The 57671-nt window shown below is 40.7% G+C and carries 47 protein-coding genes and 1 riboswitch; of the genes, 17 read left to right on the forward strand and 30 right to left on the reverse strand.

Going from position 1 to position 57671, the window contains the following annotated elements; all coding sequences use genetic code 11:
- Positions 1-121: 121 nt before the first annotated feature.
- From QA601_13060 to QA601_13125, 14 genes are all read right to left on the reverse strand, one after another.
- Positions 122-1171 carry a histidinol-phosphate transaminase gene (locus tag QA601_13060; GenBank protein MDG5816015.1) on the reverse strand — a complete coding sequence of 350 codons (1050 nt, stop codon included), beginning with the start codon at positions 1169-1171 and terminating at the stop codon, positions 122-124.
- Between the two features lie 76 nt (positions 1172-1247).
- A complete protein-coding gene (locus tag QA601_13065; GenBank protein MDG5816016.1) occupies positions 1248-1991 on the reverse strand; it encodes an adenosylcobinamide-GDP ribazoletransferase in 744 nt (247 codons plus the stop codon).
- A complete protein-coding gene (gene cobT, locus QA601_13070; protein ID MDG5816017.1) occupies positions 1981-3027 on the reverse strand; it encodes a nicotinate-nucleotide--dimethylbenzimidazole phosphoribosyltransferase in 1047 nt (348 codons plus the stop codon). Before cobT ends, QA601_13065 begins: the two co-directional genes overlap by 11 nt.
- Positions 3028-3038: 11 nt before the next feature.
- On the reverse strand, positions 3039-3575 hold the full coding sequence (gene cobU / locus QA601_13075; GenBank protein ID MDG5816018.1) for a bifunctional adenosylcobinamide kinase/adenosylcobinamide-phosphate guanylyltransferase: 537 nt from the start codon (positions 3573-3575) through the stop codon (positions 3039-3041).
- Positions 3557-4351: a cobamide remodeling phosphodiesterase CbiR gene (gene cbiR / locus QA601_13080; GenBank protein MDG5816019.1), complete on the reverse strand. Its 795-nt coding sequence runs from the start codon at positions 4349-4351 to the stop codon at positions 3557-3559. Before cbiR ends, cobU begins: the two co-directional genes overlap by 19 nt.
- 1 nt (position 4352) lies before the next feature.
- Positions 4353-4868, reverse strand: a complete 516-nt coding sequence (locus QA601_13085) for a cob(I)yrinic acid a,c-diamide adenosyltransferase (GenBank protein ID MDG5816020.1) — start codon at positions 4866-4868, stop codon at positions 4353-4355.
- 54 nt (positions 4869-4922) lie between these two features.
- Entirely contained in the window at positions 4923-5738 is an 816-nt protein-coding gene (locus QA601_13090) for a helical backbone metal receptor (protein ID MDG5816021.1), read from the reverse strand.
- Positions 5739-5740: 2 nt separating this feature from the next.
- On the reverse strand, positions 5741-6742 hold the full coding sequence (cbiB, locus tag QA601_13095; GenBank protein MDG5816022.1) for an adenosylcobinamide-phosphate synthase CbiB: 1002 nt from the start codon (positions 6740-6742) through the stop codon (positions 5741-5743).
- Positions 6705-8243: a cobyric acid synthase gene (locus QA601_13100; GenBank protein ID MDG5816023.1), complete on the reverse strand. Its 1539-nt coding sequence runs from the start codon at positions 8241-8243 to the stop codon at positions 6705-6707. The genes cbiB and QA601_13100 overlap by 38 nt, the downstream gene beginning before the upstream one ends.
- Before the next feature lie 5 nt (positions 8244-8248).
- On the reverse strand, positions 8249-9244 hold the full coding sequence (locus QA601_13105; GenBank protein ID MDG5816024.1) for an iron ABC transporter permease: 996 nt from the start codon (positions 9242-9244) through the stop codon (positions 8249-8251).
- Positions 9232-10044 (reverse strand): ABC transporter ATP-binding protein, encoded by an 813-nt coding sequence (locus QA601_13110; GenBank protein MDG5816025.1) that lies wholly within the window; start codon positions 10042-10044, stop codon positions 9232-9234. The genes QA601_13105 and QA601_13110 overlap by 13 nt, the downstream gene beginning before the upstream one ends.
- Positions 10045-10073: 29 nt before the next feature.
- The gene (locus tag QA601_13115) at positions 10074-10940 is read right to left on the reverse strand and encodes a helical backbone metal receptor (GenBank protein MDG5816026.1); all 867 of its coding nucleotides are present in this window, start codon (positions 10938-10940) and stop codon (positions 10074-10076) included.
- 52 nt (positions 10941-10992) lie between these two features.
- A complete protein-coding gene (locus tag QA601_13120) occupies positions 10993-12279 on the reverse strand; it encodes a hypothetical protein (protein ID MDG5816027.1) in 1287 nt (428 codons plus the stop codon).
- A gap of 37 nt (positions 12280-12316) precedes the next feature.
- The gene (locus QA601_13125) at positions 12317-14512 is read right to left on the reverse strand and encodes a TonB-dependent receptor (GenBank protein ID MDG5816028.1); all 2196 of its coding nucleotides are present in this window, start codon (positions 14510-14512) and stop codon (positions 12317-12319) included.
- A gap of 43 nt (positions 14513-14555) precedes the next feature.
- Positions 14556-14734, reverse strand: a riboswitch (cobalamin riboswitch).
- A 110-nt stretch (positions 14735-14844) separates the two neighbouring features.
- Between QA601_13125 and QA601_13130 the strand changes: the two genes are divergently transcribed.
- Positions 14845-15246 (forward strand): thioesterase family protein, encoded by a 402-nt coding sequence (locus QA601_13130; protein MDG5816029.1) that lies wholly within the window; start codon positions 14845-14847, stop codon positions 15244-15246.
- Between the two features lie 360 nt (positions 15247-15606).
- Here QA601_13130 and QA601_13135 read toward each other — a convergent pair whose 3' ends face one another.
- The 12 genes from QA601_13135 to QA601_13190 form a co-directional block, all read right to left on the reverse strand.
- Positions 15607-15906 carry a hypothetical protein gene (locus tag QA601_13135; GenBank protein ID MDG5816030.1) on the reverse strand — a complete coding sequence of 100 codons (300 nt, stop codon included), beginning with the start codon at positions 15904-15906 and terminating at the stop codon, positions 15607-15609.
- A 49-nt stretch (positions 15907-15955) separates the two neighbouring features.
- Positions 15956-17329 (reverse strand): argininosuccinate lyase, encoded by a 1374-nt coding sequence (argH, locus tag QA601_13140; GenBank protein ID MDG5816031.1) that lies wholly within the window; start codon positions 17327-17329, stop codon positions 15956-15958.
- Between the two features lie 197 nt (positions 17330-17526).
- Complete coding sequence (recJ, locus tag QA601_13145; protein ID MDG5816032.1) at positions 17527-19242, reverse strand: single-stranded-DNA-specific exonuclease RecJ; 1716 nt, start codon at positions 19240-19242, stop codon at positions 17527-17529.
- On the reverse strand, positions 19239-21254 hold the full coding sequence (gene metG / locus QA601_13150; protein ID MDG5816033.1) for a methionine--tRNA ligase: 2016 nt from the start codon (positions 21252-21254) through the stop codon (positions 19239-19241). Before metG ends, recJ begins: the two co-directional genes overlap by 4 nt.
- Positions 21238-22068, reverse strand: coding sequence for a regulatory iron-sulfur-containing complex subunit RicT (gene ricT / locus QA601_13155; GenBank protein MDG5816034.1), 831 nt, complete (start codon positions 22066-22068; stop codon positions 21238-21240). Before ricT ends, metG begins: the two co-directional genes overlap by 17 nt.
- Positions 22055-23173, reverse strand: a complete 1119-nt coding sequence (locus QA601_13160; GenBank protein MDG5816035.1) for a DNA polymerase III subunit — start codon at positions 23171-23173, stop codon at positions 22055-22057. The genes ricT and QA601_13160 overlap by 14 nt, the downstream gene beginning before the upstream one ends.
- Before the next feature lie 29 nt (positions 23174-23202).
- A complete protein-coding gene (locus QA601_13165; GenBank protein ID MDG5816036.1) occupies positions 23203-24378 on the reverse strand; it encodes a peptidoglycan DD-metalloendopeptidase family protein in 1176 nt (391 codons plus the stop codon).
- The gene (locus tag QA601_13170; GenBank protein ID MDG5816037.1) at positions 24378-25232 is read right to left on the reverse strand and encodes a permease-like cell division protein FtsX; all 855 of its coding nucleotides are present in this window, start codon (positions 25230-25232) and stop codon (positions 24378-24380) included. Before QA601_13170 ends, QA601_13165 begins: the two co-directional genes overlap by 1 nt.
- A gap of 104 nt (positions 25233-25336) precedes the next feature.
- Positions 25337-27130 (reverse strand): penicillin-binding protein activator, encoded by a 1794-nt coding sequence (locus QA601_13175; protein MDG5816038.1) that lies wholly within the window; start codon positions 27128-27130, stop codon positions 25337-25339.
- Positions 27131-27136: 6 nt separating this feature from the next.
- Positions 27137-27616, reverse strand: a complete 480-nt coding sequence (locus QA601_13180) for a bifunctional nuclease family protein (GenBank protein ID MDG5816039.1) — start codon at positions 27614-27616, stop codon at positions 27137-27139.
- A 93-nt stretch (positions 27617-27709) separates the two neighbouring features.
- Entirely contained in the window at positions 27710-28033 is a 324-nt protein-coding gene (locus QA601_13185; GenBank protein ID MDG5816040.1) for a hypothetical protein, read from the reverse strand.
- A gap of 212 nt (positions 28034-28245) precedes the next feature.
- The gene (locus QA601_13190) at positions 28246-28851 is read right to left on the reverse strand and encodes a CapA family protein (protein ID MDG5816041.1); all 606 of its coding nucleotides are present in this window, start codon (positions 28849-28851) and stop codon (positions 28246-28248) included.
- Positions 28852-29029: 178 nt separating this feature from the next.
- Between QA601_13190 and QA601_13195 the strand changes: the two genes are divergently transcribed.
- The 10 genes from QA601_13195 (at position 29030) to QA601_13240 (ending at position 39653) form a co-directional block, all read left to right on the forward strand.
- On the forward strand, positions 29030-31297 hold the full coding sequence (locus QA601_13195) for an MMPL family transporter (GenBank protein MDG5816042.1): 2268 nt from the start codon (positions 29030-29032) through the stop codon (positions 31295-31297).
- Positions 31294-31680 carry a hypothetical protein gene (locus tag QA601_13200; protein ID MDG5816043.1) on the forward strand — a complete coding sequence of 129 codons (387 nt, stop codon included), beginning with the start codon at positions 31294-31296 and terminating at the stop codon, positions 31678-31680. The genes QA601_13195 and QA601_13200 overlap by 4 nt, the downstream gene beginning before the upstream one ends.
- A gap of 7 nt (positions 31681-31687) precedes the next feature.
- Positions 31688-33049, forward strand: a complete 1362-nt coding sequence (locus tag QA601_13205) for a radical SAM protein (protein MDG5816044.1) — start codon at positions 31688-31690, stop codon at positions 33047-33049.
- Between the two features lie 79 nt (positions 33050-33128).
- Entirely contained in the window at positions 33129-33863 is a 735-nt protein-coding gene (fabG, locus tag QA601_13210) for a 3-oxoacyl-[acyl-carrier-protein] reductase (protein MDG5816045.1), read from the forward strand.
- A 33-nt stretch (positions 33864-33896) separates the two neighbouring features.
- A complete protein-coding gene (gene fabZ / locus QA601_13215) occupies positions 33897-34334 on the forward strand; it encodes a 3-hydroxyacyl-ACP dehydratase FabZ (protein MDG5816046.1) in 438 nt (145 codons plus the stop codon).
- Between the two features lie 127 nt (positions 34335-34461).
- Positions 34462-35691, forward strand: a complete 1230-nt coding sequence (locus tag QA601_13220) for a beta-ketoacyl-[acyl-carrier-protein] synthase family protein (protein ID MDG5816047.1) — start codon at positions 34462-34464, stop codon at positions 35689-35691.
- A gap of 8 nt (positions 35692-35699) precedes the next feature.
- Positions 35700-36896, forward strand: a complete 1197-nt coding sequence (locus QA601_13225; GenBank protein MDG5816048.1) for a beta-ketoacyl synthase N-terminal-like domain-containing protein — start codon at positions 35700-35702, stop codon at positions 36894-36896.
- A 50-nt stretch (positions 36897-36946) separates the two neighbouring features.
- Complete coding sequence (locus tag QA601_13230; GenBank protein ID MDG5816049.1) at positions 36947-37207, forward strand: acyl carrier protein; 261 nt, start codon at positions 36947-36949, stop codon at positions 37205-37207.
- A gap of 132 nt (positions 37208-37339) precedes the next feature.
- Positions 37340-38212 (forward strand): hypothetical protein, encoded by an 873-nt coding sequence (locus tag QA601_13235; protein ID MDG5816050.1) that lies wholly within the window; start codon positions 37340-37342, stop codon positions 38210-38212.
- Positions 38202-39653, forward strand: a complete 1452-nt coding sequence (locus QA601_13240; protein MDG5816051.1) for an NAD(P)/FAD-dependent oxidoreductase — start codon at positions 38202-38204, stop codon at positions 39651-39653. The genes QA601_13235 and QA601_13240 overlap by 11 nt, the downstream gene beginning before the upstream one ends.
- Positions 39654-39748: 95 nt before the next feature.
- On the opposite strand, the gene QA601_13245 is transcribed toward QA601_13240, so the two are convergent.
- A complete protein-coding gene (locus QA601_13245; protein MDG5816052.1) occupies positions 39749-40453 on the reverse strand; it encodes a DUF3592 domain-containing protein in 705 nt (234 codons plus the stop codon).
- 413 nt (positions 40454-40866) lie between these two features.
- Between QA601_13245 and QA601_13250 the strand changes: the two genes are divergently transcribed.
- The 4 genes from QA601_13250 to malQ all read left to right on the forward strand — a co-directional run bounded on the left by QA601_13250 (position 40867) and on the right by malQ (position 48982).
- The gene (locus tag QA601_13250) at positions 40867-42393 is read left to right on the forward strand and encodes a mechanosensitive ion channel family protein (protein MDG5816053.1); all 1527 of its coding nucleotides are present in this window, start codon (positions 40867-40869) and stop codon (positions 42391-42393) included.
- A gap of 326 nt (positions 42394-42719) precedes the next feature.
- Positions 42720-43172, forward strand: coding sequence for a hemerythrin domain-containing protein (locus tag QA601_13255; protein ID MDG5816054.1), 453 nt, complete (start codon positions 42720-42722; stop codon positions 43170-43172).
- Between the two features lie 940 nt (positions 43173-44112).
- Positions 44113-47466 (forward strand): maltose alpha-D-glucosyltransferase, encoded by a 3354-nt coding sequence (gene treS, locus QA601_13260; GenBank protein ID MDG5816055.1) that lies wholly within the window; start codon positions 44113-44115, stop codon positions 47464-47466.
- 19 nt (positions 47467-47485) lie between these two features.
- Positions 47486-48982, forward strand: coding sequence for a 4-alpha-glucanotransferase (malQ, locus tag QA601_13265; protein MDG5816056.1), 1497 nt, complete (start codon positions 47486-47488; stop codon positions 48980-48982).
- Between the two features lies 1 nt (position 48983).
- Here malQ and crtI read toward each other — a convergent pair whose 3' ends face one another.
- On the reverse strand, positions 48984-50480 hold the full coding sequence (crtI, locus tag QA601_13270) for a phytoene desaturase family protein (GenBank protein MDG5816057.1): 1497 nt from the start codon (positions 50478-50480) through the stop codon (positions 48984-48986).
- A 564-nt stretch (positions 50481-51044) separates the two neighbouring features.
- Between crtI and QA601_13275 the strand changes: the two genes are divergently transcribed.
- Entirely contained in the window at positions 51045-53657 is a 2613-nt protein-coding gene (locus QA601_13275; GenBank protein MDG5816058.1) for a glycoside hydrolase family 9 protein, read from the forward strand.
- Positions 53658-53778: 121 nt separating this feature from the next.
- On the forward strand, positions 53779-55284 hold the full coding sequence (locus QA601_13280; protein ID MDG5816059.1) for a GntR family transcriptional regulator: 1506 nt from the start codon (positions 53779-53781) through the stop codon (positions 55282-55284).
- 11 nt (positions 55285-55295) lie between these two features.
- Here the strand turns inward: QA601_13280 and QA601_13285 are convergent, their stop codons facing one another.
- Together QA601_13285 and QA601_13290 are read right to left on the reverse strand one after the other, a co-directional pair.
- A complete protein-coding gene (locus QA601_13285) occupies positions 55296-56255 on the reverse strand; it encodes a DUF523 and DUF1722 domain-containing protein (GenBank protein MDG5816060.1) in 960 nt (319 codons plus the stop codon).
- Between the two features lie 100 nt (positions 56256-56355).
- Positions 56356-56994, reverse strand: coding sequence for a SagB/ThcOx family dehydrogenase (locus QA601_13290; protein ID MDG5816061.1), 639 nt, complete (start codon positions 56992-56994; stop codon positions 56356-56358).
- Between the last annotated feature and the right edge of the window lie 677 nt (positions 56995-57671).

Raw genomic sequence — 57671 nt, forward strand, 5'->3', positions numbered from 1 at the left:
GAGTGATAATATTATCGAAAGCTCAAAAGACAATCAAAATGTAGAAAATAATAGAAGTGATATCCTGAACCAGATTGAAAAATGACACAAAATAACGAACATTTTTCTTACCTTACTGTATCTAACAAAATTCTCTCAGAACCTCAAGTAGTAACCTGTTGTTTTTATCCACTGAGGGCATCAAACGTATCTTGCCTTCAAGAGAAAATGAGCTACAATCTCTAACCGCAATGGAATACCTTCTCAGTAATTCAAGACGAATATTTACAGATTTTTCCATTTTTATCAGGAAAAAGGGACATACCCCGTGTTCCACAGGTATACCTATTCGCTCAATCTGCCCAATTAGAGATTCTTTCTGCTTGTGTATTTGGTTCCATTGACTTTTATACTCTTCGATATGATCTAGTACCGCGGGAATTACTTTTTGAGCCAACCCCGATACTCCCCATGGAATAACAAGGGACCTGATTTTTCCACTATTTTTAGCAGAAGAAACCGTATAGCCAATACGAAGTCCACCAATACCAAACGGTTTGGTGAGTGATTTAAGAAGTATCAAATTTTCATACGAGTTAATTATCGAAACAGCAGACTTACTTCCTTTACCCATTTCCTGATAACTCTCATCTACACAAATAATAGAATCTTTAAGTTCTCTGCATAAGTATTCAATTTCATCGACAGTCAAATACAAACCATCAGGGTTGTTTGGATTACACACTATAAGCAAATCTGCATTCTTTTTCCTGAAATATTTAACAAAAGATACAAGTTGTTTTTCTGAAGCAGGAAATTGTAATGAAATAATGCTTTTTTTGTAGCGTTCAAAAGCCATTTGATAGTCACCATAGGTGGGAACAAACTGAATTGCGCTATTAGCTATCTGCGGAAGAATAAAGATGGTTTCTGTCACTCCGGCGGTTATAACAAACATTTCTGGTGCAAGGTTGTAGTAGTTTGAAAGGGCATTGATTGCGTCATAGGAATCAGGATCCGGGTATGATTTAATACCATCGGCACTAAAGAGAGATCGTATAGATTGGGGCATTGGTAAAGGATTTACTGTAGCACTAAAATCCAATATTTTTTCCTGATCTATTCCAAACGCTCTTAGTTCCTTGTATGGGATACTTCCGTGCTTCTGGTAATTACTATTTTTTATTGACAAACATCCCACCTTTTTTTACCAAAATAACAAGCCAACAGTTCAATTCTTTTTACTACAGCAAAAGGATACCACTCTATTAAACAAAGGCTACCACAACTGTCAAAAATACGATCTCAAAAACCTCGGTCGCCGCACCGATCCCATCTCCCGTTATGCCCCCAATCCGTTTATGATACACTAAACATATTGGTAGTATAGACGCTATCCCTATCACCACTGATAGTACAATACGATAATCAAAAATAAGCCACCCGGCAGCAAACAGTAAAACAGATTGCATAATCAATATTGCAGTAAAGGCAAAGGGTCCCTTAAAACCAAATGCTTTGCCCTCTTTTCCCCTTGCATAAGGAATTAAAAGCAGAAACAACCCCTGCATTATTCGTGAAAACATGAGTGCAAAGACCACCCATAGCATCATGCGCTGCTCAAAGAGCTGCTGGTATGTGATTATCCGCCAGAGAATAACGATAAACATTGCCCCGGCGCCAAAAGTGCCCAGGTGTGGATCTTTAAGTATAAAGAGTGTCTTTTCACGTGTCTGGACTGTGCTAAAAGCATCTGCAGTGTCAGCAAGGCCATCCAGGTGCAATGCGCCACTTGCAGTGTAGTTTATTATTGTAAGCAACAATCCGGCAAACACGGTCAATCCCGGGAGATAGTGATACAGTATCTCTGCTCCTAAAAAGTGAATGATACTAATAATAAGACCTACAATGAGAAAATAAGGTATTGCGCAGTACCTCTTTTCCGCTTCCTTGCCTATAACCGGTATAATGGTCAATAACCTCAGTGCTGTTATAAAGCCCTTAGGAATCACTTTCAGATACTCCTGCGGATGAAAATGTTGCCATATTGTGGTAACAGTTAAGCGCCTGTTCGATAATCTCTATTCCCAATACTGCACCTGTACCTTCACCAAGCCTCATATCAAGTTCAAGGATCGGACGAACATCGAGTTCTTTAATTACTCTTCTATGGAACTGCTCATCTGATACATGACCAAAGAAGAGATAGTCCTTAACACCAGGAGTGATCTTTATTGCTGCCAGTGCGGATGCGGTTGCAATGAATCCATCTATTACAACGGGAATCCTCTTCTGAGCAGAACCCAGAATGTAACCGGTCATAGCGGCGATTTCAAATCCTCCTACACGCCTGAGCGCATCAACGGGAGAACCATCCCATGATTGTTTGTGAAAAGACACCGCTTCATCGATAACCCGACGTTTTCTTTGAAGCAACTCCCCCACTGCTCCGGTTCCCATACCAACCGTAGATGCACCTTCAATAGTAAGAAAGAGTGCATACAGTGCAGATGCAGATGAAGTGTTCCCAATGCCCATTTCGCCGATCGATGTTATATCAACCTCCTGCTTAGACGCCAACTCAAGTCCAGTATTTATGGCCCTGTCACATTCTTCACTGCTCATAGCACAATCGGAATGGAAATTATTAGTACCTTTACCAACCTTTTTCTTAATCAGTAACGGGTGATCTTTAAAGTCCCCATCAACCCCAACATCAACTACCCGGTACTCTATACCTGCTTTTTTACACATCACAACCACGGCAGCACCACCTGCAAGCATGTTGGTAACCATCTGAACCGTAACCTCTTTTGGAAACGGAGCGACACCCATAGATGTTATTCCATGGTCAGCAGCAAAAATCATAAGTGATTTGCGACTGATATCAGCATCTACACGTCCACGACATAAACAGTACTTAAGAGCAAACTCCTCCAGCCTTCCAAGACTTCCCTTTGGTTTGGTTAAATCATCGAGATGTGCCTGAATTTCAGTTTCCAGCTTTGTGTTCTCAACAGATTTGATTTCAATATCTTTTGTAAGCATATATCCTTTTCCTATTTTATTTTTACGCTGATACCCGCGACACACAGATACACCTCATCTGCAAGTGAAGCGATCTTCTGATTTAATTTTCCAGCCCAGTCCCTGTAGCGCCGTACACTTTTTTCAAGTGGCACTATACCCCACCCCACTTCATTTGAAACAATAACAATCTCACCCGTACCTTCCGATTGTTGCCATTTGAGTAGAGATTTGCTAAAATTTTCTATGTTTTTAACAAGAGCAGTATCACTATCGCCATTCTTGTACCAAATATTTCCAAGCCACACAGTACAGCAATCGATTACTGCAGCAGAGCAATTATCCAGATCCCCTACGGCCCTATCTATTTTGTATGGTTCCTCTACAGTCACCCACTCATCACCACGTTCTAACTTGTGATTTGTAACCCTCTCCTTCATCTCTTCATCAAAACACTCAGCAGTAGCAATAAACACCTTTGATTTTGAAGGAGATTCGTTGGCTCGTTTGAGTGCCCAGGCACTCTTACCGCTGCGAACACCACCTGTTATCAGAACAAATTTTCCCATGTATCTACCACCATTTTCTTTGACTCAGTAAAATCAGTCTGGTTAAATATCTCCATCGTAACCACACCACTGTAGTGCCCGTTTTTAAGTTCCTGAAAAAAAGTATATATATCATCTGTATTGCCAGAAGGGAGCGATTGGTGATCCTTTTTGCCATCAAAGCCATGCAGGTGAATAACACTTGTGAATGGTACCATCTCTTTAAGGTGCTGGTGCCACTCATCAGGGAAGTGAGCCCACAAATGCCCTACATCGCAGCATAATGATGTCCCATGTTTAAGCGCAAGTTCACGGTGCCAGTGCCACGGATACCCAAGATTCTCAATTGCAATTTTAGCTGGTGTATCAATGACACTCATTATAGATGTAATAGTTTGATCACATCTACCCGCCCATTCTTCTATTTCAGTCACCTCTGCATTTCGTTTGTTACCTTCAAGGTGTAAAATCCAGGCTCTGGGTAACAGTGGCGAAGTCCTCTCAATGATACGCTTTGCTGCATCACAAAACCCAGCTCTCTCATTCTCCTCAACAGCCCCGGCCTTTTTATCCAAAGGAAGATGAACGGTATAGCCACAGTCGCTTTCTAACCCTAAATCCGCAAGCTTTTTTATCTCCTCCGGAGAGGGAATATTAGAAATTTCGGGTGATTCAAAAAGTACAAGCTCGATATCATCGACCTGTGGTGTTAACCACCGGGCATTTGGCAGTATGTTATCGGGTATAATATAAGAAGTTGTGCCAAGCAAAAACGGGTATCGTTTGTTTTCGTTCATCCTAACACTCTACACCTTTGCGCGCCTGCACTCCAGCAGTATAATAATGTTTAACTTCTTTCATTTCAGTCACAAGGTCAGCTTCATCAATCAAGTCCTGAGGCGCATAGCGGCCGGTAACAACCACCTCACAATCCGGCTTTCTGTTTCTTATAATGTCAATTAACTGGTTTACTGTAAACAGTTTATAATAGAGTGCAATATTTGCCTCATCAAGGATTACAATCTTATATTCTCCCAATTGCAAAATTTCCCTGAGTTCATTGAGTCCCTTCTGTGCAACTTCAATATCCTCTTTTTGGGCTTCCCGCTCAATGAAACACCCTCTTCCATACTGTTTTATTGTAATAAGATCGCTATATCTCTCAAGTGCTCCTATTTCACTATACTTCATTCCTTTTACAAATTGTGCAAAAAGAACTGGCAGACCTGCACCCGCAGCACGAATCGCCAAACCGATAGATGCAGTTGTTTTTCCTTTACCATTACCTGTATAAACCTGAAGATACCCTTTCATAACCATCCCTTATAGGTTATATGATCAATTAACTATTTTTTTTACAAAGTAAAATTAACTGTATATGAGCCTCTCCTGCTGACAAATCCCGATATCCCAGTCTTTGCCATAGATAGCGTGCGCCAATTGATTAAGTGCAAACCCGGCTCGTGGTCCTGCGCGCCCCAAAAGCTTAGAACTAAAATGTATAGTCTCAGGGACATATTCATCCAGATACTTTTTAAATTCAGAAACATTCTCAAACAGATTATCTATACATAATGATCGGCATTTTTTACATTTTGAAATCAAAAATAACTCTGGTTTGTCCCTTGTAATCATACTGATCATATTGTTATTTTTTGCATGTAAAAATTTATTCCGCCCTGCATTTGTGCAGCCAAGAAATCCTACAGAAGCAGCAACAGGACACGAAAACCATGAAGGGCATTCTATATTGCACAGATAACAAACCCTCCTTGAGCCAAGAGTTTTTGCCTGTTCTTTGATTGAATGAATTTGAACTTCCAATTGTGAAGCCAGTAAATTCGCATTATATGAGCCATTTACGAGCTCACCAATGAATCGTATGGCATGGGGTGCCTCATAAACCGCATGGAACTTGAGACAGGCAGTCCTAACACCTGATAAACCGATCTGCTGAAGCAGAGGCTTATGAAGTGAAGTTCCAATGACAAGGTCGGGGTGAAAAGATAGTATAGCTTCTGCACAGCAGTTGCTGAATCCACCAACAGATGGAATGTCAGCTACAGTTACTGGCCAATCACAGAAATCGGTCCTTGCAACCAATGCATGCCCAAAGCCTATCGCACAAAGTGTTTCGGTAACCGATGGCGCCAGAGAGACTATTTTTATGGTTGATAGATTCATATCTAAACCCCTCTACTTACCAGTAACAGCCAGCTGACAGCCAATAGAAAGGAAAGTATTGCTACGGAAAACAAAACTGCATTGGCCCTAACAATATCGTTTAACGACAAAGTCCTGAGAGGATCTCCGAGAAAAGGCTTTTGTGACACAATTCCACCGTAAGTAGAGGTTCCACCCAACTGAATTCCAAGCGCCCCGGCAACTGCCGATTCGCCGTGAGCTGAATTAGGGCTCTCATGCTTATGTCTGTCTCGTTTCATTATTATAAACGATCGCCATCCATTAAGTCCACAACACAGAGAGGCAACTGGTATAAGTAGAAATCCGGTAAGGCGTGCAGGAATAAAGTTAAGCAGGTCATCAATTTTTGCCGCACAGGTACCAAAGCTTTTATAACGTTCATTTTTGTAACCGATCATCGAATCCATTGTACTTACTGCTTTATAGATAAGGCAAAGTATCGGTCCCCCTATAGCAAGATAGAACAGTGGAGCAATTATTCCATCGGTGATATTTTCTCCAACGGTTTCCACAGAGGCCCTTACGATTTGTTCTTCATTAAGATTCACGGTGTCTCTTCCTACTATCATTGAAAGTTGAGTACGGGCGCTTAGCAGATCCCCTGCCTTGAGATATTTAAGCACAAGTAGTGATTCCTTTGATAGTGAACGTGCAGAAAGGCAAAAGAACCCGAGTATCGATTCAATTGCTATTGTCAGGAATGGAGAGATGAACTGTCCAATCTTTATCAACAAAAAAGACAGTACTAAAACACAGCAGATTACAATTACCGTTAATAAAACCCCACATAGAAACTCTTTGCGGGAAGTCTGTCCATTAGGATATAATTTCTTCTCAAGAAAGAGAATAAGTGACCCAATCCACCTAACCGGATGAGGTAGCCAACGTGGATCACCTACCAAGAGATCCAGAAGAAAGGCTATTGTCAGACTTAATGGGTGCATTTCAGTTGTTCGTCCTGTTTGAAACACTGATGATTTCATATATCTTTGGAATATCCAGAGTTTCCCTGCAAACAGCTGCCAATCTATTGATTTGTGCCTCAAAGGTCACGCTCCGATCATCTGCAGAGATATCAATGGGCATAAGTCCCTTAAGACGTCGTAATTTATTAATTACGTTGCACACTATTTTACCTGAATCAAACAAACCATGAACATACGATCCGGATACCCTTCCGGTTTTATCTGTGATGCCACTTACATATTCTGTTCCATCTTTATCGTATGATACTGTGAAGGGGCAAGAGCCACTGCCAAAAGTACTTTCACCCATGTGTATTTCATAGCCTTTAGCCAAATACGCGTCCAAGCCATCAAAGAGTGCGTTTTGATCACCGAAGACCTTTACATCGATCTGAGCGGTCCTCTTTTCAGGCAGGAATCCGGTCTCCATATCCAGCAGTTTAAGCCCTGTTTCAAATTGTACAGAAGATTCAACCTGATGTTCATCTTTAATACAGTTTCCAAGCATCTGAAAACCTCCACAGACACCTAAAACAGCTCCACCATTGTTAGTAAACGATATAATCGATTCAGCAACCCCGTTTTTTTTAATAGCTCTGAGATCACTTACGGTCGCTTTAGTCCCGGGCAGTATCAGCAGGTCCGGATTTCCGATCTTTTCTGCCCTGCTACACCACCGGACCGCAACACCAGGAACATGTTCAAGTGGTAAAAAGTCCGTAAAGTTTGAAACATGTGGGAGACGAATGATACATATATCGATCTCCTTTTTTACATCGTTTTTACTATGAAACCATTCAGTAACACCATCCTCATCGTCTATTGAATGATCTAACCATGGAATAACCCCAAGAGTTGGGATTTTAGTAATCTGTGTTAGTTGATCTAAACCTGGTTTAAGAAGCTCAACATCACCCCTGAATTTATTTATAATAAAACCTTTAACTCTCTGCCGTTCATAGGGTTCAAGAAGCTGAACAGTTCCGACCAGTGATGCAAAAACACCACCCCTGTCGATATCGCCAACAATCACTACAGGAGCATCTGCCATTTGAGCCATGCCCATATTCACGATATCATTTTTTTTTAGGTTGATCTCTGCCGGACTACCAGCCCCTTCAATAATCATTACCTCAAACTCGTTTGAGATCGAACGGTAACACTCTCGTACTGTATCTCTCAGTTTATCTCGTGTTTGGTGCCAGTCGCAGGCATGCATAGTAAATGAAGGCTTACCGTTCAAGACAACCTGAGCACCTGTATCGCTTGACGGCTTTAATAATACCGGGTTCATGCGTACATCTGGTGCAAGTCCTGCAGCATAGGCCTGGACAACCTGTGCGCGCCCCATCTCCATCCCCTCTGTGGTTACAAATGAGTTATTGGACATGTTCTGTGCCTTGAAAGGAGCAACCTTGAATCCATCCTGAAAAAGAATACGACAAAGGGCTGCTGCAATGAGCGATTTACCGCTGGAACTTGCGGTACCCTGGATCATCAAGCTCTTAGTTTTCATCATACATCCTACATCAAGTATCGTTTTTTTTGTCTTGCAAGAATAACCAGAAAAAATGGTCCACCTAATAGCGATGTTATTATGCCCACAGGTATTTCAGTTGGTGGTGCAATTGATCTTGCAAGAGTATCAGCAAGAACAAGAAAAGAACCGCCAAGGAGAAACGAGCACAGCGATAATAGCCGGTGCCTTATTCCTGGTAATATCATCCTGCAAACGTGAGGTGCAATTATCCCAATAAAACCGATCGGTCCGCATGCTGCTACAATTCCACCTACTGCCACTGCTGTTGAAATAATTAATATATTCCTGCTCAGCTTTACATTTATTCCCCTCGAATGAGCAATTTCTTCACCAGTAAGAAATTGATCGAGTCTTGGAGTAAATAACACTGTAATACCCAGAAATACGCTCAAAGGTGCAAGCATCAGCAACAATAGCGAATAACTTACACCATCTACCCCACCCATTATCCAGCGCAGTATTTGAAAAGATTTATGTATTCCGCCAATCATATGTATAAACATAATTAACCCTGAACAGAGTGTTGCCACAACGACTCCAGCTAAAAGGAGTGTGCTGGAGTTGCTTTCTCTTGTCCAGGCGAAAGCACAGATAATAAGAATGGAACCCACAGCTCCAGCAAAAGCTCCTAATGTTATTATTGACAATCCCAAAAGAGATCCGGCAAGACCTGCGACAATACAAAGCGCTGCTCCCAGTGATGCACCACTTGATACTCCCAGAATATGCGGACAAGCAAGGGGGTTTCTAAAAACCGCCTGATAGATCATACCGGCAACAGCCAGTCCCCCACCTGCAAAAAACGCCGTCAGAGTTCTGGGTACCCTTATGGAGAGAAATATATAGCGGAGATCGTCATTTTGAAAAATATCCAATGGAGATATCCACCTGATTCCAATACCGGGGCACACAAAAAGAGTTGTTAGCCCAATGAGCAAAAGGAGTGGAACAACTACCGAGGGCCTTTTTATAGTTGACATGTTAACCCCCAGGCCCCGAAAGCCTGAACATCTTCATCTATACATTGGTATTCTTTAAAACTTACTCCAAATATTCTATCAAGTATATTTGGACACTGCTCCTTGAATTCCTCAGTAGTTCCACTAAAAACAACATAACCATTCAATAGCGCACACACATGGGTACAATGAATAAGCGCGATATTTATGTCGTGCGTTATCATTACTATAGATAGTTCTCGTTGGTTTTGTATCCGGCTCAGCGCATCGAAAAAGAGTCGTTCATGAGCAGGGTCAAGATAAGTGGTTGGTTCATCAAGCAGAAGAAGTGGAGTATGTTGTGCAACACTTCCTGCCAGAAGTACTCTTTGAAGTTCTCCGCCGCTAAGCGTGCTCATCAATCTTTTTTCAAGGTGTATAATGTCACAAAGTTCCATTGCTTCTGCAACAGCATCACGGTCATCCTTGGAAGCCATACCGAAAACACCCATAAGGCTGTATCTTCCAAGCATCACAAAATCCTGCACCGTGTAGGGAATTACACCATCTGGTTTTTGCGGCACATAGCCGATAGTACGAGCCCTTTTCTTTGGTGAAATTTGTGTAAGGTTCATACCATCAACAATGATTTCACCTCGTTTAGTATTCAAAATTCCGGCAGCAAGCTTTATCAAAGTAGATTTGCCCGTCCCATTACGGCCGATAACAGCCCACTTCTCTCCTCTTTCTACACTAAAAAATACTCCTTTGAGCACCTCCTGATCCCCATAACCAGCATATATACTATTTAATTGTAAAATCTTCTGCTGTGATGATTTCATTTTTACCTGGTTACCTGTTCATTACTGTACTATTGAGCAATTATCTTTCTGATATCTTCCAGAAGTAGAAGCATCCTCGGTCCCGGAATTGTTGCATAATCATTTGAAAGGCAGAACACATTGTTATTTCTGACTGCGGGTAATCTCGTAAATGAGCTCCAGTCATTGATAAGCATATCACATGAATACTCGCCCATAGATGACGCTATGTCTATTATAATATCTGGTTCCAAAGAGAGAATTCCTTCAGGAGAAAGACGCGGATAGTTTGGACTCCTTGAAAAGAAAGCATTCACCCCTCCTGCAGCTTCAACCAGATCATTGTAAAAAGTGCTTTTCCCAGCGGCAAAAACGCTTCCAACCCTGCCCGCACCGGGGTTATCTCTTCCCACACATATAAGAACCTTTGGTGCTGAATGTACACTGTTTCCATCATCAGGAACTTTGTCTGCAAATAAACCTATGAGACTGTCAGATGCCGATTTTACACCACAGTGTCTGCCTATGATTGCAAATGAACTGCATATTGCTGATATCGAATAGTTCTCAACTACAAGAGTCGTTATGCTGAACCGCTCAAGGTATATTCTCTGCTTTTCGTGTTCACCGGTCAGTATCACTACATCCGGTTTAAGAGAAATAATCCTCTCAAGGTTAGCATCAGCATAGCCACCGATCTTCTCAATACCTTCAGTTTGAGGCGGATGTTTACAATAGCTTGTCACACCTATTACCCGATCACCCAGCCCAAGTGCAAAAAGAGTTTCTGTAATACTGGGAGCAAGAGAAATGATTCTTTGAGGATTCTGCGATGGCATATTCTCTGGTTTACCACATCCAAAAAAAAGAATACAATTCACTATAGTTGTTACAATCAAAATTGTAAGTAATCTCATACACATCCCTGCAAAGGACAGGTTAGCATCACGCCAACCTATTCTCAAATAGTTATCTTACAACGACAAAGCTTGACGGAGGCAGACAGCGATTATTCTTAACAGTTGATCCTACTTGCTGATTATCCCTAAAAATCCGAATTCCCATCTCCTGAGGATCTCTCTCTCCTACATACAGCAAATCGGTTGTTTTATCATAATATACCCCCCCATAAGCATCGATTACGTCTGGTAGAACAGATACTATAGCACCAGTTTCCATATCGATTTCGAGAACCTGAACATTTTGCCAACCGACATAGTTTGTAATATAGAAACGGCTCCCCTCTTTGTGTACTATAAAATTAGGGCTTCCACCGAGAGCATTTTCATCGATAATTGCTGTAACCTCTTTTGTTGTCAGATCAACTCTTTCGACAGCTCCATCTCCGGTACTAAAAGCACTACCAGGATTGGATATATACAAAGCGCCATCGCTGTATGCCATTGAGTACCCATTTTTGAATTGAAGAGGAATTGTATCGACAATTTCATCAGTATAAGTATCGATTTTTAGTAGAAGAGTTGGTGCACCGGGATTAAACCCGTTTCGTCTCTGAAGCAATACATAAAGATTTGACCCCACCAGCTCCATATCACCAGCATTTGGCGAAGTGTTGCTATCAGGAAGAAATGTGTAGCGGGATATGTCGATATTTTTGGTAATCTCACCTATTGAGGGATTAAAAACTGTAATCTTCGGTTCATTATTATTTGAGATATAGGCCTTTTCCTCGCTAAGAAACACCATATCCTGAGGATTCCAGTCTCTTCCCAAATTTATTTGATAAACAACACTTGCTGAACCGGTCGTTTGGGGATCAAGTTTGAGGATATTATCAGCCCCCATTCTTTCAAGCACATAGAGCTTACCGTTAAAAGAGCGAAGAACAGCATCACTGTATACATGAAGCTCAAAGGGAGTAATCGTTTCATTTTCCAATGACATGCTTCGTACAATACCAGACTGAAAATCAGATTGCATGATAAACATTACACCAGGATTAATGTTTGAACTGTCCCGGGTTGAATCAGCTGGACTATCACTATCAGTGTTTGAACTGTCCTGGGTTGAGTCGGCTGGACTATCTGTATCAGTGTTTGAACTGTCCTGGGTTGAGTCGGCTGGACTATCTGTATCAGTGCTTGAACTGTCCTGGGTTGAGTCGGCTGGACTATCTGTATCAGTGCTTGATCTGTCCTGGGTTGAGTCGACCGGATTATTTGCACAACCGATGCACAAAACCGTACAAATTATTAGAGTTACAAATAATAGACAATATCTACCCTTTAACATCATTAACCCCCCATTTAATTAAATTTTTTTTGCTTGTTTATTACAAGTAAACACCTATAGTGAAATTCCACTCATTAGCAGGAAAAAGTGTCCAGGAGTAACCACTTTCCGTAGTTTGCAACATGTCTTCATATCTCAAGTATTTTCTGTTAAAATTAATAATTGACATATTAATCTCAAACTGAGTAGCGGGCTTCCAGAAAATAGCAGCATTGTGAAATATTATTCCCGACTGACCAGCTGTTTTGTCGGGTACACGCTTTATATTTGCATAGTCTCTGAAAAAAAATGATTTATAATCGGACCAGTACTGAATTTTTAGTTTTTCTACAGGTTTCAAAGTCAATTTTGCGATCCCACTAAAATTAGGTTCATTGGGGACCATATTACCATAATAGTTGTAGAGTCTGGTACGGTTTTCAACATTTTGAATAGTCGCCTTTACTTCTGCTTTTAATAAATCTAAAGGTTTATACCAAGATGATACTTCTATACCTGAAGACAGAACTCGTCCCATATTTACAGGTTTAGTCATATTCCCATCATTCAACAGCACAATCCCATTCTTAATTTCATTTCTGAAAAACACTGACTCGAAAAAAAATCTTTCACCAAGATAACGACCTCCTGCTTCAAATGATAATCCAGTTTCTTCTTTAAGGTCAGGATTAGGTAACACAGCTCCATTGCTACCAAATTTTTCACGTAAAGAAGGTACATGGCTGAACCGTGCAGCATTGAAATAAATTACCGAACTATGGAAAGGCCTAAAATGTAACCCAGTACTTAATGACCAGGGATAGTCCACAGTAACACTGGGTTGTATAGTCATTTCAAAAGCTCTGTTATACCCTCCATCGGTGGAACTTCTTAGCCCCTTTAAACTACCCCCAGTGGATACCCCAAACTCCCTTTTTCCAATCGGAATAGTCAGATTAAGATTTTTAGCCAGAGTTGCTTCTTGTGAGCTGCCCGGCCAGTCACCGCGCGGAAAACTGGTAACCTCTGTATTAGTCAGTATTTGAGAATGTTTTCCATGAAGCGAAATCTGTGCAGCGAAATTATCGGTAAAAACAATATCTGAAACACATGAAAGGTTTATCACATGAAGATCTGTTTCTGATAAGCCCTGTCCATTGCGAACAGAAGTAATTCCGCCATGAGATGTACCCATACTTTCATCAAGACTTGTCCAAAAAGTTCTTGAGCTCCAGCGTATATAGCCCGCCTCGGGTGTAAAAAGAAAAGTTGAAGTCCTATGGGTTTCATCACTCTTCAAAACTGCGTTTAACGTAATATTCTCTCTTCCGTGGTTTGCAGTTCTATTGACAGCTCCCTCCTCGGCAGGGATTCCGGATTCAGAAGTAGAGTAGGAAATCCCGGTTATAAGAGTTCTATCATTGAAAATATTTATTGATGGATGCGCTCTTGCTTCGAAACGAGAGTAGTGATGGTTTTTAACTGTTTCAATTCTGTCATCATCAGGGTTATGCGGCGTTCTATTTCTATCCATATAGGGCCAGTTGTTTTCTGATCCCGTATATTCTACTGAGCCAAAGAGGTTAAGGTGATTATTAAAAGGTGAAGATACTTCAACATGGTAATTTTTAAACCCGTAAGCCCCACGTGAAGTTCGGGAATTAACACTATGTTCATCTGTCTCCCTTTTACTTCTTATATTAATTACACCCCCCAGAGCATTACCTCCAAATTTTCCTGGTGTAATACCTTTATAGATCTCAATTTCCCCGATTCGCTCTGAGCTGATCGCACCAAGGTCAACTGCTCCACCCATCGCTGAGTTGAGCGGAATGCCATCAAGCAATACAAGCACCCTTCCTCCCTGAACACCCCTCATAGATACAGTCTGAAAGCTTCCCACTCCTCCATACCTGCGGGTCTGAACACCTGTTTGTTCAGCGATTACATCTGCAACACTTTTTGTAGTCCCCTGCCACTCCTCTGGTTTTATAATAGTATATGACTGGGTTTTCTCAAGTAACTCCTGACGCCTTCTTGCGGTAACAACTACCTCTTCAAGCTCAAAACTATCAACACTTTGATCTTGGGAAACCATAGAGTTCAGGTATTTATCATCGGATTGTAAAATTAATGATGAATCTTGTGTGCAGACTTTAATGCTGTGCGTTTCTTCACCTGCAAATGCCAAAGTGCAATACAGCGCTAAAAGAGCATGTAGCTTACGCACTCCGTGTGAAAACGAAAATAGTAGCAAATCAGTTTGGAACCTTTCTGAACTTTTTTCCTGAAAGCTCAAAAATTTAAGTATCCACTCAGGTAGGTCTCCTGGCTCTCCCGGTACTGTCGCCTTCCCGCTTTTAAAAACAGTGGCTATGATTTGACAGCCCCCGGCAAAATTGCCGGTAATGGGATTACAGTGGCAGGACCGCTTCGGATTTTAACCGAATTCCCTGGCACCTGAAGTGTATTGGTATTCTTAAGTCAAATAATATAGTTTCGAACTTTGATTTGTGCAATAATCTTTTATACAATAAGTGCTTGTTTATATATTTTAGATAAATAACCCAAAATGTAAGGAATGATAGTATGAATAATTATGCTTTTACTATGCAATTGTCTGTACGGGATTATGAGTGTGACCTTCAGGGTATTGTGAATAATTCAGTATACCAAAATTATCTTGAGCACGTCAGACACGAGTACATAAAAAGTATCGGAATCAATTTCAAAGATTATGCAATGAAAGGAATTAATTTCGTTGTATTACGCGTGGAGCTTGACTATAAATTTCCTCTCAGCAGCGGTGACACATTTTGGGTGGGAATTAATATGTATAAAGCATCAGAATTAAAAATTGGTTTTCAGCAGGATATTTTTAGACTAAATGACAACAAGCCGGTTTTAAAGGGAAAGGTCCTGGCTACTGCTCTGAATACACGTGGGAGACCGGAGATACCTTCGGAGGTTAAAGAATATTTCGAAGCCTAAACATGTTGGCCCAAAAGTCTTTTACTCGAACCGGCAGATCATAAGAAAGAATCTCTGATTATCGTATTCATAGACACCATTACCAGTGTGTTCGAAAGGTAATGAACGTTTATAAGTATGTTCTTGAAGGCTGTGTCATGGTCAACATCCTTGATTCCTAAAAAATCCACTGTAGCACTACCTTCTCTTGGTGCTAATTCTTTTAGTCTACGCTTGAACTGTAAAAATGAATTGTAAAATCGCCCTTGGCAGAATCTTCCCAAGTCTGAACTAATAATTTATGTACTGGTTTAAAAAAGGATCAGGTTCCAAAACAGGATTATTATCAGCATAAAGCATCATTTGAATTATCCAGAATGTTTAATCTGAATTTCTCCTCACCAATCTCTCATAAGCATCATAAACAGTTCCACTGAAACCGCTAAAAACAAGTTCATCAACTATAGTTCTGTATCCAACCCCAAACTCATTATTACTTTCATCATAAACTAAAACATATTCATTCTTCCTGAATACAATCCACATCGCTGTTTCATTACCTTCAATGTCAATCAGAGGTGCCTTCTCAGGAGTTACCAAGTACTGCTTTATATCATCTTTATAGACTGAGTTGACCTTAAGTTCTTCAATCAACTTAGCTTCTACTTCAGCTGCTTCCATCTACAACCTTTTCAAAAAAAATATTCTTACGGTTTGCATTAAAATGTTACTACTGAACTCCCAATATTTTCTTTCCCGTTTCAATCTGCTCTTTTACACTATCCCAACCCGTACCACCCTTTACAGTGCGATAGGAAATAGCATCTTTCCATGAATAGAGTTTTTCAACATCTTCACCAAAAAGATCGCTGTACTCTTTCAGTTTTTCGACAGGAAGTTCAATAAGTGTAAGGTCATTTTCAACACAGTAGCCAACAACTTTTCCAATTACTTTGTGTGCCTGTCTGAATGGCATGCCTTTTCTTACCAGATAATCAGCCATGTCTGTAGCAAGAAGAAATGGGTCAAGATCTTTTTCGATTCGTTCCTGGCAAACTGAAAGCGTAAGAAGTACCTGAGAGAATACTTTTACTACCATTTGAAGTTGAAACACACTGTCAAACAGAGGTTCCTTATCTTCCTGAAGGTCCTTATAGTAGGTAAGTCCAACACCTTTTAAAGTAGTTACAAACCGTACATAATTACCTACAAATCGTCCACTTTTACCTCTGAGAAGTTCCAGTGAATCGGGATTTTTCTTCTGGGGCATCATGCTTGACCCCGTTGACCAGGCGTCATCAAGCTCAATAAAACCAAACTCTTTAGATGACCAAATAATAAGATCTTCAGCGTAGCGACTGATATGTACACCTACAGAAGCAAATACCGAAAGCGTTTCAAGCAAAAAATCTCTCGAACTCACCATATCTACACTATTTTTAGAGATCTCAGAAAAACCCAGTTCCTTTGCAATGCTATCCCGATCAACCGAAAATCCACTTCCTGCAAGAGCTCCTGAACCGAGAGGTAAAATGTCGGTAGATTTAATCGCATGCCCTATTCTACTTTTCTCACGCTCAAGGAGAAAGAAAAAGGACATCCAGTAATGAGAAAGAAGGATAGGCTGCGCCTGCTGAAGATGGGTAAAACCAGGAACTATCACACCATAATCCTCTTGTGCCCTGTGTAGGATTGATCCTTGCAACTCCAACAATCCCTCATTAATTTCTTTTAGTGCCTTTTTGGTATATAGCCGTGTATCGGTAATAACCTGATCATTTCTTGAGCGACCAGTATGCAGCCTCTCGCCTGCTGAGCCAACTTTCTCGACTAAAAGTCGCTCAACAGCCATATGGATATCCTCGTCAGAGTGAAGAAAAGTGACCTTACCTTCTTTATACTCTTTTAAAATTTCTCTAAGTCCATCTATAACTTTAACCCGTTCCTCCTCACTGAACACGCCAATTTTTTTTAAAGCATTGGCCCAGGCAATACTACCTGTTATATCCTCTTCAATGAGTTTTTTATCAAAGGGAAGCGAATTATTGAATTCTTCCATAAGTTTATCTGAAGGTTTTTTAAAACGTCCATCCCACATCTTCATTTCAATATACTCCTGATTTTTCGGATTGCAGGTTTAATGAAGAGCCCAAAACTACATTCGAATGTATAAAATAAATGGATGCACTCTAAAGATTGCAGAGTTTTATTAGAAACAACTATTAAAGTAACTATTCTTTGGATTTTGCAAGACTTAGGAAGGTCAAAACCCCTTCATTGCTTATATCATCCTAAAAAAAATTAAACAGAAATCCCCTTGATATTCATCTGCAAATTAGTCTTTCCGTTCCATTTGTTCTCTTCAAGGGTAAAAGCCACTTGCAATGATGAGCTGTTGCATACTTCTGAGATTCGCTCACCTAAATTAAACCCAATGGCATCCATAACAACCCCGCTGTCAGTAAGTGACATTTTTAAATGGTTCTGTCCTACAACTCTTGGTGCATAGCGATGTTTTAAATCTTTGCACAACAAAACAGGACGCATATTACCAGGGCCAAATGGTCCCATTTGCTTCATTATTCTGAAAAGTTTTGGTGTAAGTGAAGCTACAGACACTTCAGTGTCAGCCTGAACTTTTCTTATAAGATCATCTTCAGTAAGCTTCTCCTGTACAACGCTGTTAAATTTTTCCCTGAATTGCTCGATTCGGTCCCATTGTACACTGAGGCCCGCAGCTGCTGCATGTCCGCCGAAACTTGTTAATATATCACTGCAACCACTAAGGGCATCAAGTAAGTGGAGTCCAGGAATACTTCTTCCTGAGCCTCTTGCAACCCCGTCGGGACCCATTGAGAGCAGGATAGCGGGTCGATGAAAACGTTCAACCATTTTAGATGCTACAATCCCTATTACCCCCACATGCCACTCAGGATGCCCCACGACAATCACAAAGTCTTTATCACTTCTGCAGTTGTTTTCCACCCACAACGACGCTTCCTGTGCAACTTTAGTATCAAGAGCACGCCGCTCCCTGTTTGCTTCCCTTAGTTCACAGGCATAATTTTTTGCTATGCTGGGATCATCTGTTAAAAGGAGTTCTACGCCCCTGCGAGGATCTCCAAGACGTCCAACAGCATTTATACATGGAGCGATTTGAAAAACAACTTCACCTGTGGAAATTCTCTTTCCCTCAAGATTCTGTGCACTGATAAGAGCTTTCAATCCTATATTAGTGGTTTTTGAAAGCTGATCAAAACCAAGTGAAGCGATAACTCTGTTTTCACCAATCAGCGGAACAATATCTGCAGCAGTTCCCAGAGAAGCAAGGTCCAAAAATGGCATCCATAACTGCTCACCTCTGCCACTTTTCTCTCCAAGAGCCTGAGCAAGCTTAAGAGTAACCCCAACTCCAGCAAGGTTCTTATCGGGATAATTACACTCAGGGAGTTTTTGATCAATAACAGCAACAGCAGAAGGAAGCTTTTCTTTAGGCTCGTGATGGTCAGTAATTATACAATCGACGCCAAGAATGGATGCTAAATGTATCTCTTTTAAAGCGGTGATACCACAATCCACAGTAATAATCAGTTTTGCACCTTTTTCAGCAATGTGCCTGACACTGTTTTCTGTTATCCCATAGCCATCGACAAGCCTGTTTGGCAGGTAGTAATCACAATTGGCCTCAAGCAAACGCAAAACCCTAACCAAAAGCACTGTCGAAGTAACACCATCAACATCATAATCGCCATAAACCACAATTTTCTCTCTGGTTTTGATAGCTTCCATTATGCGATCAACAGCCTTTTCCATCTGCTTAAAGAGGAACGGATCATGGAAGTGCGATATTTGTGGTCTGAAAAAATTTTTACAACTATTAAAGGTAGTAAGATTACGTCCTACAAGAATAGTAGCAACCGAAAGAGGGACATTGAGTTCTTTTGCCAACAATTTAGCACTAAGGGGATCTGCCTGCTTAAGGCAAATCCTCTCACGCGCAGCTTTTAACCCATTCATGATACCTTTGCCCCGCTACTTACATCTTTGTGCGGTCCCACAAGTACCAGGGATCCATCTTTGTCTTTTGCGGCCAGCAGCATGCCCTGAGACTGAAGTCCAAATATTTTAGCGGGTTTAAGATTAGACACGGCAACTACCAGTTTTCCGGGCAGGTCATCGGGGCTGTAACTCTGTGCAATACCTGCAACGATCTGTCGTTTCTGGTCTCCCATTTCCACCTGTAAACACAAAAGTTTATTGGATTTTTTTACTTTCTGTGCAGAAATAATTTTAGCCACTCGTAAATCCACAGAAAAGAAGGAATCTATATCTATTAAGCCTTCTTCATTAACTTCTTCCTTGGACCGATTAATTGTTGCACCTGAGAAGAGCTTTTCCAGATCTTTGCTCTCCAGTGGTTTTACCAGTTTTTCTGTTGCTGCGAGTTTACAGTTTCTCAATGAAAAATGATAATCATCCCACTTTAAGCTTAAACCAAAAAGGGTTTCTATTTTTTTGCTTAATTCAGGCATTACAGGTTTAAGGAATACAAACAGTGCCTTAATCAGATTAGAGCACGTTACCATAACAGAGCCAGCAGCCTCTTTGTCTGTTTTAATAAGTTCCCAGGGCTTGCTATCCTGATAGTACTTATTTCCAAGTGATCCAAGAGCATGTATAGTTTCGATGACTACTTTAAAATCACAGCTCTCATATGCATCATTTATCTTTTTTGCCGCATCCTCAACAGCATCAGCTATCTGATTATCCCAGGAAACATCTGGTATAGTGGAATCAAAATAACGTTCACAAAATACAATAGTTCTATGGTGAAGATTACCGATGTTGTTAGCAAGTGTGGTATTAACACGGCTGATCAGTTCGTCTTGATTAAGATCTATATCTGCAGTTGTTGGCGAAAGTTTTGCCCCATAGTAGAAGCGAAGAAACTCTGAAGCCTGGGGGTGAGTCATTTTTTTAAGAAATTCACGAGCCAGAATAAAAGTCCCCCGTGACTTGGACATCTTTTCGCCCTCAATATTTAAAAACCCATGCACACGAATACTTGAGGGTAGAGAAAACCCTGCACTTTCCAGCATCACCGGCCAGAACAATGCGTGAAAGTAAACTATATCTTTTCCTATAAAATGAACTATTTCAGAATTACTATCTTTTCCCCAGAACTCCTCAACAGATCTGTTGTTATCTTTACACCACTTATCTGTAGAAGAGAGATAGCCTATAGGAGCATCAAGCCACACATAAAAATATTTATTAACGGTATCTGGTATTTTGAAACCAAAATAGGGCCCATCACGGGATATACACCACTCCCTTAGGCCTTCATCAATCCATGTTTTGACAAAATTTCTCATATCCTCCTGCAGTACCCCTGGCGAGGATATATACTGTTTCAAAAACTCCTCTTTTTTTCCTAACTGTACGTAGAAGTGCTTTGAAGTTTTCATTACGGGTTCATTACCACAAATAAAACATTGGGGGTTTTTAAGATCTGAAGGTTCGTACGCTGCACCACACTCTTCACATACATCACCATACTGATTTGGCGCGCCACATTTGGGGCAGGTACCAACCACAAAGCGATCTGGCAAGAATCGTTTATCGTTTTCGCAATAATACTGGCTAATCTCTCGCTGCTCTACCAGATTATTATCACAAAGACTCTTATACACCAACTCAGCGTACTGTCGGTTTTCTTGAGAATTGGTGGTATAAAAGATATCAAAGCTGATATTAAAACCGGCATAGTCCTGCACATGGTTTTTATATGCCCGTTCAATTAGCTTTTCTGGTGTAATTCCCTGACGTAATGCATTAAGTTCAATTGGTGTTCCATGGGTGTCATCAGCACACACATAAAGCACTTGCTGACCTTTTAGCCTTCTGAAGCGCACAAATATATCAGTCTGAACAACCTCAAGAAGGTGTCCTAAATGTATATCACCATTTGCATAGGGAAGAGCACTGGTTACAACAACTTTTTTTTGTGCCTCATTGGCTGGTGGCATATTCAAACGTTCCTTTCTTAATCTCCTCGGGGCCAAGCCAGGACTGTGTCCCGTCACTGAAATGAATTAAAGCTTTGCTTTGAAAAATATTTATATAATTTAATAGTCCCTGCTTACCATCAAGAGTAATACGACTCCCAATAGGGGGAAACTCTGCAAACATTTCAAGATAGGATTCATTTTCATAGCGTAAGCAACACAATAAACGGCCGCAATTACCTGATATTTTTGAAGGATTAAGTGCAAGTTGCTGATCTTTTGCCATTTGCGTTGTTATCTGCTCAAATTCTGTAAGAAAAGCACTGCAACACTGCTTACGACCACAGATCCCGCAGCCACTAATACGCTTTGCCTCATCTCTGACACCTATCTGACGAAGCTCAATCCTTGTACGGTAAACAGAAGCCAAATCTTTTACAAGCTCCCTGAAATCGACTCTCTGAGCAGCAGTAAAATAAAAGGTAATCTTGCTACCATCAAACTGAATCTCAACATCCACAAGCTTCATCTCAAGGTAATACTTTTTTATCTTCTCTCTACATACCTTAAATGCGGACTTTTCCTTCTCCTTATTTTTGAATAAAATTTCAATATCACCGGGAGAAGCCTTTTTTATGATGTTTCGTATCTCACCTTTATTACGTTTAAGTTTGACCAGTGAACCGATTAAGGACACTTTCCCTAAATCCTGTCCACGCTCAGCCTCAACCAGTACATAATCCCCTTCACTTATATCTATTTCATTGCGGTCACGATAGATAGCCTTACGCTCACCTTTAAACGCAATTTCAACTAATTTACTATTCTTTGCCATCAAATATCTCCATTAAAGAACATGCAAAATCTGATAAAATCATCGAACAGTTCCCCCTTACTCTAAGACCCATAAGTACATCCTGACACAATGCTACGACTCTTTCCACCTCTGAAGGAGAAACTGATGAAGGTAATTCGATTCGGTTTGAAGAATCTGTTTTAAAATAGTTTTCTGTATCTATATATTTATCTAAAAATGAAAAACGTAGTAATTGAAGTAAATAGTGAAAAAATCTCTCAAAATACGCTGCATCCCCACTTTGGGTCAACTCATCTATATCACTCACCACCTCAAACCAGTTACGTTCAATACAGTTTTTCCAAAAAAGGGAGACTTTTTCAATTATTTCACCTGGTGGATTATTTGCCAGCTCAAGAGACTGCCCCAAAGAGCCGGTGTGGATAAGAGAGTTGAGGGTTGGATCTGAAACCTCTATCGAAAGTCTCTGTGCAAGCTCGGAGCGCAAAATTTCAGGAGACAGAGCAGCAAAACGAAGCAGCTGGCATCTGGAAATAATAGTTGGTAGTACGGTATAATTCTTCTCTGCTATGAGAATAATAAGCGTATTATTGGGCGGTTCTTCCAGCGTTTTAAGCATAGTATTGGCAGATTCTTTTTTGAGCATATCAGCACCATCCATAATGGCGATATTAAGTCCCTTGCCAAGAGAGCCACGACCTATAGCATGAGTAATCTCACGCATCCATTCAACAGGAATCGAGGGAGGCGAGCCGAATTGCTGTGGTTTATAGGGATCGTTAATTCTGCTGGTAACACATTCTGAAAGATACTTCCATCCATTTTCATTGAGCTTGCCACTGGAACTGTGCTCTTTTTGCAAAGCTACGGGCATAATCACGTGAAGATCCTGGTGAGAGTATTTCAAAACCTTTTTGCATGAATCGCACTGATAGCAGGGACAATCCTCCTTGTTTTCACAAAGTAAGGCCATTGAGAACTCCAGTGCGGCTGCAAATGTACCCGTTCCGGTTTCACCACAGAAAAGATAGGCATGACCTAAGGATTCGCTTTCTGCAGCACTGGAAAGAACCTCTTTAATCCTGTCCTGTCCAACTACTTTTTTCCATTTTACAGATACCATGTTTCTATCCTGCAAATCTGTCATTTGGCTTATCTAAGCCATTCTGTTGGATTAAGTGTTTCAGAAGACTTACGTAGCTCAAAATGCAACTTTGAACCTTCTGCACTTCCCGACTCCCCTACTTTACCAAGAACTGTCCCGCTTTTTACCACCTTATCCTCCTGAACAGTTATTTCTCCCAGATGAGCATAAATGCTGATATAGCCCCCCTGATGCTCAACTATAACGAGTCTCCCAAGCCCTCTCATCCATCCGGTATAGGCAACGGTTCCTTCAGCAACACATTTTACATCTTTGCCTTTAGGAGCTTTTATACCTATGCCATTATTCATTATAACCGTTTGATAAATGGGATGAGTAATTTTCCCATATTCAGTTACTATCTCACCTTGCACAGGCCAGGGAAGTTTTCCTTTCAGTTCTTTGAACTCTGTTTCAACCCTTCTCTCAAGCTCCTCACGAGCCTGTTTGCGCCTGATATCGAGATTTTCAATCATGCCTTCAAGCTCTCTTTGAGCAGCCTCCAGCTCAGAGACGATTTGTGCAAAATCACTTTTTTCAGAGCGTATTTGCTCTAGCATCGCTCGCCTGGAAGCCTCTTCTTCAAGTAGAATCTGCTGCTCCTCTACCCTGGTTTCATAAAGCTCTTTAAGCTCAATCTGCCTGTTTTCCTGACTAATTCGCTTACGCTCTATAGAACTAACCATTTGCCTGATAGACTCAGCAAGCCTTCTGTCATAGTTATTCAATTCCTGGAGATATTTTATTTTATGCACAAACTCAACAGGCGATCTGGCTTTAAGCAGCACCTGTAGTACATTATATTCACCTCTCATATAGGCTCTTCGAAGCCTTCTGGCCATTAATTCCCGATTCTCTTCTAATTGCTCTTCGGCACTTCCCAGTGAATCACCTAACAGCTCTATTGTTACTGTAACCGTATCTATCTGCTCCGAGAGCATGTCTATGTAACTCTGAGATGCATCAATGTTTTTCTCAAGCTGCAGCAACCTGCTAAGATAATTCCCCTCTTGCTGCTGAAGTTTGGATAATTGCGTACGCCCTTTTTCAAGCTCTGCCTGAATGGAATCAAGTACAGTTTTTTTTTCAAGAATTTCACTTTCAAACTCCTGAATAGACTTCTGCTGCTCTTCCCTGTTTTGTCCGTAGGTGATAAAACCAACAAGAAGAGAAGAAATGAGCATTACACCAAAAATTTGCGTACAGCACTTAGACTTCCAAGCCAACCGAAAAAGACCCCTGTAAAAAGAATTATCAGGGGCAGAAAATCTAACCCCCAGTAAATAGGCAGGTGTGACAAACTTAATTTAGCAACATAAAGTGCCAGAATGCTAAATATTCCACCAATAAAACCCTGAAGCATACCCTCAAGTAAAAAAGGCATCTTTATAAATAGGTCTGTAGCGCCTACATATCGCATATTGCTAACAAGCTCTTTACGAGCATAGATAGTCAGTTTTATTGTATTAGAGATCATAGCATGAAGTGCTAGGGTTATAATTGCACCCATGATTATTGAGATTAGAAAAAAATGATCTCTTAAATTTTGAACGAAATCCAACCACTCCCGGGAATACTGAACCGTTTCAACTCCCTCAAATTGAGCTAGTATATTCTTTAACTCCGATGCACTTTCTGCACTATGGTATTCCTCATGAAGTGAAAGATCAATTGAAGCAGGAAATGGATTATCCTCCAGGGACTCTAAGATTTCGTCGCCGTAAATTGATTTAAACCGTTGCCACGCATCCTGCTTAGATACAAAAAACGCCTCTCTAACCTGAGGCATTGCTTTAAGTGTATCTAAAAGGCGTTGATTGTTTTTTGAATCTTCTGCGTAACTATCAAAAAGATATACCGCAATATCGGCCTGATTTTCAGAGCTGCGAAGAAGCGTGTCGATGTTTATCAGTCCCAGGGTAACAACACTAATGAGCAACATGGTAGCGGAAATAGTGAGAATCGAGACAAAAGTCATTAGTTTTGCCTTATAAAATCCTCTTATTGCTTCATATATAAAGTATAGAAGATTGCCCATTTCAGGAATAGTTCCATCCGGAAAAAATTGAAGGTATCAAATAGATTAAAACTGACTGTTTTACAACAGCCAGTTTATCCAAAACAGTTCTGTGCAGGTATTAGTTACCTGACTCTCAAAAACCCGGTTTCACCCACCTTCTTAACAGCAGCTTCAAGATTAGCACCTGAATTTTTATCGAATGTAATAACACCCGAGAGTCCCTGGTATCTATTGACATTGGCCAGCGACCGTTTAATCCTTTGTACATCACCACCAGATTCTTCAACTATTTTACTAACAATTAGCGCAGCATCATACCCAAGGGCTGCAAGTCTGCCAGGTTCTGAATTGTATTTCCCGCGATAGGAATTCTCAAATTCCTGCCAGCCACTATCTTCTCTATTGATTGGAAATGGCGTTGTGATGATAGCATCATTAACATAACGCCTTCCATCCTTTATAGTTCTTTCTGAATGCCATCCGCTCGAGCCAAGCATTTGGGTGCGCAAGCGGTGAAAAACAGCCTGGGGAGCAAGCATTACAACATCCTCCGATTCAACCGGCATAAACAAACCACCAATAGACAATGTAGAGTCCGCGTATTTTACACTGTCAGCCCGGCTCACCGAAGTAATCTCTGTTAAGTTTCCCTGATGCCGTGCTTTTTCCTGGAGTTTTCTTTTGATTAATGTTTTACGCAACTCCATGATATGAGGCGTAAAATCATGTATTCCCACATCAAAAAACTCCTCATGAACAACAGTAGCTCCAAGACGATTTAGCTCACTTTTAAAATGATCCGATATTACTGCTCCATAAGTATTGTTTGGTGCAATAATAGCAAATTCATTAATATTAAGATTCTCAACTGCATAACGGGCAATTTCACGCCCAAGCATTCCAACCGTTATATTCATCTGAAAAATATTATCACCAAGTCCGGCTATTCCATCATCAGAAGCTGTGGGAGTGAGCATAACAACATCTTTGTCCATAAACATTGAAGCACTGACAGTGGCATTATAGCTTAAAACCGGCCCTATCACAACAGGGACCTGATCCCTTAAAATGTCTCGGGATCTATGTGCTGTTTCAACCATATTACCTTTTGTATCGTAAGGAAGGAGTCTGATTTTTTGCCTGGATCGGTTATTATGCTGATCGATAGCAAGCTGCACTCCCTTTGAAATCTGATCCCCGATATCACTGTCTTCACCTGTAAGTGGTGCGAGCATACCCATCAGAATTTCCCCTTCAGAAACAGTGACTCCAAGACGGGGGATATCCTCTGCTATCTTTGAAAGATAGTCTGATTCAGGGAACCTGTTGCTGAACTCTTGTTTTATACTTCGCGCCCGTTCTGTTTGGCCTGCAGCGATCGCTTTTACGATCTGGTTATACCTTACAATTTCAAGGATTCTTGGGTGAAGTCTTCCCATAGAAACAACTCTGGATAACTCCCTGGCACTCATCTTTTCACTACATATGGCCTTTGTAGTAGCAATAATTGTAGAATCCAGCTCCGGATTAACCCCGCTTCCCAATGCTCCCGAAAAAGCTTCCAGCGCTCTATCGTAGGCCTCTTTCCTGACTTTAACAACTCCATCCAAATAGGCAATACGAGGTAAAAAGTCTGATCTGGGAAAACGGTCCTGGTACATACCCACAAGACGATCTACTGGTCCATATTCACCACTCCTAACATAGGCTTCTACAATCAGCGGCACCAGATATTCATTTTCAGGGTCCCTTCCGCTTCTGCGAAGATGCTCACGAATCAGACTTATAGTCGAATCATACTGAGCAGCACTGTAATACTCCATAGCCTGATTAAAAACATCGGAGCGCTCATTTGCAACTGAACTTATTAATGCTCCAAAAACGATTAAGATTGCGATTGTTCTTTTTTTCAGCATGATCAATTACTCCAGTACATATCTGCCAAATTCTAAAGTATCGAGAGAAGAAATATGTTTCTTTAAATTATCTGCATCAGAAAGGCTGCTACCTGACTGAGTTTTTGTGAAAACCGAGTCAGCTACAAATATAGGACACTTACACCTTAATGCAAGACTAATTGCATCACAGGGTCTGCATTCTATGAATTTTACCGATTTTTCAGTTAAAACCTGAAGACGAGCTAAAAATACCTGCTCAGAAAAATCATATACCACCACACGTGACAACGTTGCTCCGAGCTGTTCAATGACAATTTTAACCAGGTCGATGGTTAGTGGTTTCTGAGACTCGACCTGAAGCGACTGCATTGCTATAGCACTGGCCTCAAGGGGCCCTATAGGTACTGCTATCGACCTTGCCCCTCCACTTTCTTTTAATAGAATCAGAGGTGAGTTTTTTCCCGGATCAACCGCAAATGACGCGATTTCAACCTGTACCAACATGCTTTTTTATCCATTTTTCTTAATTTAATAGTATAACTGCTGATCTAAGAAAAATACACTCGATCATGACCTCACACCAGCAGTACGTTCAATTTAAATATACTTTATACCTTTTTGAAGAAAATAACGCCTGTACTGTCGCTCTAATTTTAGTAGTTTCCTCCCCTCCGCACCCGAACAATCCTCCGGCAAATCTCCAGCTCTGATTCGGCGGGCATACTCAAACAAAGGAAACAGGGAATGTGTACGCAGTCCTTCACTATTTTTAAAAAAATGCACCACAGGCATAAGAGTCACCTCTGCGGGACGAACTACCCTTTTACCTTCAGAGTTGAACCCGCACTCAATAGTAATCTGTGCAATTGCACTGAGCCGCTGGATAGAAAAGATCAATCCTGAAGAGGTTAGATTACCCAAAGAATATAATACAATTGCAGAGCGACCGTCTTTAGTCTTGTATCGCTCTACCGGATTAAGTATATGAGGATGATGCCCAATAATAATGTCTACACCTGCATCAAGAAGCCCATGAGCCCTTCTAATGATACGTTCAGGGGGATAAAATTCAAATTCAACACCCCAATGATTAGAGCAAATAATTAACTCTGCCCCCTGCTCCTTTGCTGATTCTATCTGCGCATAAATAAGACTGGGATCATACTGATTTTCATCTCATCAAGATAGTTACAGGTTGAAAGTATCCCCCGGGAAAATGAGTCGTTTATGTGATTATTTGCAATGGAAACGTGATCAAAAAAGCCGTAGCGCGTATCACCAAGAAGCGGTTTTGCATGATCAGCTGTAACAGAAAATCTCAGTAGTTTTTCAATAACATTGTCCGGATTTACCGCAAATTCCAGGTTAGCTATGGAATAATCACAATCAAACACAAAGGATCCTGTATGTGCCCACAACCCCTCTCCTCCCTTACCAATCAAATCTCTTCTGCACATTAAATCACCCACAGTTTTTAATACTATTTTTCTTGATTCTGTGAGTCGTTCATTCTTATTATCTGTAGCTACAGTCTTACTGAATATGTCCCTTACATAAGTATTTGCAGCTCTACGCACAGGATTAAGATATTTTGAAGCATAATAAAGCTCCCACCACGGAGAGTTTCTACGACTATAGTCACTTTCGGTCAGCCATGGTTTTTTAAAAGGGTAATAGGTATAAGCAACAGAAAATAGAAACAAAAACAAGATAATCAGTAATAAGATATTCAGTAGCATGTTTTCTCTTGATTTCTTAAGTTATATTAGACCTTATAATATAAGACCTAATCAAAGTAAGCACAAAAAATGTAACAAGTATTCTTTAAACCAGAATCAAAAATTTATATTTATAGGTTTTTAGAATTCAAAGCGTCTTACTGAGAACAGCAATAACTTTTTGTTTGGGATGAAATAAATGTTGGCCAACCACCTGATTGACTATTTAATAAAGTATCGTAAGCTTACCTGGATAGTGATATTTGCCCTAACACTCTTTTTTTCCTATCACTGCACTAAAATACAGGTCGATAATGATACATTCAAAGCTATTCCGCCAAATCTTGAAGCAATGCTGGATTACCAGAGGCTTGAAGAGGAGTTTCCAAGTCCCTATAATATCATCTTTATTGCGCAATTCGATCAAGGCTCACTTATAGAAAAGACCGACTCAATCATGAATTGGTCACAACGACTTTCTCAAATAAGTGGGATTACTCATATAAACGGGTTACATACAGTCCAGATACCTGTAAGGGGTGGATTTCTGGGCATGAGCAGTGATTATTTAATTCCCAGAGACGAATCTCTCGACTCAGAAATGCTTAGGACACGATTCAGAGAAAATAAGGAACTGATAAATCTGTTTATCAGTGATGATGAATCGTTAATGGGGATGGTGCTTGCATTAGCTGAAGACGCAGATCGTAATGCGGTGATGGATGGGGTCTTAAGTTTAACGGAAGATATAAACCAATCCCAGTTTATAACTACTTACGTTGCAAGTGAAGGTGCGGTTTCTTATTTCATAGACAAAATAATGAAAAGAGATTTTTCAATTCTTTTACCTATATGCTTCCTTGTAGTTTCCTTTCTGTTATATAACGTATTCAAACGTAAACTATTTGTCGTAGCAGCCCTTTCGGTAAATTTTGTTGCTCTCATCTGGACCTTTGGAATACTGGGTCTTACTGGCACCAGTTTTTCTGTTGTAACATCAATTATACCAGTAATCTTATTTCCTATCGGGGTTGCCAATGCAATTCATCTGCTGAGAACATACCTGCGTTTGAAACCACAAAACAAATCAACTTCGGCCGCTCTGAAACAAACATATAGTGAGTTGATAGTGCCTTGCCTTCTCACATCTTTAACTACCAGTACCGGCTTTTTCTCTTTCTCTCTCTCACCAATATCATGGATACGGGTGTTTGGTATCTTTACCGGGCTTGCAGTAATACTTACCTTCCTCTTCAATATGATCCTTATACCGCTCTTTGTATATCATGACATGGAAAAGCCTTTAAAGCAGAGCAATAATGATGCAAAAAAAATTCGTGGTGGAGAATTATGGAATCCATTTATAAGTTTTTCAACTAAAGGCAAATGGCGTTTTGCCCTTTTGCCAGTTATAATAATTTTTATTATAGTCGGTGTATCTAAGGTAAACGTCGAAACTAACTATCTATCAATGCTACCGGCCGATTCCCCATTAAGACAGTCTGACGATTTCATATCTGAACATTTTGGTGGAACAAGGTTTTTTTCAGTGGTCTTAAACAGTGGTGATAAACTTGACTCTAAAGAAAAATGGAGTCAGATCGAATCAATGAGTGAACATATATCCAGCATTGAAGGTGTGGGCACAGTTTCTTCAGTGCTACCGCTTATGAGAAGAGTTTCCATGTTACTTAGCGACAAGCCCTTATCAAATCCGGCCATAGCCTTTATTACCGGTTCCGGTTCACTCTCTGGAAGGCAATTTCAACAGTTTGTAAATAACTGGGTCTCTTCAGACAGAACAAAAGCCCGTCTCTCTGTAACGGCACTGAATATGCCGGGAATAGAAGCTCTTGATATAACTCGGGAGATTGAAAATTATATCTCCTCGGAGTATCCTGACTGGGAGGTATTTATAAGTGGTCCTGCGATACTAAATGAAACCATGGCCAATGTGTTAATAGATACTCAAATCTCAAGCTTACTGCTTACGTTTTTCCCGGTCTTTTTCTGTCTTATAATTCTTTTCCGCTCCTTTAGGGCTGGTATGTTTGCAATCTTTCCTATTATAGTTTCAACCGCCTGCGTTTATGCTATAATGGGTGTGCTTGGGGTAACTATAAATATGGTAACAGTTGTGGTAATGAATACGTGCGTAGGTATAGGAATCGATTATTCGATTCACTTTCTCTCAGGCTACCTCTATTCCAGCAGCAAACTACCATTTAAGGAAGCACTCAGAGAAGCATTAGATCGAAAGGGTACCTCCATCGCTTTTAACACCATTGTTGTTGGAGTCGGTTTTTTAGTCCTGAGTTTTTCTAGTTTTCCCCCGGTCAGGGATTTCGGCATTCTTGTTTTTGTCTCGATGTTTATTAGTGCTGCATTTTCGATTTTGTTTATTACTATATTAATATCTCTTTTCGGTATCAAATCCGGCCCACTTTTTTCAGGAGGTAACCAATGAAGTTACTCACCCTTCTAAGCGCAGTTTTTTTTGCTGCCAGCACTCTTTACGCAACCTCTTCCCTTGAAGGAGTATGGTGTTCATCAGATGGCTTGGTTTTAGATTTTTCTTGCCAGGATTCGGTATTCTTTTCAAGCACCCAGGAAGAGAGTTTAAGAGGGGAAGGTACCTATGAGTCCACGGATTCCACCATATGTGCCGTAGTTTTAAACGAAGACTTGGAAATAAAGATGAGTTATAATTACAAGTGGAAAGACGAAGAGGCTATTAAAGCTATGCCTATCATTTTTTCCATAAATGGTGAAGAAGTATCGATCCCTTCAGAGTGGATTGAAATGATTAGGTGTGACAAAGAGGAAGAAAAACAAGAAGCTGTTCATTGATTTAAAAATGAAAATTACTTTTATCTATCCAAAATTCGACAAGTTTCTCGAGACGTATCCAGAGCTCGCAGAGATGCCGGCCATTGCTGCAACCTGGGCATTTAGAATGCCTCCTGCAATGGGAATTCCAATCCTCATTGGCCTTCTTCCTGAAGATATAACCTGGAAGATAGTAGATCAAAACATTGAGGATATTGACTATGACGAAGAAGCAGATCTTATTGCTATTAGTTTCTTTACTCCTCAGGCTGGGTATGCCTATGAAATTGGTGATGAATTTCTGAAAAGGGGCAAAAAGGTAGTGATGGGTGGGATGCACCCATCTATGATTCCCCAAGACTGTAGCCCCCACTGCACAAGTGTATGCGTAGGAGAAGCCGAAAATATATGGGACCAGGTCATTGAAGATGCAAAAAGAGGAGACCTTAAACCTCTCTATAAAGCTGAGTGTTTTCCTACAGAAGAGCAGATAGCTTCCCCGAAAACTGGCATATTTGACGTAGAAAACAAATATGACTGGCATGCGTCCCTAATCTCAATAACCAGGGGCTGCCCTTTTAGCTGCGACTGGTGTAATGTACCTCATTACCAGGGTAAAAAGGTACGACTTCGCCCTATGGATAAAGTGGTACAAGAAATAAAAGCTCTTGCAGGAAAAGAATTCTACATCACCGATGACATGATTATGCTCAACCGCCCCAAACTGCAACGATATATGCTTGAGCTATGCGATAGGATTAAGGACTTTGACGTAAACATGTTCCTTTCCTGTTCCCCGGCAATGAATACAGATCCCGATTTTCTTGATGCCGTTGCAAAGGGTGGGGCCAAAAGCATGTACACAGTTTTTGCAAGCGACCCCTTCTCCGCACGCTTTTATGCCCGACATGATGGAATATGGCAACGTACGCTTGATTTGGTAAAGCAGGTTGAAGATCGTGGGATTCGCTTTTTTGGTTCTTTTGGTGTGGGTTTCGATACCTGTTTTGAAGATCAGTTTGATTTAATTCTTGAATTTTGCCATAAAGCGAATATCAAAACTGCAGAGTTTTTTATTGCAACACCATTTCCCAACACAGAATTTTGGCACAAAATCGAAGAGGAAAAACGATTCATAGAGCCAAAAGACTTTAAGAAGTTTAACTGCGCTAACGTTGTGTTCAAACCTAAGCATACCACTGAAGATCAGTTACGGGATGGTTTTGTAAAACTGTGGAAGGAATTTTTCAGCAAAGTGGATTACGAGGATTCACTTTCCACTTTTCACCAGAATATAGAAAACATCGTCCGTTCAAGGGAGTTTTCACCTTCTGTGAAAGAAGCTGCCAGCAAGGGGCTTAAAAAATTAAAGACGATACAGAATAAATAATTTCTTAAACATATTCGAATGCGGGTAGTGAAAAACAGCCCATCTCCCGCAAACGTTTTTTTTTAACATGGAGGATTCTGTGGCAGGCAAAGTTTTAGTTACTGGCGGTTCCAGAGGTATTGGTGCTTCAATTGTTGAAACACTGGCTAAGGAAGGCTTTGAAGTGGCTTTCAATTATCACAGCCGTAAGGAAAGTGCTGATCAGTTGATAGAAAAAATCGAAGCAACTGGCGGCAAAGCCTATGCTTTTCAGGCTGACATCACTGATTTTAGCGCTGCGGGTGAGTTTATCAATCAGGCAAAAGAAACACTTGGTGGTATTGATGCACTGGTTAATAACGCTGGTATTACACGCGATAAAAGCCTCTTTATTATGGGTGAACAGGACTGGAATGATGTAATTACCACCAATCTTAACGGCTATTTTAATGTCACCAGACAGCTTATCGCCTATTTTTACAAAAATAAAAACGGTAAAGTCGTAAACATTACATCTGTTAGCGGCCTTGTTGGTATTGCGGGCCAGACAAACTACTGTGCATCAAAAGCTGGTATTATCGGTTTTACCCGCGCTCTTGCCAAAGAAAGCGCAAAGCTTGGGATAACGGTAAACTGCGTTGCTCCGGGGTATATCGATACAGAAATGACCAGTGCGATGCCTGAAAAACATATAGAAGAGATTAAAAAAATGATTCCTATGAAGAGGATGGGCAAAGCAGAGGAAGTTGCTGATCTGGTGGCCTTTCTTCTCTCGCCAAAAGCTGCCTACATCACCGGACAGGTACTTACAATCGATGGTGGAATGACAGCCTGAAACACCCGATAATTTAATTCATAGGAGACGATAATGTCCGATTACCAGGATATACTCACAAACGTGCCGCACCGGTACCCTTTTCTCTTAATAGATAAAATTGAGCAGTTTGAGGCTGACACTTCAGTTACCACCGTAAAGAATGTCTCATTTGATGAGGCACAGTTTTCGGGACATTTCCCGGAAACCCCTGTGTTTCCGGGGGTGTATATAATAGAGAACATGGCCCAGTCTGCCTGTTACATGCTTACTAAATCATCTGGCGGTGCTGACAAAAACACTATTTACTATCTTGGAAGAGTAGGCAAGCTCTCCTTTCTTCGCCCTGTGTACCCCGGAGATTGCCTGGTCACCAGCGTTAAACTGGAGAAAAAATTTGGTGTAAGTGCATCAGTTATAGCCAAATCTACTGTAAATGGAAAGACAGTAGCCAAGGGTGAGCTTATGTTTGGGGCAAAAAAAAGTAGTTGAAAACTACTTTTTAAGCCACTCTTTGCAATCAAATATCTTTTCAAGTTGGATTTTTATTTCCTTTTTAACTATATTACACTTCTTATTTTCTAAATTCGGCTGTCCGTAAAAGGGAGATGCTTTAGTTTTGGAGAAACATAAAAGGATTGTTATTACAGGTCTGGGTGTTGTAACCCCAATTGGTGTGGGCAATGACAAATTTTGGGATGCTGCCTGCAAAGGGGTTAATGGTGTACTGCCTTTGGAATTGTTTGATGCTACCGACTACAGGACTAAAACTGGTGGTGAAGTACGTGATTTCAACGCCTCAGAGCATCTTAGCAATGAAGAGATCAAAAGTATGGGCCGATCGAGTCAGTTTGCGGTCAGTGCCGCAAAAATGGCCCTTTTAGATTCTAAACTCGACTTGCAATCAATAGATCCCTATCAGATTGCTGTGAGTATGGGTACTACTATGGGAGAGCCACAGGTTCTTGAAGAATGTGTTCACAGCAAGTATGATAGTGGAGATATCTCCAAAATCCCTTCTACTCTACCCCGGCAATATCCATGCTCCACTATACCAGCAAGTATTGCACGCTCCCTTAAATTAAAGGGACCCCATACCATTATCCCTACAGCGTGCGCAGCAGGAAATTATGCTATTGGGTATGGTTTTGATCTGATTCAACTTGGAAAAGCTGATGTGGTTTTTGCAGGTGGAAGTGACCCTTTTTCGGGTATAGCATTCACCGGTTTTAACCGGCTCCTGGCAACCACCGAAGATGTGGTACGCCCCTTTGATAAGAATAGAAAAGGCATGGCAGTGAGTGAGGGGGCAGGAATATTAATCATTGAAAGTCTTGAACATGCACTCAAACGTAATGCAAAAATCTACGCTGAGATTCTTGGCTATGGTATTGGTTGTGATGCGTTCAAGATGACTATTCCAGATCCTTCCGGAAGTGGCGGGATACTGGCTCTTAAGAGATGTATGGCAAACTCTCAGATCGGCCCGGAAGAAATTGATTATATCTGTGCTCACGGTACGGGTACGGGAGAGAATGATAAAACAGAAACTTTTATTGTAAAAGAAGTTTTAGGTAAAAGAGCCCATGATGTCCCTATGTCTTCCTTGAAATCTATGTTGGGTCACACTATGGGAGCTGCCTCAGCAATTGAAGCTGCAGCGTGCGCAATGATGATAAAAAATCAAACCGCACTTCCAACAATTAACTACAGTGAACCTGATCCAGACTGTGATTTGGATTATGTTGCAAATACCCCAAGAAAAATGGAACTGCGAACTGTTGTGTCAAATGCCTATGCATTTGCAGGTAATACTTCTTCAATAGCACTGCGTCGTTACGAAGGATAAGATTATATATGAGTTCAAAAAAGGTTTACATAAGTAATTCAGGTGCAATGTGTAGTCTGGGTTTGGACAGCAATACTGTTTACCAGAATTTATCTTCTCCTGGGCCACTATCTTATTGCAAAGAGTGGGATTTCCATCAGCTCGACAGTACAATTCCTTGCAGAAAAGTTGAAGGATATGATCCCAAGGCGGTGCTTGGAAAAAAAGGACTCAGAACTAAAGACTTTTCCACTAAACTGCTGCTTGGAACAATTGAGCTCAATTTCAATGAAATAATGAGTGAAGAGGATGAGCAGAAGCGTCCCGGACTTTGTATAGGAACCGCCTTTGGAAGCCTGCAAAGTATTGGCGACTTTTTAAGTGAGTCGATCGTCAGCGGAGTAAGTAATGTTAATCCGCAGATATTTGCAAACACTGTAATTAACTCACCTACAGGAAACGCCAATATACGTTATCTGTCACGTAACTTAAGTACTACTGTATCAACCGGCTTTAACGCTGGCCTTGATGCTTTAATATATAGTAAAGACTATATCAGCCGTAACTACTTACCCAGACTTATTGCTGGGGGGCTTGAAGAGATAAGTTATTATACTATTATTGGACTATTAAGAAGCCAGGTGCTTGCGACATCAGGTAACTCGATCCCTTTTTCACCCTCTTCTGAGGGAATTATTCCCGGTGAAGGGTGTGCGCTGTTTCTGGTGGAAAATGAAGATGAAGCGTTTTCCAATGAGAAAAAACCACTGGTCGAAATAGCAGGGACTGCAAGCGGTTTTGATCCAGAGCTTCTAAGTGGACAATCTGATGGAAATACCGATGTACGGATTATTCAAAAGGCACTCGAAGATGCTTCCGTTAGTGCTCAACAGATTGATTTTATTGCTTCAAGTGCAAATGGTAATAAACTAACAGATAAAATAGAATCCAGTGCAATTCACTCTGTCTTTGGTGATAAAATACCGGTTACTGCCTATAAGCATGCATTTGGAGAATGCTACGGAGCTTCCGGTGCACTCATTACAGCCTGCGCTGTTTCAGATATGAAAAATGATACCGTTTCCGGTACAGCAATACAGTTTGATCCTTCCGACAGCAACATAATGTTACTTACCGAGAAGATCCAGAAAAAATCAACCTACGCAATCGTTACATCATTTTCATGCGAAGGTAACGTAAGCGCAGTTGTACTGAAAAATGTTTAACTTATATATAAGCAATCATTGTTTTTAATCTGTTTATTTCGGGAGATTTTATGAATCAAGAAGAGATTAGAGAAGCAATCCGCAGCCTTATTACTGAAATAGCTGAAGATATGGATGTAGATGAATCAACTATTACCGATGATGCCAAATTCGTAGAGGATATGGGTCTTGATTCCATGGCACTGCTTGAAGTCCTTGCAACTATGGAAAAGAAATTTGGGGTTACAATTCCGGAAACTGAATTTCCTAACATTACAACTATCAACCAGTGTACAGCTACAGTAGAGAAGTATTTAGCTCAGAAAAGCTGATAAAAGACTTTTCAGCACTATTTAAACCGGGTGCGTACACCCGGTTTACCCCAGGGCATATTATCATTCCTTTATTTAGAGCACCACTTCTTAAAAAGTTCCTGTATAATTTTTGAGGGAAAATTATTTAAAATGAGTTTAAGTGAATTTTTACAACAGGAAAATATTTTCCGTACGGCTCTCAGTGGTTCATCCGAAAAACTGAAAAATGATATACTCAAAGCCGGGGAGAAATGGTTCAAAGACAACCCTGCAGAGAGTGAAATTATAAAAGAAAACCTTTTATCTTTTGGATTTCAATCCAACTCTGAACTCTTAAGGAGCATAGAAAAAAACATCACATTGCACTATTACGAAAAATTTCTTGGACTATGCCTTAAGCCAGTTGAATTTAAATCCTATCTTAGAAATCATATACTGGGAGAAGATTCAATTGCCAAGCTCCAGAATTCGCTTAAATCTAACAGAGCAGTATTTTTAGCTTCAGGCCATTTCGGTGCAGTTGAGTTTATTATCCCATACCTTGCTTCTTTTAATCTTCCTGTATCAGCTGTTTTACGTTTCAAAACTGAAAGACTTTCAGAAACTGTTCACAATCAGGCCCAGGCTATGACCAAAGGTGGTGAGTTTGGAAAGATTGGTTTGATTGAAATCGGTAAACCTGGAAGCCCGGCAGCCCTCGAAATGGCATCTGTTTTAAGAAAAAAAGAAATATTGTTGAGTATGTTTGACGAAAAAACAGAATACAGTAAGCCAGTTTCACTGTTGAATAAAGAGGTTTGGGGCGGAGCTGGTATAGATAGAATACTACGTTTCAGCGGCTCAGATATCGATTTGTATTCAGCTTTTATGGTCCGCGAGGGTGATGAGCAATACAGATTAACCTTAAATAAAGCTGATTTGGAAGATCCATTAAACTCTCTGTTTGGCTCTCTTGAACAGCTTGTTACCAAACATCCACATCAATGGTACTTTCTTCACGAGGAGATACCTTTTGTCAAATAAGTATGATGCTATTATTGTAGGCTCGGGAATTGGCGGACTTACATGCGGAGCATTTTTGGCTCGTGCAGGATTAAAAGTTCTTGTGCTTGAACAACATTTCCAGATCGGCGGCTACACCCACAGCTTTAAAAGACGTGGCTTTTGCTTTGAATCAGCAGTGCACTCTGTTCCTATGTCAGAAAATGGAATGGTAATGCATTATCTTAAGCTACTGGGAGTTGCAGATTCAGTAAAAGCAATACCTCTTAACTCCATGTACACTTCAATGTGGCCCGATTATGCATATACTATGCCCGCAGATCTGGAAGAACTGAAGGCAAACCTTATCAAAGATTTTCCTTCAGAAAAAGATGGTATAACAGCACTTCTTGATTCTATGTGCTCTTTTTATAGCTCTGTAATCGCGCCGGTGAAAGAGGGTGAACTTGATGAGCTAAAAATATACAGAGCCTTTCTCAATAAACACATGAACCAGTCATATAAAGAGTACCTTGATTCTTTTGTAAAAGATGAAAAACTAAAAAGAATCTTCTACTCTCAGTGGCCCTTTGGAGGAACACCCCCGTCACAGGCTCCTGTAGCCTTTTACGTGCTGATGTTTATCATGCATGTCATGGAAGGATCCCATTATATGGAAGGTGGTTTCTGCAAACTCGCAGAAACACTGGCTTCTGTTATCACCAATAATGGCGGTGAAGTCCTTACCAGAAAAAAGGTTATTAAAATCGAAGTTGAAGACGGGCTTGCAAAAAGAGTTATTACCGAAAAAGGAGATCTGTTTGATGCTGATCTTATAGTCTCAAATATGAGTCCCTATGTTTTACACAGAAATATTCTCGATGAGAAGCACAGAAACAAACTGTGGTTAAGGCGATTGAATAATCTTAACCCCTCTGTATCTTCTGTTATTATCTACTTGGGATTTTCAGCACCGATAGACCACATAATTAAGGATAACATTACCTTCTGGTATGCACATGATGATGATGACGCGATATTTGAAAACACAAACACTATTGACGTCACAGAACCAGACCACCTGGTCTTTCTTAATTCAGCTCATGACAGTGCCGGACCAACGCTTACAATCATGAGTTTTATAAGACAGTCCTGTTCTCAGAACTGGAAGGAAGATAAAAAAACTTATGCCCAGAAAATGCTTGATAAAACATTCAAATTATTCCCTGAAATGAGAGATCTTGTGTCCATAACTGTCACAGGCTCTCCAGACACATTTGAACGGTACACAGCCAACACTGGCGGAGCTTTGTATGGGTTTGAAAACACAAAAAGTATTTACGGAGAAGCTAAACTTCCCCTGAATACTCACATTAAAAACCTCTTCCAAACCGGCCATTGGGGTAAACCTGGTGGTGGTATCTGGAATGCAATGTTAAACGGATATAATGCGTACTTAACAATAAAAAAGAATAGAGAGTAGAATATTAAATATTCTCTATCCCTTTAAAAGCCCCTACCCTCTCCCTCGGGTTTTGGGGCTCTCCTTTTTCATTCCTGCTTAATTAAATTTCAACTTTATGCTTTTTTAGGAAAAGAAGAAACATCCATCCAATACTTTTTTAAATTCCTTGGGTCAGCTTTAACTAAGATCTCTTCTTTTAGATATTCAGATGGGTCATACCAAAAATTTTTGCTTTTAAAAACATGGATCTCATTAGTATCTGGATTTAACCACTGTGCCTTAATTACAAAAGGAGATCTGCCGTTCATGCGTATCGAAGTGTTGTATTCGATCCCTTTAATCTTAGCCATGATTTCTTTAGAGTAAGTGACAGCCCTTTTCTCTCTTAGATCATCCCTAATACCAAACCAATAAGAAATAATACCAAAGCCGGTAAATGAGATTGCAAAAATAGCAAGAAAAATTGAAACACCCCATAAATGCATAAACGAATCTGTAATCCGCGCGCTGTTAGGTTTGTCTGGTATATAACTCACTTCTACCATATCACCCATCCTTATAGTTCCAACAGATGATGAGGATTCAAATTGAATTGTTGTTCCAGTATTGTCCTTGAACTGAACAACCGGGTATCGAGTTGTTCTTGTGTAGCCATCAGAGTCTCTGCTTGTTCTTGTAGTAACATCAACAATTTGCCCCTGAGTGGTACTGGCATCCCTTATGAATGATTTTGTCATAGATACCGATACCACTAATCCAATCATTGAACCTACCCCGATTAAAAAGAAAATCGCCCCTGTCACTTTGAATGATTTCACATCACTACTCCTTACTAAAGTTAAGTCAAAGATATTTGACTGGCATATTTTACATGTGGAATGACTTCCACAAGAGGTTTATTTTTAATCTCCCTGTTAAGCAGGGAATCCAGTTATCCTACCCACCCATGACCAATAATACCTATAACAACAGTCCCCTTTATATGTCTATCCGGGCTCTTTTTCGCTCCTTTTACTCAGTATTAAGTATATAGTATAATAGAATTTCCTGATTCCAATCAATAAAAATCTACCTAAGTATAATCTCCCGTTGGTGGCACCTGAGGCTCTAATATCATATCTCCTCAGTTATTGCTCAGGATTACAGCTATTTTCATGCATTATAATCGTTATATTTGACACCCAAAGATTTAGTTTCTATTTTTACACTGTTCTTTAGAGGAGAAATACGCATGACAAAATTAGCCTATAGTAACAATAACTTACCTGTTTATGACTCGATTTCAACCAGTGAAGGGTATCTTCATAGTATAAGCAGATGGATTGCAGAATCAACTATACGTTTTATTGAGTGGTTTATATCGTTACTTGGCTTGAGAACAGAAGTTATTCTTGATAGCACTTTAGGCAATACCCTCCTTGCTTCAACGACCCTCTTTGTATTACTTGGGGCAATTGTGTGGATTTGCCGTTTATTACTTTACAGATATATTAGAAGCCATCACCATACAAGACATTACCTTATAATACGTTCATTGGTTAAACCATTTCAATTTCAAGTCTGGATTATTGGGGGATATGCAGCTATCTCTCCAATACTTATCTACCTCACTGAGCGGTATGAAACAACACTCCTGTTATCGACTGTTCATTTTTTGGTCTCAGGTTCACTGTTTATCTCTGTAGCCTGGTTTCTCAACACACTGTTACTTTATAGCCGCGCAAACATTGAAAAGTTTTTCAGGGATAAAGGGAATGTATGGGGTGAAGTCATCATCCCTTCACTTATCAAAAGCTTGCGCGTTACTATTCCTTTGTTAGCCACAATACTGTTTATAGAAACCATTAGTATTTCTGAAGGTCTTCAGACTTCTGTTAGTCGTATCTCTTCGATCCTTTTAATTACAATAGTCTTTTGGGTACTAACACAGATTGTATTGAGCTTTGATGATATTATTCTCAAAAAATACAAAATCACTGATTCTGATAACCTTAAGGCACGTCGGATCTACACTCAGGTTGCCGTGATTCAGAGAATATGCCTTGTCATGATTGGGTTTCTGTCTTTTGCTTCTATATTACTTCTGTTCCCCAATGTACGCCAATTTGGACAGACAATCCTTGCGTCTGCAGGGGTAGCAGGTCTGGTCATAGGTTTTGCAATGCAACGAACTCTTTCAAACCTTTTTGCAGGCATTCAAATCGCCTTCACCCAGCCCATAAGAATAGATGATGTTGTTATTGTAGAGAATGAATGGGGGTGGATTGAGGAGATAACACTTACCTATGTAGTGGTAAAAATCTGGGACTGGAGAAGACTTGTGCTTCCAATAAGCTACTTTATTGAACATCCATTTCAGAACTGGACCAGAACAAATGCATCTATAATTGGCAGCGTTGTAATGCATGTTGATTACCGCATCGATATTCCAGATCTTCGAGCTGCAATGGAAAAAGAAGTTAAAAAACATTCGCTGTGGGACGGTCGGGTATATTGTCTTCAGGTAATTGAGTGTAGAGAAAGAACAGTAGAAGTACGAGTGCTCCTCAGTGCAGCCGACTCCCCTAAAGCGTGGGACCTTCGATGCGACATTAGAGAAGCAATGCTTAGTTATATTCAAAACAATCATCCCCAATGTCTCCCTCAGATACGCATAGGACCTCAGATGCCACCCCATGGTAAGGAACGCGAACCTTCAAACAAAAGAACAGGTGAAGCACATCACTTGGATCTGGAACAGACCGCAGCAGCAGAATAGACCTCGTATTCTGTCTTGAGAGAATGTACATTTCAAGTGTGTGGTACATATTGCATTCAGTGTTGCTATAGTCGGTGGATTCTTCAACAAGATCATGTTAGGTGACACAAATACAAATGTGTATACAACTTTGTGTAATTTCAAACACACATCTCAACTAACTAACGTAAGATTTTTAGCCAAGGCTCCAGGTTTACTTTATATGTTGCAAAACTCACTTATATAAGTCATTTTAGCTCATTAACACGGAATAAGTATTGCTATATCATTGTATAAACATCTAATTTAAGTGTTAGGGCAATTTAAAACAGACCGGAGGGCTTTCTATGGTAGACGATATTCTTGATCAGATTCAATCGGAACATAAAATCATTCAAAATATTTTCGAACTGATTCTTGAAGAACCGATAAAAGATCAGCAGCAACAAAGTAATCTCTTTTCAGTTCTCAAAAAAAATTTGTTACCTCACATTAAAAGTGAAGAGAAGCTTTTTTACCCTCTCCTCACAGAACACAGCGACACCAAAGAAACGGCTTTGGAGGCACTTGAAGAGCACCGTGTAGCAGAAATGGTCTTGAAGGAGCTTGAACAAATGAGTCCTTCAGATGAGAGATGGATTGCAAAACTTACAGTACTAAGTGAATTTGTTAATCACCATATTGAAGAGAAAGAGGATGCGGTGTTTAAAGGTGCCAGAGACATAATACCTCAGGAGGAACGAATAAATATGCTTCAATCATTTGCAGAAAGTGAAGAATCAATGAAATCTACAATGTAAAACAAAGCCAGATATTTACATCACTGCCAATATAATTCCGCGATGGGCGAAATTGAAGTTATCATGTGGATCCAGGTGCGAAGCCTATTGGACCATTTCAGCCTTGGACAGCTTTTTTTCCTGCTGCTCTCAGCTCCCCTACCTTCTTTCTGTTACTGTACCACCATCCCTTCCCCTTTCAGCTACCCGGTATGAGTACCAAAATATTCCAGCAGCTCCTCCACGTATCAATCCAATCCGGGGTAAAAGAAAATAGAGATCAAAATTTTCTGGAATAGATGGAATAAGTCCGGATGCAGGTTGGGCCGGAGGTGGAAATACCAGAAAGCGTGAAAAACTGCTGCAAAAAGTTGTGTAATTACAACTCTTTTTTGGACTCCTAAGTCACTTAGAAATGAATATCACGACTCTTTTGAGGCTACCAAGGGGAGTGTATATTTTTTTGTGTAAATGGTTCTTTCGGTGATCACCCTAAAACGCCCTATTTCTCTTATCCCTACCCACTAAAAGCAGATAACCACAAATACAACCCAGGCCCAGGAGTAGCCATAACGTGCCCCTACTCCTGGGGTGAACAGTACCGATCCGCTTTCAACGGATGAAAGTTTCCAAAGAAAATTTGGACCCTACCCGGGCAAACCATAAAAAAAACCTTGTCGGGGTGGTGGAGAAAATGACCGAATACTGCGGGTCTGCTCAATCTCTTTTTCCTTTTTTTATAGGATAAGGGAAAAAAAATGGTGCAAAACTTACGCCAATTCGTACATAAAAATAGGAAGTTGGTGTGATATGTTTAAGAGAAAAGCATCCCTGCAAACATTTGACATCACCCTTTTCAGTTTGTATCATTATATTATATTTAATGACTGAAATATTTGCTGTACTCCACAGGAACCAGCTCAGTAACCTACCTGTTTTCATAACTCTGGAGCTCTATTGCATGCCTAATAAGACTAATCCATTACTGATTAATGATCCTCACTGGTATAGAGAAGCCGTTATCTATCAACTTCATGTGAAAGCATTTTCAGATCAAAATGGTGACGGAATTGGTGATTTTCCTGGTTTAACCCAAAAATTGGACTACATACAATCCCTTGGTGTAACCGCTATCTGGATACTTCCATTTTACCCCTCACCATTACGTGATGATGGTTACGATATCGCCGATTACACCAATGTGCACCCCTCTTATGGTACAATGAGAGATTTTAAGATCTTCCTAAAAGCCGCACACAAACGTGGTCTGCGAGTGATCACCGAGCTTGTTTTAAACCATACCTCCGATCAGCATGAATGGTTTAAGAAGAGTCGTCACGCTCCACCTGGTTCGTACTGGAGGGATTTTTATGTATGGAGTGATACGGCCGAGAAGTACAAAGATGCCCGCATAATTTTTAAGGATTTTGAAAGTTCTAACTGGAGCTGGGACTCAACTGCACAGGCATATTTCTGGCATCGCTTCTACTCCCATCAGCCCGATCTCAATTACGACAACCCCGCAGTTCACCAGGAGATGCTTCGGGTGATCGATTTTTGGTTTGACCTGGGCGTGGATGGTATGCGCCTTGATGCTGTTCCCTATCTTTATGAAAGAGATGGTACCAATTGTGAAAACCTTCCCGAAACTTTTGAGTTTTTAAAAAAGATTCGGGCACATATCGATTCAAGATACAATGATAAAATGCTTTTAGCTGAAGCTAACCAGTGGCCCGAGGATGCAGCCAAGTACTTCGGCACCGGAGATATGTGCCATATGGCGTTTCATTTTCCTATAATGCCCCGAATGTTTATGGCGCTGCAGATGGAGGACTGGTTTCCGCTGGTAGACATAATGGAGCAGACAAAACCGATCCCACAACCATGCCAGTGGGCAATATTCTTACGAAATCACGATGAATTGACTCTTGAAATGGTCACTGATGAAGAACGTGACTACATGTATCGCTGTTACGCTAATGATCCCACAGCAAGAATTAATCTTGGCATACGACGTCGCCTTGCCCCTCTTCTAAGAAACAGTCGCAGACGCATAGAGATAATGAACATCCTTCTATTCTCCATGCCAGGTACACCAATTGTCTATTATGGTGATGAAATCGGTATGGGTGATAATCATTACCTTGGAGATCGAAACGGCGTTCGAACCCCAATGCAGTGGAATGCAGATCGAAATGCCGGATTTTCTCTTGCAAACCCCCAACGCCTCTATCTGCCTGTTATAATTGATCCTGAGTACCACTATGAAGCCCTCAACGTAGAAACACAGGAGCAGAATACTTCATCTTTACTATGGTGGATGAAGCGAGTTATCTCCATGCGACGCAAATACAAGGCTTTTGCCACAGGTGAAACTGAATTTATTAAATCAGATAATGCTAATGTTTTAACATTCACACGCAAAACAGAATCAGAAACAATACTGGTTATTGTAAACCTGTCACGGTTTTCTCAGGCAGTATCTCTTGATTTAACTGAATACACCGGGTATGTTCCTGTAGATGTATTTAGCGGAAACCGTTTTCCTGCGATTCGCGATTCAAATTACATTGTAACCATGGGTTTCCATGATTATTTCTGGTTTGTACTCGAAAAAGAGGAAAAGTTTGAGAAACTTGGCCGTAAGTACACCCTCCCGGAATTCACAATAAATAAATGCTGGACTGAGCTTTTTAACGGACATCAGGCTGCAATGATCGAAAAGCATATATTGCCCTCATACCTGCAGGCCAGAAAAACTGCCGGCTGCAAGCACTTACCAGTACTGGAGGCGCGAATAACCGAACAGTTCATCTCCGAAAACGGCGAGGGTAAATTGCTTTTGTTATTTATTTTGGTTAAGTATCCTAAAGGTGTTAATAATCTTATCTTACTGCCTCTGAGCGCGTGTTCAGCAGATTCTATCGAATCTGCTGTTCAGGGTAATACGGGTATGATTGTTGCCAAATTCGGTGGTGATAAATCTGGTTATATATATGACTGTGCCTTTGATCAAAGGCTCCATCAGCTTTTTTTCAAACTTATGACTTCTCCACGCCGTCTCCAGGGATTAAATGGTTTCATAACAGGACATAACAGTGGTGAACGCCAACTTAAATCCAAAATTAAAGATCTCAATGGAGCCGTTGAAGTAATTAAAACAGGCCCCAACAATTCTTCCTTCAGTTACAATGACATGTTCCATTTCAGACTGTATCGTCAACTTGATGAAGGTATCAGGCCTGATGTGGAGATAACCAGATTTCTTTCCCAAAAAACTGGTAGAATATCTCCTATCCCTTCCTTTATGGGAGCACTCGAGTACAGGGGTGATAAACACTACATTGTAATAGGAGTCTTAAGCAAGTATGTCAGCAATACCGGTACTGCGTGGTCGCTCTCTCTTGATGCAGCAGTGAACTTTTTTGAATCCATAATCGCTCAAAAAATACATTCACGTCAACCACCACCAGTTAATTATTCACTACTGGACGCAAATCCCTCTGCTGCGCCACAGCATATCGATGATCTAATTGGCGCTTTCAGTCATAAAGTTCGGCTTATGGGTACCAGAACCGCGGAGCTTCATCTTGCACTGGCATCGGAAAAAAGTGACCCTAGCTATTGTCCCGAACCTTTTACTTTTCTGTATCAGCGATCACTTTATCAGTCTATGAGAACTACCTCGAGAAGGATAATTACTCAGTTGCGAAAGAAACTACACTCTCTACCTGAGTCTTTAAGTGTTCATGCTAAAATAATTACAGATAACGAACGCCTTATTTTGCAGCTATTTGAGCTTCTTTTAACAATGAGACCCTCTTCAAGCAAAACCAGAATTCATGGGGACTACAGACTCGACCAGCTGCTTCATATAGGAAACGATTTTGTAATCAAAGATTTCGCTGGTCAAGCACATACAGCTCTGAGTGAAAGACGTCTTAAACGCTCACCATTAAGGGATGTGGCAGGAGTAATCAACTCTTTCCATTGTGTCGCGCTTACAGCACTTTACCGTTCACAAAAAATGCTTCCTGTTGCACAGGATAATCTTCATCGCTGGGCAGATCTGTGGACAGTTCATATGGTAAACCTTTTCCTCGACTCCTATCTCGAAAAAATAGGGGAATCATCAATACTTCCTTCGAGAAAAGATGAACTCTCACGGCTGCTTAAGTTATTTCTGGTTGAGAAATCATTAACTGAACTGGACCGGGCACTCAGATCAGATGAGAGTGAACTGGCAGTTGCAATACGAGCAGTGACAACTGCCATTAACACAGAGACAAACGTACATTCTTTAACCGGTTCCTGAAAGAACTAAAGGAGTTTAAATGTATACCAGAGGAAGTGGCGTACTAATGCACATCACATCACTACCTTCAATCCATGGTATCGGAGACCTTGGACCTCAAGCGTACAGGTTTGCTGATTACCTTAGTGATGTTAAACAAAAGTACTGGCAAATGCTCCCGCTCAATGCAGGAAACCCCACTAATGGTGAATCCCCCTACTTTAGCAGCTCAGCTTTTGCAGGAAATCCGCTGCTGATAAGTCTGGAACTGCTTGCCAGTGAGGGGCTATTGGATGATAAAGAGATATCGCCAATAAAGTGTGATGATGAAAGCAAAATTTCTTTTGAAGAGGTACGTTCTTTTAAATTTCCCCTTCTGGACAAAGCTTATTTAAATTGGCAAGAGTCTAAAAAGCAGAAAGCTGAGTTCTACTCTTTCTGCAACGATAACTCTCATTGGCTCGACAACTATGCCCTCTTCATAATTATCGGCGAAAAAATGGGAACATACACCTGGCATAAGTGGCCCAGGCCACTACGGGATAGAGAATCCAAAGCACTTAAAGAAATCGCTGATGAGCATTGCCAACAAATTGAAAAGGTTAAATTTTTTCAGTTCCTTTTCTTCTCTCAACTTAAAGCTTTAAAAAAGTATTGCCATAATTTAAAGATCTCTATCATAGGAGATCTTCCCATTTACGTTTCTTACGAAAGCACAGACGTGTGGGAAAATAAAGAGCTGTTTAAATTAAATGAAGACGGTATACCGGTAGCAATTTCAGGTGTTCCGCCTGATTACTTCAGCGAAACCGGGCAACTCTGGGGTAACCCTGTATACAACTGGGACAACCTGAGCGCATCCCGCTATGACTGGTGGATACGACGTATGGAGATGCTTTTTCTTCAGTTTGATATCGTACGGATAGATCATTTCAGAGGTCTGGTACAGTACTGGGAAGTACCGGCAGGTGAAGAGACCGCAATCAATGGTAAATGGGTTGATGTTCCCACAAGTGATTTTCTGGATACAATGAAGAGCCATTTTAAAACATTTCCGGTGATTGCTGAAGACCTGGGAATTATAACTCCCGATGTTGTCGAAGTGATGAACAGATACGGTTTCCCGGGGATGAAAATTTTGCAATTTGCGTTTTCTGAAGATACATCTGATAATCCCTATTTGCCTCATAACTATCCAAGGAACAGTTTAGTTTACACCGGCACTCATGACAATAATACCACCGTTGGTTGGATTAAAAACGATCTTGATAAAAAAGGGATGAAGCGGGTGTGTCAGTATATTGGATTTACCCCTCAAGAGGATGATTTACCTGAACACATAATCCGTCTTGCACAATCATCAGTAGCCGATATTGCAGTTGTTCCCGTTCAGGACCTGCTTAAACTTGATGAAAAAGCAAGAATGAATCACCCGGCCTACAAGTTTGGCAACTGGAGATGGCGGGCAACCAGAGAACAGATTGATTCTCTGCCAAAAGACAAATTTGCCCGTATGGTTTCTACTTACGGCAGATAGCTCAGAGAGGTATCTGCTTTTCAATTAGTTTTGAAGTAATTCGTGCGGATTCAAAAATCGTGGGGAGTCCGGAACCCGGATGGGTTCCCCCTCCTACCAAATAACACCTTTTCGCCTCTTCAAAACTATTACGTGGTCTGAAATACAGCATCTGCCTAAGATTATGCCCCAAATTAAACGTGGCTCCAAGAAACACATTGTATCTGGCCTCCCAATCTGCCGGAGTAACGATCTTTTCCTGTACTATATGCTTTTCGATATCAGTCATGGAAGTTCTCTTTTTTATGATTTCAAGCGTTTGCTTCCTAAATTCAGCCTTTTCGTTCTCATCCCATTCTAATAAATCTTTTCTGTTTGAAACTGGCACAAGCACATAGAGTGCAGAATGCCCCTTAGGAGCCAGTGTAGAATCGGTGATACTAGCGTTGCGAACATAAAAAGAGTAATCATTTCCAAGTTTCTGATGTTTCACTATTCTGTCCAGGTTATCTTTATAATCTTTAGAAAAGATAATCTGATGATGTGGTTCGTTATACAATTTATTAAGACCCAGATAGAGCATAAATGTTGAGCAGGAAAAACGTTTTTTGTCTCTTAGTACCGATGGTTTCCATTTTTTCAGAAAACCATCTTCAAAAAGACTTTGCATAGAATAGCCAAAATCGGAACCGATCACCACTGCATCGGCCTGAACACTTTCTCCGTTTTCAAGAACAACTCCACCTACAGTTCTGGTTTTAGTATCGGTTATGATCTTCTTCACCGGAGTAGAGAGTCTTATATCTGCCCCCTCTTCACGTGCAACCTTCTCCATGGCGTGAGAAATACGATGTAATCCACCCTTTACATGATCAATACCATAGGCATATTCTATATACGGTATGATAGAAAAAGCCCCCGGACACTCCCATGGTGACATCCCAAGATACTTTGATTGAAAAGTAAATGCTACTCTTAGGTGCTCATTATTAAAGTATGTGCTAAGAAGAGCATACAGCGATCGAGTTAGTGAAAGATGAGGAATAGCCCTGATAAAATCTTTGGACAAAAATGCAGAGAATTTTGAATAAGGCTTTTGAAGACATGGGTACATATGGTCATAACGGGATGATTCCCGTTTGAAAAACCGGGCTATAGAGTGTTCGTTTCCAGGAAAGAAGTGATTGATCTCTTCCTGTAGTTTTATTTTGTCCTGTGATGTATGCAGGATTACATCAGGAAAGTTTAGCTTATACATCGGGCTTAATTTAATCAGATCAAGATAATCTTCAATATTTCTTCCTGCTTCATGGAAAAGCTCTTTTAATATAAAGGACATCATCAGAAATGTTGGGCCTGCATCAAAATGGTACTTCCCAAGTTCAAAACCACTGTTTCTGCCCCCCACTCTGCTTGCTTTTTCAAGCAAAGTAACTCTGTACCCCTTATAACTCAAAAGCATTGCAGCACTTAAACCACCCGGTCCCGCTCCAATTACACATATATGCTTCTTTCCCATTATGGCTACCCTAAGATAAAAAACATTACTATGGTTATCACTAATAGGATTATAATGCAGAAAAAGTGCCACAAATAGGTTTATGTTGTGTTATCAAAACAGGCAAAAATAAGAGTAATAATAGCATTTCTAAACCCCACGCTCTCTTTTTTAACGAAATAACACCATTTAACGCCCCCCTGATGTTTGGTGCTATGTTGCAGATTTACTCTGGTCATTGTCGTAAAAACGTACCCTATTTTCCATAAAACAGTTTAGTGGTGAGGCATTACAGTTTGTTCTGTTCTTTTCCCCACTATAATGGTATACTAAAAAAGCAGCAGCAATAAGCTGACAACTGCTTTAGGAAACGTATGCAAAAAACGTTTTATGAATTGTTTTTAGTACGGTTAAAGTGTATCTTCACGCAAGACTCGATTATAACAATTATAACACTAGTATGCCGAGCCCACACACAAACCACCCCCTATTTTGAAACCTATAAACTAAATTAGTAACTAAAGTGGTATAGATGTCCAGTGTGTTTTTTGAATTATTTCAGTATTGAGAAAGGGGCTGTTCTACATGTCTGGAAAAAAAATAGGATCGATAATTTTAGCCACAGCAGTGTTTTCGCTTTTGTATGGCTCACAAAACGATTTCAGGATAAACCAAATAGGGTACTATCCTGAATACAGGAAATTAGCTATTATAATCGAAACACAGGAGAGCAGCTTTTCTGTTGTCGATGAATCTGAGGAAGAAGTATTCACAGGTGAGCTTTCTGAAGAGAAGGAGTGTGATTTCACTGGCGTGAGCTTAAAGCATGCTGATTTTTCCCAATTCACTGAAGAGGGAGTATACAGGCTTTATGTTGCGGATAAAGGATATTCCCATCCCTTTAAAATCGATTCCAGAGTATTAAATGATGTAGCCAAAGCTTCTCTTAAAACATTCTATTTCCAACGGGCTTCTATGGAGCTTGAGGAGCAGTATGCCGGGATCTATGCCCGACCAGCCGGGCACCCCGATGATTCGGTCTTATTTCATCCTTCAACCGGCAAACCAGAAGACACCCCTCCCAGACCATCTGCCGGTGGTTGGTATGATGCAGGTGATTATGGAAAATATGTGGTAAACTCAGGTATTACCATGGGTACAATGCTTAGTTTTTATGAAAATTTTCCCGAATATTTCCATGATGGTTCAATGAACATTCCTGAGTCTGGCAATGGAATACCAGATATCCTCGATGAGATTAAGTATAATGCAGACTGGATGAGAACGATGCAGGATGATGATGGTGGTGTTTTTCACAAAATGACTTCACTTCGGTTTGATGGAACAATAATGCCACATGAATCAACAATGGACAGATATTTTATCGGAATATCTACTCCCGCTACCCTTCATTTTGCCGCCGTGATGGCCATGATGGCAAGAATATATGAACCATTTGACAGTACTTATGCCCGTGAGTGCCTTGAGCAGGCTGAAAGGGCCTGGGTGTGGGCCGATTCAAACAGAACCATAGATTTTGAGAATCCAAGTGATGTTGGAACTGGTGAGTATGGTGGTAATAACATTAATGGAGCCTTTAACTGGGCCGCAGCAGAGCTTTTTATTACCACGGGTAAGGAAATCTATAAAGAAAGGGTTGATTGGGAATATTCAAGACTTCCCGGGTGGGCAAATGTTCATTCAATGGCAGCCTTGTCCCTGGCAACAATCCCCAATAGTCTTGATGAAGACCAACTTAATGAAAGCCGTGCTTCAATTATAAGCAGAGCTGAAGGTTTTTTGAATTTTCTTGACAATCCATTTAGAACTCCTTTGAATATGTTTATCTGGGGCTCCAATTCCTTGGCCGCAAATGTTGGAATAGCATTCATTTATGCCTACCTAGTCAGTGATGATGAAGTCTTTTTAGAAGGTGCTTTGGAAATAGCTGATTATCTACTGGGTAGAAATGCCACCGGATATTCTTTCATTACCGGGCATGGATTCAAAACACCACTTCACCCACACCACAGACCTTCAGCTTCAGATGGGATTACTGAACCAATCCCCGGATTCATTGTAGGTGGTCCTAATGGTGGAGCTGATATTTATAACGATGTCTATTCCGACTTTCGCACCAATGAAGTTGCCATAAACTGGAATTCCCCTGCAACTGTTTTGTTTGCAGCACTTGACCACCTGATGGGTGACAGTACTAAATCTGAAGTTGAAGAGCATTTACTACTTGTGTCATCTGTGGGCCCCGGTAGAATAGAAATTGAACCTGATCTTGATGTTTATGACTCAGGAATGGAAGTAACCTTCACTGCAATACCGGGTAGCGGAGAACCGTTTATGGGGTGGTCCGGAGCACTTGGTGGTGATGATACTGTAAGGACCATTATTGTTGACCGTGACATGAGAATTTCAGCAACCTTTGGGGTTCCCGCGGGTGAACAGGTAGCTAACGGGGACTTCTCTGATGGTCTTAACAGGTGGACTTTAGGTACCAGTCTTGGTGGTGTAGGATCTCCATCCGTTACTGATGGTGAGTACCATCTTTCTATTACAGATGGTGGTACAGAAGAGTGGAGTCTGCAGATTGTTCAGACAGGGATACAGCTCATCGAAGGAGTTACCTACGAATTTAGGTTTGATGCCTATGCTGATGAAGAGCGTACTCTAATTGCAGATATTGCTATGTCAGCCGCTCCATGGTCCAGTTATATCACTGGAGTTAGCAATCAGGTAGATTTAGGCACAGAAAAAACAACCTATTCGATTGTTTTCACACCAAACTCATCCGATATGGGTGCAAGAATAACATTCAATGCCGGGCTTTCTGATGCTGACATATACCTTGACAATGTAAGCCTCGATATTCATGACCCAAGTTCAGTAAGAGATAATTTCAGACAATCCCATATCGCGCAAAACTTTTCTGTAAGCAGACGAGGCAATAGCATCGTTGCAGATTTGGTTATTGTTGAGCCACAAAGCTCTACCCTTAGACTTTATAATGCATCGGGACGTCTTGTTGCTGATCTGAGTTCAGAATTAAGAACCAAAAAGGCAGGAAGAAACAGTATCACAATCAATAAAAAACTCGGTTCCGGTTTATACCTGATTCGCTATTTTGATGGAAACAATACTATGACCGGTTCATTGCGTCACGTTCGTGGCACAGTGAGCAGATAGACTTCAATGTTTTCCTGCAGAAGAAAGAACTCTTCTGCAGGTTACTGATTCACTTATTAATTGTATTAACATGTAGCTTTGAAGTAAATTTCTTAGATCACCTTATTCCAGTTATATAAAGATGAAAAATTCCAATCCGGCAATCACCAAAGCGTCAAACTACCTCAATACCATGCTTCAAAAAGGGGTGTGGAAACCTGGAGATAAACTGCCCAGTATCAGAATGCTGGCTAAATCTGCAGGGGTTAGTCCTGTTCCGATGTGGCGAGCCGTTAATAGCCTCGCAGATGATGGAACATTGGAAGTAATCCAGGGTAGTGGAGTAAGGGTGAAGCCCTATCCTGAAGAACCCAGTGCGCAAATCAGAAAGGGGTGGGTCGGACTGCGGGATCGCATTCATAAAGATATACTTTGTGGCTTTTACCCACCTGATAGCCTTATGCCTACTTTAAAGGAGATGAGGGTGCATTACGGTGTCAGTTTCCGTACCTTAAAAAAAGCACTGGACAATCTTGAGGGTTCGGGCAGTATTACCCAGGAATTCAGGACCTACCGTGTCGTATCATTCTCATCCCAAAAAGCTACCGCCAAAATTGTACTGCTTGGGTGGTGCCATCCCCAGGTTGAGATGCAGACCAGAACCCCCTGGGGAGAAGAGTTTCTAAGAACTTGTGAAAACTTGTGCTCAGGAATGCGACTAAATCTCTGCATCTATAACTATAGCCTGGAAAATGGTGTTCTACTATATAAAGATCAGGAAGGTAATAAATCAAGCATTTTAAATACCGATGATACTGTTGTAGGGTATCTTCTCTGGGCACAAAGTCCCGATGAACTTTATCGGGAAGTTATAAGCCGCCTCAACCATTTTAAAAAACCGGTTGCGGTACTCCAGGAGGGATCACAACTTCGAGTTTCTGACCTCCTCAAGCACAATCGCTCAATGAAAATCTTCTCAATAGCCACAGGTACCAAAGCTGCCCAGAACGTTGCAACATTTCTCGTTGAAAATGGTCACAAAAAAATAGCCTACATTTCTCCCTTTCATAAAAGTGACTGGTCTAAAGCTCGCTACCACGGACTCCAGGAGATTTATAGTCGTTTAGGTTCAGATGGTAATGTTTACCCATTTACTATCGACAGCTACGGTCTCAGCCATGAATTCAGAGACGCGATAAAACACCCGGATCAAATTTTAAAAGAAATAATGCCAACCCTCACTCATAACAGTTTTCCTGAACGAATGATCAGCTCGATTTATAAAATGGGCCCCACAATTCACAGAAAAATGGAAGTTGAGGTGGTACGGGCTTTCATGCAACCTCTGCTAACTAAAGCCCTTCAAAATGAAGACTGCACAGCCTGGGTCTGTGCCAGCGACTACGCCGCATTCATTGCAATGGATTTTCTGGATCAGAACAATAAAAAAATCGCCTTAATTGGATTTGATGACACATTTGAAGCTTTCAGGCGTGGCCTCACATCTTATAACTTTAACATCCGTGGATTGGTGCAGGCGATGCTTTCCTACATTATCAACCCAAGCTCCGAAAGTATTACCAAAAGTTCAGGTGCTTTTGAAATAGAAGGGATGCTGGTAAAGCGCAGAACAAGTTTTAAAGTATAACACCACTAGCCTTAAGCGCAACTACGCAATTTGAGTTCCGCGGGATAGGGATTAAAATAGTACTGTCGTTCAAGGTAGCTTTTATTATACTTTTCAATGTAATGATTCAGCAATGTCAATGGTACTATAAGCGGTACCAGAGTACGGTGATACAGCACAATCAACTCATTTAGCTCCCGTTTCTCTTCACCACTAAGCTCTTTTTTAAAGTATCCAGCAATGTGGTATAATACATTAACGTGTTTGTTTACGCTTGCTTGGGTATCAAGGATATCCATAACCTTACCTATGTACTCCTTAGAAAGCAGTGTAATATCCCTGTTTCCCCCATTGGCCACCAAACTACCAAGTTCTCTGGCTTTAACAGGGCTATGTGCCATAAAAATGAGCTTATGATCAGCATGCCACTCTGTTATCGCATGCATTGTAAGAGGTTTGGCTGTAAGCTCCAGCCATCGTGCATAGATAAATACCCTTTCAACAAAACTTTCCCTTATCTGGCTGTTATGAAGGCGCCCCTCGTCTTCTTTTGGAAGGATCGGAAATGATGAGCTGAAGCTGGAGGCAAATACTCCTGCACTTTTTCGTCTAACCACCGCTCCCTTACAATAAATTTTTGTGTCCCTAAGCCCACAGCTTGGAGACTTACATTTAAATATAAATCCACACAAATCTTGTGTCGCCAACCACTCCTTTTTTTGATTGCTCCATTTTGCTATCTGCTCGGTTAAATCCTCTCCATCTTTTCTCCTTACGCGACTGCCACTCTTTGTTTCAAGTAAAAACATTCTTTCCCTTGGAACTCCAAGCCCGCATTCCACTTCAGGACAAACCGGTATCCATTGCACAAATCTGCCAAGTGTATCACGAAGATACCTATCAAGTTTGTGGTTACCATCATACCTTACCTTTTGGCCCAGCAGGCAGGCACTAATACCCAATCTGATCAGGGGCAAACGTTTTTCTTCCACCTCTCCTCCTCAGCGGCAAAACTAAAATTAACTAATCAAAACTATGCCAAAAAAAGAGAACAGGAAAATTTAATTGTTACTTCAGGCAAACTCACATTATTCAATCAATATATCCCACAGGATGGCTTAGCAGCACCACCTGAGAGTCTTTGAGATTTAGACGCCTATGAAGCGCCTCAGCATCAAGCATTCCAATTACAACTGTTCCCATTCCGTTTCCAGAACAGAAAAGTGAGATGTTCTGAGAAACAATTCCGGCATGCATTGCTGCATACTGAGCGTGTTCGGCTTCATTGCCACGAGAGTAGCGGGACATATCCGAAACAATAAGTACCGTAACGGGTGCAGTACCCACAAAGCCCTGTATTCCAGCTTCTGATCGTATGTCACCCCTAAGCACAGGATCAAGTACATTAGCAAATGCATCGTAATGATAAACACCATCTTCTGTGAAGATATAGAGATCGATATCCTGAACATTGAATGCCGTTGGAGCTGTGCGTTTTCCCTCTTCGGGACGGTTTACACCATTGGCAGCCCACAGCAAATCACTTATGTCCTGATCACTCAGTTCCCTGTCACTCCACTGACGAACAGATCTTCTCTGGGCCAAAGCCTGCATTATCGCCTCTCCCCTCTCTGTATCGGGTGTATTAAGCTCTATTGGTTCCAAATCCTGTGCAAAGAGGGAACCTGTCATGATAATACTTACCAGTATGGTTAAAGCACCTAACTTCATAAAACTCACTTCCTTTCATAAAAAGTATTTCCCTTAAAAATGGTTACCATCCATATTTGCAAGGCAATAACAACCAGAACGGTTAGTTTTACCCCCAAAAGCACCAGAGAATTTGGCAATGGATGGCTTCCTATTTTAACACAAATATATGCTTTGGGCGTTTCAGAGAGATTATTGAAAAAAAAATTGGCTTGTTCACTATTTAGATGTTATATTTGAGCTATGAATTACAAAAAATGGCTTAAATCTGGCAAACAAACAAAAAAGCACTACCTTCTGCCTGTTTTTATATTGCTATTAAGCACATTCCCTGCTTTATGTTGTGATAGTGCCAAAGAGAATAACCATTGTTCGGAGAGGGTAGAGTGTTGCTCTCAACAACAGTGTTGTCATTTCCAGAACGACTCCAGTTGTATATCCTGCTCAAAACACAATGATACCTCTGAGAGTACAAAAATTGATACACAACACCATGCTTACATTTTGCATTCCTCAGCCAAACTCACTGAAGACTTTTGTAGTGCTTATTGCTTTTCTGCACTAATATCACAGTCACCGATTAATTCACACAATATATCCCTCCATATACCATTTACAATCCTCTTGATTTGATACCTTCAGCTTCCTTCTACAGTAGTAGTTGTAGTTCTGGTTTACAAAAAGTCGATAATTTCAAC

The organism is Chitinispirillales bacterium ANBcel5 (assembly GCA_029688955.1).
Lineage (GTDB): Bacteria > Fibrobacterota > Chitinivibrionia > Chitinivibrionales > Chitinispirillaceae > Cellulosispirillum > Cellulosispirillum alkaliphilum.

What these genes read in the sequence shown, in the direction of transcription:
- cobT (MDG5816017.1), bottom strand. Translation starts at nt 3,027, where the DNA reads ATGCTTACAAAAGATATTGAAATCAAATCTGTTGAGAACACAAAGCTG.
- cobU (MDG5816018.1), bottom strand. Translation starts at nt 3,575, where the DNA reads ATGGGAAAATTTGTTCTGATAACAGGTGGTGTTCGCAGCGGTAAGAGT.
- cbiR (MDG5816019.1), bottom strand. Translation starts at nt 4,351, where the DNA reads ATGAACGAAAACAAACGATACCCGTTTTTGCTTGGCACAACTTCTTAT.
- QA601_13085 (MDG5816020.1), bottom strand. Translation starts at nt 4,868, where the DNA reads ATGAAAGGGTATCTTCAGGTTTATACAGGTAATGGTAAAGGAAAAACA.
- QA601_13090 (MDG5816021.1), bottom strand. Translation starts at nt 5,738, where the DNA reads ATGAATCTATCAACCATAAAAATAGTCTCTCTGGCGCCATCGGTTACC.
- cbiB (MDG5816022.1), bottom strand. Translation starts at nt 6,742, where the DNA reads ATGAAATCATCAGTGTTTCAAACAGGACGAACAACTGAAATGCACCCA.
- QA601_13100 (MDG5816023.1), bottom strand. Translation starts at nt 8,243, where the DNA reads ATGATGAAAACTAAGAGCTTGATGATCCAGGGTACCGCAAGTTCCAGC.
- QA601_13105 (MDG5816024.1), bottom strand. Translation starts at nt 9,244, where the DNA reads ATGTCAACTATAAAAAGGCCCTCGGTAGTTGTTCCACTCCTTTTGCTC.
- QA601_13110 (MDG5816025.1), bottom strand. Translation starts at nt 10,044, where the DNA reads ATGAAATCATCACAGCAGAAGATTTTACAATTAAATAGTATATATGCT.
- QA601_13115 (MDG5816026.1), bottom strand. Translation starts at nt 10,940, where the DNA reads ATGAGATTACTTACAATTTTGATTGTAACAACTATAGTGAATTGTATT.
- QA601_13120 (MDG5816027.1), bottom strand. Translation starts at nt 12,279, where the DNA reads ATGATGTTAAAGGGTAGATATTGTCTATTATTTGTAACTCTAATAATT.
- QA601_13130 (MDG5816029.1), top strand. Translation starts at nt 14,845, where the DNA reads ATGAATAATTATGCTTTTACTATGCAATTGTCTGTACGGGATTATGAG.
- QA601_13135 (MDG5816030.1), bottom strand. Translation starts at nt 15,906, where the DNA reads ATGGAAGCAGCTGAAGTAGAAGCTAAGTTGATTGAAGAACTTAAGGTC.
- argH (MDG5816031.1), bottom strand. Translation starts at nt 17,329, where the DNA reads ATGAAGATGTGGGATGGACGTTTTAAAAAACCTTCAGATAAACTTATG.
- recJ (MDG5816032.1), bottom strand. Translation starts at nt 19,242, where the DNA reads ATGAATGGGTTAAAAGCTGCGCGTGAGAGGATTTGCCTTAAGCAGGCA.
- metG (MDG5816033.1), bottom strand. Translation starts at nt 21,254, where the DNA reads ATGCCACCAGCCAATGAGGCACAAAAAAAAGTTGTTGTAACCAGTGCT.
- ricT (MDG5816034.1), bottom strand. Translation starts at nt 22,068, where the DNA reads ATGGCAAAGAATAGTAAATTAGTTGAAATTGCGTTTAAAGGTGAGCGT.
- QA601_13160 (MDG5816035.1), bottom strand. Translation starts at nt 23,173, where the DNA reads ATGGTATCTGTAAAATGGAAAAAAGTAGTTGGACAGGACAGGATTAAA.
- QA601_13165 (MDG5816036.1), bottom strand. Translation starts at nt 24,378, where the DNA reads ATGCTCATTTCTTCTCTTCTTGTTGGTTTTATCACCTACGGACAAAAC.
- QA601_13170 (MDG5816037.1), bottom strand. Translation starts at nt 25,232, where the DNA reads ATGGGCAATCTTCTATACTTTATATATGAAGCAATAAGAGGATTTTAT.
- QA601_13175 (MDG5816038.1), bottom strand. Translation starts at nt 27,130, where the DNA reads ATGCTGAAAAAAAGAACAATCGCAATCTTAATCGTTTTTGGAGCATTA.
- QA601_13180 (MDG5816039.1), bottom strand. Translation starts at nt 27,616, where the DNA reads ATGTTGGTACAGGTTGAAATCGCGTCATTTGCGGTTGATCCGGGAAAA.
- QA601_13190 (MDG5816041.1), bottom strand. Translation starts at nt 28,851, where the DNA reads ATGCTACTGAATATCTTATTACTGATTATCTTGTTTTTGTTTCTATTT.
- QA601_13195 (MDG5816042.1), top strand. Translation starts at nt 29,030, where the DNA reads ATGTTGGCCAACCACCTGATTGACTATTTAATAAAGTATCGTAAGCTT.
- QA601_13200 (MDG5816043.1), top strand. Translation starts at nt 31,294, where the DNA reads ATGAAGTTACTCACCCTTCTAAGCGCAGTTTTTTTTGCTGCCAGCACT.
- QA601_13205 (MDG5816044.1), top strand. Translation starts at nt 31,688, where the DNA reads ATGAAAATTACTTTTATCTATCCAAAATTCGACAAGTTTCTCGAGACG.
- fabZ (MDG5816046.1), top strand. Translation starts at nt 33,897, where the DNA reads ATGTCCGATTACCAGGATATACTCACAAACGTGCCGCACCGGTACCCT.
- QA601_13225 (MDG5816048.1), top strand. Translation starts at nt 35,700, where the DNA reads ATGAGTTCAAAAAAGGTTTACATAAGTAATTCAGGTGCAATGTGTAGT.
- QA601_13230 (MDG5816049.1), top strand. Translation starts at nt 36,947, where the DNA reads ATGAATCAAGAAGAGATTAGAGAAGCAATCCGCAGCCTTATTACTGAA.
- QA601_13235 (MDG5816050.1), top strand. Translation starts at nt 37,340, where the DNA reads ATGAGTTTAAGTGAATTTTTACAACAGGAAAATATTTTCCGTACGGCT.
- QA601_13250 (MDG5816053.1), top strand. Translation starts at nt 40,867, where the DNA reads ATGACAAAATTAGCCTATAGTAACAATAACTTACCTGTTTATGACTCG.
- QA601_13255 (MDG5816054.1), top strand. Translation starts at nt 42,720, where the DNA reads ATGGTAGACGATATTCTTGATCAGATTCAATCGGAACATAAAATCATT.
- treS (MDG5816055.1), top strand. Translation starts at nt 44,113, where the DNA reads ATGCCTAATAAGACTAATCCATTACTGATTAATGATCCTCACTGGTAT.
- malQ (MDG5816056.1), top strand. Translation starts at nt 47,486, where the DNA reads ATGTATACCAGAGGAAGTGGCGTACTAATGCACATCACATCACTACCT.
- crtI (MDG5816057.1), bottom strand. Translation starts at nt 50,480, where the DNA reads ATGGGAAAGAAGCATATATGTGTAATTGGAGCGGGACCGGGTGGTTTA.
- QA601_13275 (MDG5816058.1), top strand. Translation starts at nt 51,045, where the DNA reads ATGTCTGGAAAAAAAATAGGATCGATAATTTTAGCCACAGCAGTGTTT.
- QA601_13280 (MDG5816059.1), top strand. Translation starts at nt 53,779, where the DNA reads ATGAAAAATTCCAATCCGGCAATCACCAAAGCGTCAAACTACCTCAAT.
- QA601_13290 (MDG5816061.1), bottom strand. Translation starts at nt 56,994, where the DNA reads ATGAAGTTAGGTGCTTTAACCATACTGGTAAGTATTATCATGACAGGT.